50 protein-coding genes and 1 pseudogene (1 of these 51 only partly in view) are annotated in these 57,671 nt (G+C 40.7%); 17 read left to right on the top strand and 34 right to left on the bottom strand.

What is annotated here, in order from left to right; translation table 11 throughout:
* On the bottom strand, positions 1–297 hold the start of the coding sequence (locus C4F40_RS15380; protein ID WP_196940264.1) for an META domain-containing protein. It extends 486 nt beyond the left edge of the window; only the first 297 of its 783 coding nucleotides appear in the window; its start codon is at positions 295–297; its stop codon lies off the left edge, out of view.
* Positions 298–480: 183 nt separating this feature from the next.
* Here C4F40_RS15380 and nuoH point away from each other — a divergent pair, with 183 nt between their 5' ends.
* Genes nuoH through C4F40_RS15345 form a run of 7 tightly spaced genes read left to right on the top strand, consistent with a single transcriptional unit; the run spans position 481 to position 8,082 of the window.
* Complete coding sequence (gene nuoH, locus C4F40_RS15375; RefSeq protein ID WP_196940263.1) at positions 481–1,554, top strand: NADH-quinone oxidoreductase subunit NuoH; 1,074 nt, start codon at positions 481–483, stop codon at positions 1,552–1,554.
* Position 1,555: 1 nt separating this feature from the next.
* Positions 1,556–2,119 (top strand): 4Fe-4S binding protein, encoded by a 564-nt coding sequence (locus C4F40_RS15370; protein ID WP_196940262.1) that lies wholly within the window; start codon positions 1,556–1,558, stop codon positions 2,117–2,119.
* Positions 2,120–2,662, top strand: coding sequence for an NADH-quinone oxidoreductase subunit J family protein (locus C4F40_RS15365; protein WP_196940261.1), 543 nt, complete (start codon positions 2,120–2,122; stop codon positions 2,660–2,662).
* Positions 2,659–2,964: an NADH-quinone oxidoreductase subunit NuoK gene (gene nuoK, locus C4F40_RS15360; RefSeq protein ID WP_196940260.1), complete on the top strand. Its 306-nt coding sequence runs from the start codon at positions 2,659–2,661 to the stop codon at positions 2,962–2,964. The genes C4F40_RS15365 and nuoK overlap by 4 nt, the downstream gene beginning before the upstream one ends.
* A 32-nt stretch (positions 2,965–2,996) precedes the next feature.
* Complete coding sequence (gene nuoL, locus C4F40_RS15355; RefSeq protein WP_231390084.1) at positions 2,997–4,970, top strand: NADH-quinone oxidoreductase subunit L; 1,974 nt, start codon at positions 2,997–2,999, stop codon at positions 4,968–4,970.
* Between the two features lies 1 nt (position 4,971).
* The gene (locus tag C4F40_RS15350) at positions 4,972–6,576 is read left to right on the top strand and encodes a complex I subunit 4 family protein (RefSeq protein ID WP_196940258.1); all 1,605 of its coding nucleotides are present in this window, start codon (positions 4,972–4,974) and stop codon (positions 6,574–6,576) included.
* 9 nt (positions 6,577–6,585) lie between these two features.
* Positions 6,586–8,082 carry an NADH-quinone oxidoreductase subunit N gene (locus C4F40_RS15345; RefSeq protein ID WP_196940257.1) on the top strand — a complete coding sequence of 499 codons (1,497 nt, stop codon included), beginning with the start codon at positions 6,586–6,588 and terminating at the stop codon, positions 8,080–8,082.
* Between the two features lie 114 nt (positions 8,083–8,196).
* On the opposite strand, the gene C4F40_RS15340 is transcribed toward C4F40_RS15345, so the two are convergent.
* The 21 genes and pseudogenes from C4F40_RS15340 to C4F40_RS15240 form a co-directional block, all read right to left on the bottom strand.
* Entirely contained in the window at positions 8,197–11,364 is a 3,168-nt protein-coding gene (locus tag C4F40_RS15340) for an efflux RND transporter permease subunit (RefSeq protein ID WP_196940256.1), read from the bottom strand.
* A complete protein-coding gene (locus C4F40_RS15335) occupies positions 11,364–12,848 on the bottom strand; it encodes a TolC family protein (RefSeq protein WP_196940255.1) in 1,485 nt (494 codons plus the stop codon). Before C4F40_RS15335 ends, C4F40_RS15340 begins: the two co-directional genes overlap by 1 nt.
* A 5-nt stretch (positions 12,849–12,853) precedes the next feature.
* Positions 12,854–15,943 carry an efflux RND transporter permease subunit gene (locus tag C4F40_RS15330; protein WP_196940254.1) on the bottom strand — a complete coding sequence of 1,030 codons (3,090 nt, stop codon included), beginning with the start codon at positions 15,941–15,943 and terminating at the stop codon, positions 12,854–12,856.
* Entirely contained in the window at positions 15,940–17,043 is a 1,104-nt protein-coding gene (locus tag C4F40_RS15325) for an efflux RND transporter periplasmic adaptor subunit (RefSeq protein ID WP_196940253.1), read from the bottom strand. The genes C4F40_RS15330 and C4F40_RS15325 overlap by 4 nt, the downstream gene beginning before the upstream one ends.
* Positions 17,044–17,059: 16 nt before the next feature.
* Complete coding sequence (locus C4F40_RS15320; RefSeq protein ID WP_196940252.1) at positions 17,060–18,982, bottom strand: O-antigen ligase family protein; 1,923 nt, start codon at positions 18,980–18,982, stop codon at positions 17,060–17,062.
* The gene (gene lepB / locus C4F40_RS15315; RefSeq protein ID WP_196940251.1) at positions 18,979–19,842 is read right to left on the bottom strand and encodes a signal peptidase I; all 864 of its coding nucleotides are present in this window, start codon (positions 19,840–19,842) and stop codon (positions 18,979–18,981) included. The genes C4F40_RS15320 and lepB overlap by 4 nt, the downstream gene beginning before the upstream one ends.
* Positions 19,843–20,025: 183 nt before the next feature.
* Complete coding sequence (locus C4F40_RS15310) at positions 20,026–21,972, bottom strand: hypothetical protein (RefSeq protein WP_196940250.1); 1,947 nt, start codon at positions 21,970–21,972, stop codon at positions 20,026–20,028.
* 99 nt (positions 21,973–22,071) lie between these two features.
* Entirely contained in the window at positions 22,072–23,091 is a 1,020-nt protein-coding gene (locus C4F40_RS15305; protein WP_196940249.1) for a BF3164 family lipoprotein, read from the bottom strand.
* A gap of 104 nt (positions 23,092–23,195) precedes the next feature.
* Positions 23,196–23,417 (bottom strand): NVEALA domain-containing protein, encoded by a 222-nt coding sequence (locus tag C4F40_RS15300; RefSeq protein WP_196940248.1) that lies wholly within the window; start codon positions 23,415–23,417, stop codon positions 23,196–23,198.
* Between the two features lie 601 nt (positions 23,418–24,018).
* The gene (locus C4F40_RS21810; RefSeq protein WP_196940247.1) at positions 24,019–24,339 is read right to left on the bottom strand and encodes a 6-bladed beta-propeller; all 321 of its coding nucleotides are present in this window, start codon (positions 24,337–24,339) and stop codon (positions 24,019–24,021) included.
* A gap of 37 nt (positions 24,340–24,376) precedes the next feature.
* Positions 24,377–25,498 carry a 6-bladed beta-propeller gene (locus C4F40_RS15290; protein WP_196940246.1) on the bottom strand — a complete coding sequence of 374 codons (1,122 nt, stop codon included), beginning with the start codon at positions 25,496–25,498 and terminating at the stop codon, positions 24,377–24,379.
* 90 nt (positions 25,499–25,588) lie between these two features.
* Positions 25,589–25,822, bottom strand: coding sequence for an NVEALA domain-containing protein (locus C4F40_RS15285; RefSeq protein ID WP_196940245.1), 234 nt, complete (start codon positions 25,820–25,822; stop codon positions 25,589–25,591).
* A gap of 416 nt (positions 25,823–26,238) precedes the next feature.
* On the bottom strand, positions 26,239–28,215 hold the full coding sequence (locus C4F40_RS15280; RefSeq protein ID WP_196940244.1) for a transglutaminase-like domain-containing protein: 1,977 nt from the start codon (positions 28,213–28,215) through the stop codon (positions 26,239–26,241).
* Positions 28,216–28,219: 4 nt separating this feature from the next.
* A pseudogene (locus C4F40_RS15275) lies at positions 28,220–29,125 on the bottom strand (BF3164 family lipoprotein); the annotation flags it as partial.
* A 272-nt stretch (positions 29,126–29,397) separates the two neighbouring features.
* A complete protein-coding gene (locus C4F40_RS15270) occupies positions 29,398–30,441 on the bottom strand; it encodes a BF3164 family lipoprotein (RefSeq protein WP_196940243.1) in 1,044 nt (347 codons plus the stop codon).
* A gap of 126 nt (positions 30,442–30,567) precedes the next feature.
* Complete coding sequence (locus C4F40_RS21805) at positions 30,568–30,780, bottom strand: NVEALA domain-containing protein (RefSeq protein ID WP_196940242.1); 213 nt, start codon at positions 30,778–30,780, stop codon at positions 30,568–30,570.
* Positions 30,781–30,810: 30 nt separating this feature from the next.
* Entirely contained in the window at positions 30,811–31,830 is a 1,020-nt protein-coding gene (locus C4F40_RS15260; protein ID WP_196940241.1) for a BF3164 family lipoprotein, read from the bottom strand.
* Positions 31,831–31,920: 90 nt separating this feature from the next.
* The gene (locus C4F40_RS15255) at positions 31,921–32,151 is read right to left on the bottom strand and encodes an NVEALA domain-containing protein (protein ID WP_196940240.1); all 231 of its coding nucleotides are present in this window, start codon (positions 32,149–32,151) and stop codon (positions 31,921–31,923) included.
* A gap of 414 nt (positions 32,152–32,565) precedes the next feature.
* Positions 32,566–33,120 (bottom strand): hypothetical protein, encoded by a 555-nt coding sequence (locus tag C4F40_RS15250; protein ID WP_196940239.1) that lies wholly within the window; start codon positions 33,118–33,120, stop codon positions 32,566–32,568.
* 120 nt (positions 33,121–33,240) lie between these two features.
* Positions 33,241–34,281, bottom strand: coding sequence for a BF3164 family lipoprotein (locus tag C4F40_RS15245; protein ID WP_196940238.1), 1,041 nt, complete (start codon positions 34,279–34,281; stop codon positions 33,241–33,243).
* Positions 34,278–34,490 carry an NVEALA domain-containing protein gene (locus C4F40_RS15240; RefSeq protein ID WP_196940237.1) on the bottom strand — a complete coding sequence of 71 codons (213 nt, stop codon included), beginning with the start codon at positions 34,488–34,490 and terminating at the stop codon, positions 34,278–34,280. Before C4F40_RS15240 ends, C4F40_RS15245 begins: the two co-directional genes overlap by 4 nt.
* Positions 34,491–34,663: 173 nt before the next feature.
* Here C4F40_RS15240 and C4F40_RS15235 point away from each other — a divergent pair, with 173 nt between their 5' ends.
* The 4 genes from C4F40_RS15235 to C4F40_RS15220 are packed head-to-tail and all read left to right on the top strand — an operon-like array spanning position 34,664 to position 38,380.
* Positions 34,664–36,022 (top strand): sensor histidine kinase, encoded by a 1,359-nt coding sequence (locus tag C4F40_RS15235; RefSeq protein WP_196940236.1) that lies wholly within the window; start codon positions 34,664–34,666, stop codon positions 36,020–36,022.
* 23 nt (positions 36,023–36,045) lie between these two features.
* Positions 36,046–36,723, top strand: a complete 678-nt coding sequence (locus tag C4F40_RS15230; protein ID WP_196940235.1) for a response regulator transcription factor — start codon at positions 36,046–36,048, stop codon at positions 36,721–36,723.
* Between the two features lie 37 nt (positions 36,724–36,760).
* The gene (locus C4F40_RS15225) at positions 36,761–37,366 is read left to right on the top strand and encodes a DUF4254 domain-containing protein (protein ID WP_196940234.1); all 606 of its coding nucleotides are present in this window, start codon (positions 36,761–36,763) and stop codon (positions 37,364–37,366) included.
* A gap of 6 nt (positions 37,367–37,372) precedes the next feature.
* Complete coding sequence (locus C4F40_RS15220; protein ID WP_196940233.1) at positions 37,373–38,380, top strand: glycosyltransferase family 9 protein; 1,008 nt, start codon at positions 37,373–37,375, stop codon at positions 38,378–38,380.
* On the opposite strand, the gene C4F40_RS15215 is transcribed toward C4F40_RS15220, so the two are convergent.
* Both C4F40_RS15215 and C4F40_RS15210 read right to left on the bottom strand, forming a co-directional pair.
* Entirely contained in the window at positions 38,381–39,583 is a 1,203-nt protein-coding gene (locus tag C4F40_RS15215; RefSeq protein ID WP_196940232.1) for a glycosyltransferase, read from the bottom strand.
* 20 nt (positions 39,584–39,603) lie between these two features.
* On the bottom strand, positions 39,604–40,398 hold the full coding sequence (locus C4F40_RS15210; protein WP_196940231.1) for a glycosyltransferase family 2 protein: 795 nt from the start codon (positions 40,396–40,398) through the stop codon (positions 39,604–39,606).
* A 94-nt stretch (positions 40,399–40,492) separates the two neighbouring features.
* On the opposite strand from C4F40_RS15210, the gene C4F40_RS15205 reads away from it, so the two are divergent.
* On the top strand, positions 40,493–41,314 hold the full coding sequence (locus C4F40_RS15205) for a glycosyltransferase family 2 protein (protein ID WP_196940230.1): 822 nt from the start codon (positions 40,493–40,495) through the stop codon (positions 41,312–41,314).
* Positions 41,307–42,119, top strand: coding sequence for a glycosyltransferase family 2 protein (locus C4F40_RS15200; protein ID WP_196940229.1), 813 nt, complete (start codon positions 41,307–41,309; stop codon positions 42,117–42,119). The genes C4F40_RS15205 and C4F40_RS15200 overlap by 8 nt, the downstream gene beginning before the upstream one ends.
* Before the next feature lie 16 nt (positions 42,120–42,135).
* Here C4F40_RS15200 and C4F40_RS15195 read toward each other — a convergent pair whose 3' ends face one another.
* The 3 genes from C4F40_RS15195 to C4F40_RS15185 form a co-directional block, all read right to left on the bottom strand.
* Positions 42,136–42,957: a glycosyltransferase family 2 protein gene (locus tag C4F40_RS15195; RefSeq protein WP_196940228.1), complete on the bottom strand. Its 822-nt coding sequence runs from the start codon at positions 42,955–42,957 to the stop codon at positions 42,136–42,138.
* A 3-nt stretch (positions 42,958–42,960) separates the two neighbouring features.
* Positions 42,961–43,911: a WaaS/CpsH family glycosyltransferase gene (locus C4F40_RS15190; protein ID WP_196940227.1), complete on the bottom strand. Its 951-nt coding sequence runs from the start codon at positions 43,909–43,911 to the stop codon at positions 42,961–42,963.
* 156 nt (positions 43,912–44,067) lie between these two features.
* Positions 44,068–44,904 carry a glycosyltransferase family 2 protein gene (locus C4F40_RS15185; protein ID WP_196940226.1) on the bottom strand — a complete coding sequence of 279 codons (837 nt, stop codon included), beginning with the start codon at positions 44,902–44,904 and terminating at the stop codon, positions 44,068–44,070.
* Between the two features lie 130 nt (positions 44,905–45,034).
* Here C4F40_RS15185 and C4F40_RS15180 point away from each other — a divergent pair, with 130 nt between their 5' ends.
* Positions 45,035–45,808 carry a glycosyltransferase family 2 protein gene (locus C4F40_RS15180; protein WP_196940225.1) on the top strand — a complete coding sequence of 258 codons (774 nt, stop codon included), beginning with the start codon at positions 45,035–45,037 and terminating at the stop codon, positions 45,806–45,808.
* 31 nt (positions 45,809–45,839) lie between these two features.
* On the opposite strand, the gene C4F40_RS15175 is transcribed toward C4F40_RS15180, so the two are convergent.
* The 4 genes from C4F40_RS15175 to C4F40_RS15160 form a co-directional block, all read right to left on the bottom strand.
* A complete protein-coding gene (locus C4F40_RS15175) occupies positions 45,840–46,934 on the bottom strand; it encodes a glycosyltransferase family 4 protein (RefSeq protein ID WP_196940224.1) in 1,095 nt (364 codons plus the stop codon).
* 115 nt (positions 46,935–47,049) lie between these two features.
* Complete coding sequence (locus C4F40_RS15170; protein ID WP_196940223.1) at positions 47,050–47,274, bottom strand: hypothetical protein; 225 nt, start codon at positions 47,272–47,274, stop codon at positions 47,050–47,052.
* A gap of 164 nt (positions 47,275–47,438) precedes the next feature.
* Positions 47,439–48,776: a FecR domain-containing protein gene (locus C4F40_RS15165; RefSeq protein ID WP_196940222.1), complete on the bottom strand. Its 1,338-nt coding sequence runs from the start codon at positions 48,774–48,776 to the stop codon at positions 47,439–47,441.
* A gap of 41 nt (positions 48,777–48,817) precedes the next feature.
* Positions 48,818–49,345, bottom strand: coding sequence for an RNA polymerase sigma factor (locus C4F40_RS15160; RefSeq protein ID WP_196940221.1), 528 nt, complete (start codon positions 49,343–49,345; stop codon positions 48,818–48,820).
* A gap of 486 nt (positions 49,346–49,831) precedes the next feature.
* Here C4F40_RS15160 and C4F40_RS15155 point away from each other — a divergent pair, with 486 nt between their 5' ends.
* Together C4F40_RS15155 and C4F40_RS15150 are read left to right on the top strand one after the other, a co-directional pair.
* Positions 49,832–50,299, top strand: coding sequence for a MauE/DoxX family redox-associated membrane protein (locus C4F40_RS15155; protein ID WP_196940220.1), 468 nt, complete (start codon positions 49,832–49,834; stop codon positions 50,297–50,299).
* 148 nt (positions 50,300–50,447) lie between these two features.
* Complete coding sequence (locus tag C4F40_RS15150) at positions 50,448–50,801, top strand: hypothetical protein (protein ID WP_196940219.1); 354 nt, start codon at positions 50,448–50,450, stop codon at positions 50,799–50,801.
* 109 nt (positions 50,802–50,910) lie between these two features.
* On the opposite strand, the gene C4F40_RS15145 is transcribed toward C4F40_RS15150, so the two are convergent.
* Genes C4F40_RS15145 through C4F40_RS15135 form a run of 3 tightly spaced genes read right to left on the bottom strand, consistent with a single transcriptional unit; the run spans position 50,911 to position 56,342 of the window.
* Complete coding sequence (locus C4F40_RS15145; protein WP_196940218.1) at positions 50,911–52,272, bottom strand: RagB/SusD family nutrient uptake outer membrane protein; 1,362 nt, start codon at positions 52,270–52,272, stop codon at positions 50,911–50,913.
* Between the two features lie 12 nt (positions 52,273–52,284).
* Positions 52,285–55,491, bottom strand: a complete 3,207-nt coding sequence (locus C4F40_RS15140; protein ID WP_196940217.1) for a SusC/RagA family TonB-linked outer membrane protein — start codon at positions 55,489–55,491, stop codon at positions 52,285–52,287.
* Positions 55,488–56,342 (bottom strand): TlpA family protein disulfide reductase, encoded by an 855-nt coding sequence (locus tag C4F40_RS15135; protein ID WP_196940216.1) that lies wholly within the window; start codon positions 56,340–56,342, stop codon positions 55,488–55,490. The genes C4F40_RS15140 and C4F40_RS15135 overlap by 4 nt, the downstream gene beginning before the upstream one ends.
* A gap of 617 nt (positions 56,343–56,959) precedes the next feature.
* Between C4F40_RS15135 and C4F40_RS15130 the strand changes: the two genes are divergently transcribed.
* Complete coding sequence (locus C4F40_RS15130) at positions 56,960–57,601, top strand: hypothetical protein (RefSeq protein WP_196940215.1); 642 nt, start codon at positions 56,960–56,962, stop codon at positions 57,599–57,601.
* Positions 57,602–57,671: the final 70 nt, after the last annotated feature.

The raw sequence follows: 57,671 nt of genomic DNA, 5'->3' as shown, positions 1-57,671 counted from the left end.
CATTGTCGACATCCCTGCAGAAAATGTTATCCTATTATTACCTTCCAATTCAAATTCACCTCCTACTCCATTGCAACCTGTAACAGCAGCATATCTATTATCTTTGCTAATAAATTCTAAAGACGGTGTCTTTCCATTTATTTTTTCCGCAACAGGGTTTCCATTCAGTTCAACGAGTTGCCACTTCTTGTCCAACATATCAATAGGTTGACTAACCGACGTCGGCACTTTACGTGTACCGCAACTTGTGATTAATAAAACAAGAATGATCGTCGCATTTAAAAAATTTTGATTCATATTTTTTATTGTTATATAACATATACAATCTAATTAACGGAAGGTTTAATCTTTCTGCTACAATTTGAAGAGATCTTCCAAAATAAAAATCTACCAACTTACTATATTTTATAAAAAAATAGCCATCATTTGTGTTGTTTTCCGTATGTTTGCACCTAGTTAAGAATTATTCTAAAGAGAATCTTGATCGATCTGTTAATCCATATTATCATACCGCTCGCAATATTTAGTTTTATTGCGCTGTTCACTCTTTTTGCAGTTTATGCGGAGCGTAAGATTGCGGGTTTCGTACAAGACCGTTTAGGACCGATGGAAACTGGAAAATACGGTTTGTTACAAACCTTTGCTGATATACTTAAACTACTCCAAAAAGAATTCATTACGCCGAGCGCGGCCGATAGGGTATTATTTGCTTTGGCACCCGTGGTTATTTTCACCGCTGTATTTATTGGATTCAGTGTAATGCCATGGGCACCAGATTTCATCCCTGCTAATACGAACACCGGTCTGTTCTTCATTATGGCGGTCGTGTCTATCGATGCCATAGGAATTCTGATGGCCGGATGGGGCTCTAATAACAAATATTCACTATTGGGTGCTATACGAGCCATTGCGCAGATGGTCTCCTATGAAATCCCGGTCGGTCTGTCCCTTATTGCCGCGGTAATGATAACACAGACGCTTAATCTGAATGACATCGTATTCAATCAAGGTATATTAGCAACAGAGCGGATATATTTTTTCGGTATATGGGATGTAACAGAAGTCGGTGGATTATTTGCTTGGAACATCTTACAGGCCCCACATCTTCTCTTAGTATACGTCATATTTTTCATCGCATCCCTAGCGGAATGTAACCGCGCTCCTTTTGATATTCCTGAAGCCGAATCTGAACTAATTGGTGGCTTTCACACCGAATACGGAGGTATACGGTTCGCCTTTGTATTCCTTGCCGAGTATGCCATGATGTTCTTAGTCGCGATGCTGGGTGTCGTGATATTCCTAGGAGGATGGAATACGCCGCTTCCGAATATCGGTGTGTTGAAGCTAGCAGAATGGACGACAGGGTTGTATTGGGGTATCTTTTGGACATTAACAAAATCACTTTTCATCGTAGGCATACAAATGTGGATACGTTGGACTTTACCGCGTTTTCGCGCAGACCAATTGATGAATCTATGTTGGAAAGTAATGATCCCTATCGCATTCTTGTGTATGGCGATTTCGGGTATTTGGCGAATATTAGTAATGGTATAACGTGGTATTAAAAACAACTATACAAGGATTTTCGAGTGCGATAAAGGGCTTACTTTTAACGGTAAGGCATTTATGGCGTGCACGTAAATCACGTACTTCCCTAGATATTCGGGATGCACAATACTTCGACAAACAAGAGGGCGTTACAACCGTGCAATTTCCGAAGCAATCTATGCCCATTCCCGAAGTAGCGCGCTATCAATTAGAAGTAGAAATCGACGACTGTATCGTGTGCGATCTATGCGCAAAAGCATGTCCAGTAGATTGTATTGCCATAGAAGCCGTTAAATCCCCCGAAGTCATTGGAAAAACATCGGATGGTAGCGTAAAAAGATTGTATGCTGCCCAATTTGATATTGATATGGCGAAATGCATGTACTGCGGACTCTGCACTGTAGTTTGTCCCACGGAATGTATTACCATGACGGATCAATACGACCGCAGCACAACGAAATTAACGGATCTGATTTATGGATTTGCGGAAATGAGCGAGGAAGAGATTGCGCAACGCAAAGAAGAATGGACGAGATTCCAAGCTGATAAGGAGGCAGCCAAAAAGAAATAAATGGAAGAAATTTTATTTTACGCCTTTGCTGCCTTAGCTATTGGATCAGCGCTTCTCGTAGTCGGCCTAAAAAATACAGCCCGTGCCCTGTTTTTATTCTTCATTGTGTTATTTGCAATGGCCGGATTATTTCTTTTTGCACTGGCCGATTTCGTTGCTATCACCCAAATCCTGATCTATGTCGGCGGTGTGCTGATCCTTATGATATTTGCATTCATGCTTTCCAACAAAGAGCTGTTGGCCGATCTCCAACATACCTCTTCTCAGTTCCTATCGCTGCCTAATGCCCAGTCGCTCTTACTCGCTTTGGGATTTCTGGGCGTCATGCTGTACGGAATTTCAGAATGGCAACAGAACACGCCCTACTGGATAACTGAAAATATTCGTCAAGGTAACACCATTCAACCGGCGGATAATAACATCAACCAATTGGGTGTAAAGTTTATGACACAATATGTCCTGCCCTTTGAAGTGGTATCCGTATTCTTACTCATGGCGCTTATTGGAGCTGCCCACTTATCGCGGAAGGAGGATAACCTATGATTACCTTAACGCATTTTCTGGTTGTCAGTGCTTGTATCTTTTGTATTGGTTTATATGCTGTACTCGCCAAACGCAATGCCATTATGATATTAGTAGGGATCGAGCTGATGATCAATTCGGCCGTTCTCAATCTCGTCGCATTCGGACGATACGATAAAGTGAATTACGGCGGACAGGTGTTCGCGCTATTTGCCATCGTTCTTGCCGCGGCTTCTGTTGCGGTCGGTTTAGCTATTATTCTCAATGTTTACCGAAAATATAAGACGATCAATCCCGACAACATAACTGATTTGCGCGATTAATGAGAGATTTGCTAACGATATCACCTATTTCAATGAGCATCCTTGTGGTGTTATTGCCCCTTGCAGCATTTGTGATACAGGCTATTCTAGGAAAGAAATCGACGTCGGGGATCGTATCATTGATCGCTATCACGGCAAGCACGCTGATTAGCGGCGGATTTGTTTTCATGGCCGTCTGGGATAACCCTCCAGTATCGGCCACCTACGATTGGTTCACGATCGGCGATAAAACATTTACCTTAGGATTTTTATTAAATAACCTTAGCGTACTGATGCAGTTTATTGTCTGTATCATTGCCCTTCCGGTTCACATCTATTCCAGGTCATATATGAAGGGAGATCCCGGCATACATCGCTATTGGATGTACCTTAGTCTCTTTTGTTTTGCGATGCTTGGCCTTACCATCTCCAAAAACCTGTTCATGTTATATATCTTTTGGGAGCTGGTGGGATTTGCATCTTATTTGTTGATCGGATTTTGGTTCACGAGAGAAGCAGCCGTTCAGGCAAACAAAAAAGCCTTCCTCGTTAACCGTATAGGCGACCTAGGCTTCCTAATAGGTATTGCTATTATTTTTTCCACGTTTGGCACCTTAGATCTGGTCGATTTATTTGGCAAAGAAGGGATCTTTTCCCAGGGCATTGATAAAAATACGGGTTGGATGACCGGAGCTGGTATTGCGTTCTTTTTGGGAGCGATGGCAAAATCAGCACAATTTCCCCTCCATGTATGGTTGCCAGATGCAATGGAAGGCCCTACATCGGTATCCTCTTTAATCCACGCCGCTACGATGGTCGCCGCAGGCGTGTTTTTGCTGTCCAGTATCTTTCCGTTATTCAATGAAACGGTACTGCTCATCATCGCGATCACTGGAACCATCACCGCGCTTTCGTCTGCATTTTTTGCCTTAGGGCAATATGATATCAAGAAGATATTGGCGTTTTCCACCATTTCCCAGCTGGGTTATATGATGGTAGCCGTTGGTATAGGGGCCTGGGATGCGGCCATGTTTCACCTCGTCACACATGCATTCTTTAAATGTTTGCTGTTCCTCTGTGCCGGAGCTGTTATACATGAAATGGCACACCTAAAAGCACATGGAAACCAGGAATTTGATCCACAGGATGTACGGAATATGGGTGGATTACGCCGATACATGCCCAAGACCTTTGCACTGATGGCCATTGCGTCCTTAGCGCTTGCCGGATTTCCGCTGACATCAGGGTACCTATCAAAAGATGCTATCGTGATTACCGCGTGGGAATGGGCGATGCATCATGAGGGACTATATCTTATTATCCCCATTCTTTTAATTGTGGTCAGTATCCTCACTGCATTTTATATTGGCAGGCTGATATTTAAAGCCTTCTTTGGCGAATTTCGTCTGAATGATCTTGATGTAACACATCTACACGATGCTCCACGTACCATGCTGATACCGATGTTATTTTTAGGTATAGGTGCGGTATTCTTTGTCTTCTCCTGGAATCCCCTATCCTACGCCGATGCCGGGATCCTACAGGGACTATCTGTTGAATACCCTTTCGCTGAAGCTCATGCGTTGCATGTTATTGTACCTATAATCCTAACTTGCGGCTCGTTGATCGCGTGGTGGATAGGTTGGCGGTGGTATGTCAAAGGTAGTTATCCGCTGAATCCGCAAAACAGGTGGATACAAGCATCGTTAAACCAGGGATATCTAGATGAGGTATACCACAAAACCTTTGTTAAGCCTACGCTAAAATTAGCACAGGCCAGCTATTGGTTCGACCAGTATATCGTCGATGGACTGGTTAATTTCTCCGCAAAAGCGGTTCGTTCATTATCTAGCCTCAGTAGCTGGGTCGACAGATACATCGTAGATGGACTCGTCAACAGCGTAGCCGGAACGACATACTATACTGGACATCTGCTGCGCTGGATACAAAATGGTAGACTCCAAAACTATTTAGGTTTTGCGTTTACGATAGTTTTAATAGGAATAATTTATTTGATCATACGATAAGATGGGATTACTCTCTCTGCTCATATTTTTACCACTAGTAGCAACAGCCATTATCCTGCTGCTACCCACGTCACTACGTAACAGCTACAAGTATATTGCACTTGTGTTTACGGGCGCCCAATTTGCTTTAGCCGGGTATCTGTATAGTCAGTTTGATGCCGCAGCTACTGGTGTTAATACCCGCGCAGGCTATCAGTTCGTTGAGCAGCTATCCTGGATACGGATGGATCTGGGTACGTTGGGCAAATTAGAAATTGACTATTTCTTGGGTGTAGACGGATTTTCTCTCCCGCTACTGGCATTGAGTGCATTTGTGATGCTGATGGCCATTGGTGCCTCATGGAATACTACAAAAAGTCTCAAAGGATACTTTTCCCTTTTAATGATACTGAATCTAGCCGTGATGGGTATATTCTGTGCGTTGGATTTTTTCTTGTTTTATGTATTCTATGAAGTAATGCTACTTCCGCTTTACTTCCTGATCGGAATTTGGGGTGGCGCACGCCGGGAATATGCCTCCATCAAGTTCTTCATCTATACCCTTTTTGGTTCAGTATTCATGCTTCTTGTGATCGTAGGGCTTTATTTCTCGGTCATCAATCCCGATACCGGTGCACACACCTTTAACATGCTGCACATGATGAATCCCGCAAATTATGTCGAAAACTCGTTCTTTGGGTACATCAACAACTACCATGAGATATTCGGTATTCCTGCGCGCAGGATCGGATTTATTGTGTTGTTCTTCGCCTTTGCGATCAAAGTACCTATCGTTCCGCTGCATACCTGGTTGCCCGATGCGCACGTAGAAGCACCAACGCCGGTATCGATTATCCTTGCAGGGATATTATTAAAAGTAGGTGGATACGGAATCATCCGCATTTGCCTAAGTATCTTTCCGGATGCGGCCGTAGATGCCAATTGGTGGCTGGGGCTTATCGGCATCATCTCAATTATTTATGGTGCTTTGAATGCGTTGGCCCAAAAGGATTTAAAACGTTTGATCGCCTATTCTTCCGTGTCACATATGGGCTTTGTGCTGCTGGGTATTGCTTCGTTAACAGCCGAAGGGATCTCCGGAGCGATGTTCCAGATGATAAGCCACGGTTTCCTATCCGCCGCTTTATTCTTTCTGGTCGGTGTAATCTATGACCGCGTTCACGACCGTTACATTTACAATTTTAGAGGCTTAGCATCCCTTATGCCTAAGTTTACAGCATACCTAGCTATCGCATTTTTTGCTTCTTTGGGATTACCCGGGTTTTCTGCCTTTATCGGAGAAGCATTTGTCATTATCGGTACCTTTAACGCAGAATCCGTGGGAACGGGTATTCCCCGCTGGATGGCTATTGCCGGATCACTGGGTATACTATTGAGTGCCGCCTATCTGCTGTGGACTTTGCAACGCATGTTTTTCGGAGAAACTAGACTAAAGGGTGGCGAAGAATGGGCGTCGGCCTTGGTTGACTTGAATCGGCGCGAGCAACTTATTTTATTTCCAGCACTTGCTTTAGCCTTACTTTTAGGTATCATGCCGTCACTGATTTTCGACAACCTTAATAGTTCGGTATTGAATTTGGTAGCTTTGGTCGCACAATATATTTAAGATCAGGAAATGAAAGACGTAGCCCTTCACTTATCCAGTACCTTAGATCAGATCCTTGCATCTATCCCGCTAGTCAAGCCGGAATTTGCGCTGATTGCAGCATTTCTATTGTCAATAGTTGCTACTCTGTTCACCGATAGATTATGGAAGCAGTCTTCTTTCTTTGTTTCTATCATCGGTTACCTTGTTTCCTTTGTATATCTATTGCCTCAATTGCATCAGCCTACATCGGCATTCTTCGGCATGCTGGTCATCGACAATTTTTCCGTTTTTGCCCGGGGGATTATTCTATTTGCACTGCTTATTTCTACCATTTTCATCCAACAGCATTTTAAGGGTAAGATTTTTCAAAAGAATCTTGGCGACGTATATACGGTCTTGCTCACTGCAGGACTAGGTCTTAACCTATTGACCATTACGACCAACTGGCTGCTTGCCTTCATTGCTATCGAGACGGTTTCGATCAGTTCATACATTCTAGTAGGCTATTTTTCCACACACAAAAAACAATCCGAAGCGGCTATGAAATATGTGCTCTTTGGGTCTGTCTGTGCTGCGGTTATGCTCTATGGTCTATCCTTGTTATATGGTTTCACGGGAAATTTAGATTTTGTTAGTCCAGCACATCTTCAGGGTCTGGCCGCTGCTCCCCAAGTGATGACGAGCATTGCACTCCTATTCGTATTTACCGGCATAGGATTTAAATTGAGCTTCGTTCCCTTTCACGCTTGGGCGCCGGATGTGTACGAAGGTGCACCGACACCGGTCACCGCATTCTTGTCTACGGTTCCTAAAGTTGGCGCTATCGTGTTATTGGCCCGTATTACGCAGGCTTGGGCATCCTCCCTTTTTTATTTCGGCGAGTTGACCATTCTATTTTTAACCGTAGTCGCTATCGTTACCATGCTGGCCGGTAATCTCATCGCCTTGCGCCAACAGAATGTGAAGCGTATGATGGCTTACTCTTCCATAGGGCATACCGGATTCCTGCTAATGGCGGTATTAGTAGCTCCAAGCGAAAATCCAAGCATACTGTTATTCTACCTCGCCGCCTATGTGCTCATGAATTTGGCTGCCTTTGCTTTTATCGATAGCTTAGAACATAAAACAGGTGCGACGACACTTGAATCGTATTCCGGTTTAGGAAAAAAATTGCCTATCGTCTTTACCTGTTTCACTTTCATCGGCATCGCTCTCATTGGTCTTCCTCCCACTGCAGGCTTCGTCGGCAAGTTATTGGTTTTTACATCGGTATTCGAAAGCTATCAATCCAGCGGAGATTTACCTTATTTACTGCTGCTCATTACAGGGGCTTTGACTTCGGTGATCTCCTTGTTCTACTATTTCAAAATCCCCCTTTACGCGTTTCTAAGGGATGGCCAATCCGACCACAACATAAACACCCCCATTCGTTTTATTATTGCAATTGGTATTGTATTAACCGCGTTGGTGTTCGGTATAGGGATCTTTCCTGATTTTCTATTGGGGTTGTTTCAATCCCGTTAAGTTAAAAACCTACAGACGCTCCCATCAGCATAACGACCTGAAAGCAAGGGTCTAAAACCCTGATCATCCATCGTATTTAGATCCCTCCAAAGTCGGGACAAAAAGAGCAAAACGTCAGCCTGAGCGCACCTTCCCTGCCCCCATGAAAAGAGGAAGAAACAGAAACGTTGCCAACGTGGAAACTATTAACCCACCTATAGTCCCTACCGCCAACGGAAACCAGAACGCTTCCCTCCCATCACCGATCAAAAATGGAATAAATCCAAGTATAGTGGATAAAACAGTTAGCAATATGGGGCGAATCTTCACCTGACAGGCCTTTATATAGGCCCTTAATGGCGTTACATTCAAGTTAGACCGAAGACGATGGTACTCCTCTACGATATAAATATTAGCATTTATCGTTAATGCTGATAACAGAATAAATGAAGCATATCCTCCCTGATCAAAATCAATGTCAAACAGATAAAAAGCCAAAAAGATCCCGATAAAAGATATCGGAATTACGAATAAGATATATAGTGGCTTTTTGAATGAATTGAATAAAATACAGCAGATGACGTAGATGATAACGAAAACATATAGAAGCAGGATATAATTCGTTTTGTCCTTTTTTTCGCCACCATATCTTGGATTCGCATTCTTGATAGTATATCCTATGGGTAAGCTTTCTTTAAATTCTTCGATATAGTTTTCCTGCACCTTTTTGCCTTGCTCGTGTGCTCCGATATATTCATACTGCATACAGAGGCGGTATTGCTGATTAACCTTGCCGACTTCCTTTGGTGCCTTTGCTTTGTCTATTTGGGCCAGTTCCGACAATTTATACACTTTTCCATTGGCATGAATCGGCATATGCAACATATCCCAGGCGTGATATTCATTCGATTGTTTAGATTGCAGATACATACGCTCCGCTCCATCGGAGGTAATCATATTACCACCATTTATCCGACGTCCTAACACAGTGCTCAACTGTCCATAAAGCTGATAGGGTTGAATATGCTCTTCCGCCAACCGATCTCGTTTCATTACAAACGCAAACTCTTCGTAATCGTCTTTAAACCAACTAAATTCAGCATTAATCGTTACATCATTAATGCGTCGGTGTTCCAATAGTTTCCGCTTAAGTTGTTCCGCCCAATCCAACAGTTCGTCGTAATTATATCCGAACATCTCCAACCGATACGAACCCGAACCCTCCCGTACATCGTTACTAAATCCATCTCCCAGTCCATACACACCCCAGCTTCCGCCACCAAGTTCCAACGACTTACTGATCAGTTTTGATTTTAATAAATGTGGAAAGCTACCGTTGGCGTATTCTTTTACAAATTGGATGCTGATACTCGCTTGCCGGGCATTTTGTATATCCGTTTGAAATTGTTTTACTTCGGAAAATTGGCTGATATACTGTTCCATTTGTTGTACAATTCCATTCATTTCTGCTATAGTCGAATTGCTGGGCAGCGATGCGTTAACAGACAGACTGGTTTCCTCCCGATCTTTAAAATAGCTCCCGTGTTTTACTTTCTGCACGAAGAGCCGCAGCGTTCCTCCTAATACAGCATTGATATGGGGAGAGATACTTTCTTTGTACCGATCACTACCCAACGATTGATTGTACAGTGCCGCCCATTTCGAGTCTCCTTCTATTTTTTCGGGAAGAAGGAAAACAGGCAATCCGAACGCCAGAATAATAGACAAAATAGCCATCTTTCGCCAACGGTAAAGCAATCTGCACAAGACAGCATAGTATCGATAGAAATAAACTGAAGCATATCGTTGCATGCGGCCAATTCTGGTTACCCGTTTCTTTTGGCTATTCTTACCTATTTCAAGCTTTTCCAACAATGCCGGCACGAGGAATAAAGCCGTCAATAATGAAATAAAAAGATTGACACTGATCACGATGGCAAAGTCCTGCAAATTTAACCGAATGCGCTCTTCCATCAAGAAAACGACAGACAATGTCCCTATTGTCGTAAGCGTAGCCGCCAAAATGGACATAAATGCATTTAGATTTCTTTTTCGGACAATATGTTCCGCCATGACGATGGTATTGTCGATAATCAGCGTGAGCGAAATGGTTATCCCTGCCAAAGAATACAACTGTATCTCTAGCCTCAACAGATAGTAAACTATTATTGCAGTAGCCAAATTGCAGAAAAGAGAAACAGTGATCAGTAATACATACTTGAATTTACGGTAGGTTAATAACACAAACAACAGCAGGATCGCAAGCGTCAACCCGGTCCTGAAATAGATTTTATGCAGTTCCTGTTGTATAAACTCCGTCGCGTCATAATTTAGATGTATCTCGTAGCCCTGCGGAAGAGTCGTTTTTACCGCTTTGAGGTGCTTTCTTATTTTGTCGGCTAGGCCCAGTTGATTACTTTGTTCATCCGCAGTAATAGACAGGTAGATGGAATTCAATCCGTTGATTCTAAAATAACTTTGTGCCTGCTCTTCTATGCGATTGATCTTTATCACCTTTTCCAGCGGGATAATCGTCCCATCGATCTGCTTAACACCAATAGAATTTAACGCGGCAGCATCTGATTGGAGAGCCGGATGCAACGTCAATCTGATCCATTCCTGATCCCGCACAGACGAATTGATCAAGGCCATGTCCAAGAATTCGTGACGCAGTGCTTCTGAGATGGCCTGCTGTATATCTTTGACTGTAATTCCATGTGCGCTCAACAGATCGGCATCATATTCCAATTGCCATATCATGGGCATTGCCCCCCTAACATCTACACGCGATATTCCACCGAAAAGGGCAAGCTGCGGCTTAAGGTTTTGTTCTGCAAAATGCTGTATTTCGTATGGGGTAGCCGGCGCGTTGATCGTATAGGTTAGAAAAGGTCTGTTGGCATTATTATCAACCCGACTTTGCGAAATGGATGGATATGCCATATTTTCGGGCAACAAAGGCCATGTTTGCCGAATGACCGATGATGCTTCAAATCTAGCAATATCCATATTTTTATGTTTGTTAAATTCTATTTGGATGCGCCCCCAGCCGTTGCCGGATTTAGAGCTGATTTTCTTCACCCCCTCCAGGCGATTCAACATGGCTTCCAGTTTAGAAGTCGCTTCCATTTCTACTGTTCGTGGCGAGCTGCCTGCCATCGAAAAATTGACAGAAAGACCGGGCAATGTCTGCGATGGAGACAATTTAACTGTCAATAGCGGGATCAATGCCACCCCCACTAGAGATAAGCAGAGAAAACTCAGGATAACAGAGAAAGATGATATTTTTTTTGAAGTCCCCATCAGTTTACCGGGTGCATATGGTCGAAAAGGTAGGAGAGCGACTCCTGTTTTTCAAAGTCAAATAAGGTCAGCTTTCTAATCCTAAAATAACTCAACCAATAGTTTTTCAGTGCAGAGATGTAATTCTTTTGCGCATCTTTCTGCCTGTTCAGCGACAAGGTTAAACTGTTGATATCCGATTTACCAATAACGAATCGCTGCCGGGTAGCCTGAAAAGCCGCTACCGCAAGTTCCAATGCCTCTTCGGCACTATTAATCATATCTTGTTGTACCTCAAAATCACTTACCGTCACGATAATTTCCTGTTCCAAACTCTGCTCTCGCTGCTGTACCGATATTTTAGCCACGTCAAGGCTATTTCTGGACATATTCACCTTTCCTTTTCTAACCCCCCAATCCAGTATAGGGATACGCATACCAATACTTACCAAATTTTGTTGCAACGGGTTCCGATAAGCTTCTGCTACGGTAGGTGCCACCTGATTAAAACCCGCACTCATGTAAAGATCGGCATTAAAAGAAGCTTCCCTCTTGGTGCGTACCACCTCCCTTTCTGCTTCTATGATCTCCTGCCGATTGGCCAGGTAGTCGGGGTTATTTTCCTTAGCAAGGCGCAAGGCCTGATCGATGGGAATATGAATCGGGCGGGGTGGTTCCGGGATGATAATCTCCGGTTGCTTGTTGTCATCCAAGTTGAGGTAATTACTCAATCCAAAAGTCGCCTTCTTTAATTCTATTTCTACATTTTTCAGCGAATTTCTGGCATTAATGGCATCCAGCTTCAGCGTCAGCATATCAGCCTGAGAAATCGAAGCGATCTTAAACCGCTCCTGACCAATGAGAAATAAGGTATCCGAAGAAGCCACATTTTCCATTGCCAGATCAAATTCGGCCTGCGCCATGGCGAGTCCGAAGAACAACTGTATAACAGACTCTGCTATTTCTTCCTGCGCATAGAGATATTGCTTTTTAGCCTTTTCATATTTTAAGGGTTCCAGCTTTTTTTCCCACTTAAACGCATTAAATCCCATCAAAGATTGCGTGTACCCTATCCGGATAGGCACACTGGAATACTGGGAGAAACGTGTTTCACCAAAATTCCGAAAAAAGCCCAGTTCCGAATCAATAAAGAAGGAGCCCCCCGTTGCGTCCAGATTTTGATTGATCGAAACATTACCCGACGAATATAGCGATTGCTGTACCCTGTAGATATCAATGTTATTATCCGGATCGTATCGCTTTGTGAATTCTCGATTATACTGTAACGGGGTCACATTGAGATTCAGCGAGGGCAATCGTGCGGCTTTGAACGACCGGTATGCCCAATAGTTCGTTAGATAAAGATTCTTAACCCTAAAGGCCTGTAAAGAACTATCTGTGGCGATTTCGATACTTTGCTGAAGACTTAGTTTCTGCTTCGTCTGCCCCCAAGCCGATAAATGCAGCACCCATATTGCAATAATCAATAAACAACGTTTCCCCATAATAATTATGATTTGACAGATTTTGTCCGATAGATAAACCAGTACACCAGTGGCACGACAAATAAACTAATGGGTGTACCGACCAACATACCGGCGATGGTTGCCACCGCTAAAGGTTTCTCCAACTCCGACCCCATATCATTACTAAAAAGTAATGGCAACATACAGACAATGGAGGTAAGACTGGTCATTAGAATAGCATTCAACCGTCGACGTCCCGCTTCGTGGATAGCTTCCATTAGATCTGTACCCTGTCTCCGAAGCTGATTCATAATGTCCAGTTTGAGGATACTATCGTTGATAATAATACCAGATGTTACGATGATACCGATCGCAGACATCAGATTCAAACTATAGCCAAGGAAAAGCAGCGAACCTAAAGCCGCCGCTATGGCAATCGGAATCTCCAGCAATACAATCAACGGCTGCACGAAGCTTTCAAACTGTGCCGTCAGGATAAAATACATCAGCATAATGGAAACTAAAAGGATCAGGAGGAGCTCATCCAACATTTTTTGATTGGAAAAAAAAGATCCTGAGAATACGATATCGCGTTCATTGTCAGAGGCTATATTGCCCTTCAACTGCTGCAAGGTCATCTCAGGATCGGTAACTCCATATAACTCAAACGGTATGTATTCGCCATTCCGGCCGGCAACAATGCTTTTCATTCCTTCACTTGGCACAACATGGATAAACTCTTGCAGGGGTACTTTCCTAGCTTGTTCACCGTTTTTAACAGCGGGTAGATGAAGCAAGCTGTTCTGGATCACGTTGTTGACCGCATCATGTTCCGTACCCAACATAATAGGAAGGTACTGCTGGAAAGACCGCAGTGTGGTAATCTCCTCTTCTTTAAATCCGGCTTTCAAGGACTGGTAGACAGTATTGTAAGGCACATTGTATACCAATAGTTTTTCGTTATCAATCTGTATATCAAGTTGCTTTTGAAAGGATACGCTCTGAGGCACATATCCCGCTATACGGTTAATTTCCGATTGCCAGGTGGCTATCGCATCTCTCGTTATCATTTTGCTTTGGTTTCTCGGATAGTACTCGAGCCTTAGATCAGCTTCAGCCGTTGTGAAAACGCGTTCGAAGATGGTACCTGCCGGGGCAAATCCGGCGATTGCTTTTGGAAATTGCTGTTTCAGGTATTGGTCGACTGCCGTCTGCAGCTCTGCTACGCCGTCTTCACTGCTCGCTTTCAGGTATATTTCACTTTCGGATACGGTGTTTTCCCTTTCCCGATTTAACAAGAACTGTTGCTGTCCGATTAAGACAGAACTGACCTCCACCTGATCGCGAATAGCGTCCAATAGTGCTATCGAACGTTTCCGGTTCTCCTCCAGATGGATGTTCTCGTTCCATTCAATGTCGGTCACCAATTCATGTTGGCTTATTTCGGGCATTTTCTCCTTTGGAATCAGGTAAAACATCCAGACACATAGTGGGAACAGCAACAGTGTCAAAGCCGTTGTAACCCCCTTGTTCGCAAACACCCAATCTGCTACTTTATGGTATATACGCTCCGGGATAGGCACTTTCGATACCTTTTGAGGGACTTCCGACGGCTTAAACCATTTGGATAATGATACCGGCAATCGCATCTTATAGATCAGTTTGTACAATACCGGTAACAGCATAATCCCCGTCAGATAGGAAACCAAGAGCCCTACCGTTACCGAAAAGGCCTGATCAAAAAATATGGCTCCGGCTATGCCGCTCATAAAGATCAGCGGAATAAAGACTGCTATAGTCGTAAATGATGAACTGAGCATAGGTGCAATTACTTCATTCGTACCCTTGATGCAGGAGTCGTCGATTGGCAGTCCCTGCTTTCGGTATTGACTGATGTTATCCGTGACGATAATGGAATTATCGATCATCATTCCCAGTGCCAACACCAGTCCCGTCAACGAAACAATATTCAGGGAAATATTACAGAGGTAGAAAAACAGCAGGCACACGATCAGGGAGACGAACATACTAATGCCAATGATCAACGGTGAACGGGCATCCCGCATAAAAAAAACAGACACCAAAGACACAAAAATAAAGGCCAATATTAAATTCTGTTGCAAATTAGCAATCGTATAATCCAATAACTCGGTTTGATTCTGAGATGTTGAAAATGCGATATCCGGATACGTACGTTTCAAACTATTGATGGTACCCTCCAAAGCGGCCTGCATACTGGCCATATTTTCTTCACCCTGTTTAATGATCGCCATATTGACAGCACGTTTACCATTATACAGTGCCATTCCTTTCTCCTGCTGTGGAACGATCTGTATATCCGCAATATCCTGGAGTTGAAAAATCCGATCATTCTTCCGGATATAAAGCTGTTGCACATCGGCTAGCGTACGTACCACGGATGAAAAACTGATATTATACGCATAATGTCCCTCTTTAACCAACATGGCTCCGGGTTCTATATTATTATCCTGCAATACGGTGGCTATTTCCGCAGGCGTAATACCGGTTATTTCCAGCAGGCTTTGTACCGGCGAAATCAAGATCTGCTTGTCCATTAATCCCGTGATATCCACCATAGCTACTTGCGGGAGCTGTTCTATCCGCTTTTTGATGACCGTATTGGCCAATTCACTGAGTTCCAAAAACTTTTGTTCCTGATCATCCGCAAAGGGGGAGTCTGTATTTAGCGTCAGGTTGAGGTGTAAGACCGGGATATCCGTAGCGCTAGCCTTGATCACGCGGGGTCTTTCCATATCCCGGTGTATGCGGTTCATGGCTGCGTCTATTTTTTCATTAACTTCTATAAAAGCTAAGTCTGTATTCGCCCCATACTCAAAATTGAGCCGGATAATCCCCTGTCCGTCATGCGTTTCGCTGTGGATATCCCGGATGTGCGCTACCTGCAATAATTGCTGCCGAATAGGCGCTACAACCGTATTTTCCAAACCCCGGGCTGATGCGTTTTTACCAGAAATCTGTATCGTAATCTCCGGAATCGGAATATTGGGCAGCAGGGATATCGGAATATGCAGATAGGTAATGATGCCTAAAATAAAAAACGCCAAAAATGCCATGAATACAGCAATGGGCCTATCAATAAGATATCTAATCATGGATATTTTTGATTCAAAATAAGTATCGGTGTCTCGTGGGCCAGGTTCAGGTTTCCGTCGTAGATAATGCTATCCCCATCGGTTAATCCCTCGGTTACGACATATCCCGTCGAGTTCTCCAAACCTGTTTCCACATAATTCCAATGTGCTTTATGATCTTTCGCCGTAAAAACGACTTTCTTATTATTCCGTAGTACCAGCGCTTCTTTAGGGATAATCAATTGACTTCCTGCAGATCGCTGTACACGTATTTTAATATGCATGCCCTCATACAACCGCGATGAGGAACCGGCGATACGCGCTTTGACCTTCACCATCCCATTTTCGTCGACGACCGGATTGATTTCATCGATAACGGCAGCCACAGTATAGTCTTGATAGGAGAATGGCGAAAGCTGCACTTGATCTCCTTTTCGAATAAGCGGGAGTTCACTTTCCAGTACGGTAAAAAGGGCATCAAGGCTTTGGCTGGCAATAATAGTACAGAAAGGTTCATTTCCAGACGGCATATTGTACTTCTTGGCAAATAGATTAGCAACGATACCGTCATAAGGAGCATACAATACCGAATGATCTAAATGATATCGGGCCAATTCGTACTGGATCGTACTATTTTCATAGTTGCTTTTTATCTTGGCTATTTTCATGGTTTCTGCTGGAACTTTTAAGGAGTCTTTCAAGGCATACCCTTGACTGATCAAGACATCCTGCAGCTCCAAACTCGACTTTTCCAGATTATCGGCCGCCTGCTTTAGCGCGCTTTCAAGTTTAAATTGCGCCAGTCTCGCTATTTTCTGTCCTTTTTTTACCTTTTCGCCATTTTTAACATAGATTTCTTCCACAATTTCGGCACCTGCAAAACGAAGGTCTACTTTCTCAGCAGCCACTATAGCCCCATTCGAGATCAGTTCGTGGTTGAATGTTTTGCTCTTCAGGACAAACGCTTTGACCTGTGCAGTCTCGCCCGGTAGCACGGTCTGCACACCATCTTCAGCTTCTTTAAGTTTAGAATCTGTACAAGCTCCATATAACAGTGTCCCCAGTATACTTAGGCGCCATAAGAACATGGGCGATCGTGTTAAATTCCTTTTTATATTCATGGATCTGCAATATTATTTATTCATTGATTATTTCAACTTTCACTCTCCGCGGTTCTTTCTTTTCCGGTGGGCCCTTTTGCACATGTTTTTTCATTTCTGCCCGCATTTCCTGTACCGCCGGCGAATCTATTTTTACCGGTTTGTCTATGACGAACAAGGCCATTTTATACGCTTTTTCTCCTTCCCCCATTTCATCGTATAATTTGGCAAGAAGATAATAGGGGTATAGGCGGTGGGGAGTACACTGTGCTGCATGCTGATATCTTGTCTCCGCATTCAGGAATCTCTTTTGAGCCTGCAGAACTTTACCCATCAAAATATGGAACATGGGGTCCGCACTTATTTCTGAACCGTATAAAAGAGCCTGCATACTATCATCGTACCTATGGATCTTGAAGAGCATCTGCCCATATTCGAATAGGTAATTTGGCTGATCCATCAAATAGGAAAAAAGTCCTTCATATTGTTCCACCGCCTTATCATATCCACCTGCATGATAATAGACCTGTGTCTGTCCCCATTTCTTATGCGCCATGTAGACAGGATAGCGGGTAGCGAGACTCCACCCCACAAGAATGGAGGAAGTAACTAATAAACCTATGATCGAATAGGCATTCCAACGCTGACGGACATCAAAATCAAAGAGATATAGATATTTTACATCGTTGTAATAGGTGAATTCGTAAGGAGCAGAAACGCAAGCCGCCAATAGAAAAATCAGCAGCACTAAAAACGGAATAAGACTGAACGGATAAGAAAAGGCTGCAAATATTAGCAGGGCGACCAACCCGCCCACCGGAGCGAATCTACGGTTTCGAACACCCGTCCGAATGGCGTATAGCACGGCAAACAACAGCAAGATCAACGACAACACACCTAATTCAACAGCAATTTGAATAAATTCGTTGAATGCATATTCAGGTTCGCCCGCGACGGATTTTTCCCACTCCGAGCCGCGCCCCTCTGAAAAATAAAGCTCCTGTGCCTTTCCATAGCTCCCGGCAAAATAACCCACCCCATGACCAATCCAATTTCTTTCGAGCATATCCATCGAAACATTCCAGATCAGCACACGTCCATCGGCAGAATCCTTTTTGAAATGATATAAGCCCGTCCCCAATATACTTAGGAGCATTGCAGCAACCAGACTGAGGCTTGCCCATTTTGCTTTCGACCATCGTTTACTTTCTTTGAAATATGAACGATGGCGTATCTTCAAAAAATACAATCCCAGCACCACCGCGCTGCTAGCCCCCGCCGCAATCCAAGCAGCTCGGCTCATCGTGGCCGGCAGGACCAGTAGCATGCACCCAAGTGCTATTAATGCAACTCCCCAACGGAGTCTGTAGTAGATCAGTTTCCTGTTATATGCTACATTCCAAACCCACCAATCCCGCAATAGATAGAAGAGAGCAACAGGCCATATAACCGCAAGATAACCCGCATAAGGCCCGGGATTGAAAAATGAGCCCGTGCTTTTGAAAAGATGATGCTGAGAATTTGTATAACCATAGAGTTGCAACAGCCCCCAAATTGCTTCGCCAAACCCGGTAAGCATCACCGCTATAAGCAGAACATAAAGATTGGTCTGACGTTGGACGAGAAAAACACGAAAGCAGAAATACAATACAACGAGCAGAACCACCGTCACCATCTTGTTGTTTACGGCTAGATGATTCATATAGGAAAATAGCAATCCAAAGAAAACGACCAGCGGGATCAATAGGTCGACCACATGGTATTTCATACTTTGTCTATTATTCCAATAAGAAAGTGCGGTCGATAGCGGAATCAATCCCATCAATACATAGAAGCCAATAGTTTTACCTATCCCGGTGCCCGTCTCCCAATCATCTAAAATAAAGACGATACCAAATAACGCGATAAACGGCAAAAAACATAGATAGTTAATAACAGTTATGTTGGGGCTTTGCTTCATTCATCAAGGGATTTAAAAAAACGATCAAATCGGTATTTGTTAGAGTTGGGGTCGATTGACTTCCATACATAAGATACCTTACCTACGATATGATCTTCGGGCAATAAGCCCCAGTAACGGGAATCTTTGGAATCGCTACTATTGTCGCCGGCCATAAAATAATAGTTCTTTTGAAATGTGTAAGCACTACACAGATCTGTATCCAAATAAAACAGACCATCCATTTCGGTCATTTTTTTATCCGTTTCATATTCAATCAATCTCGCATATATATGTCGATTGACAGAATCTAGGGTAATCCGGTCTCCCTTTCGCGGAATATAAATCGAGCCGAAATTATGCACTGTCCAGCCCAACGATTTAAACATACGCGGTGTGTCGTACTGTGTTGATGCAATGGCTAGTCTATTTTCATCTTGATACTTACGAACTACTGCCGTCGTCGAATCGTTGGAAATAAAACAGTTACCATTTTTTATGGAAAGTGTATCCCCAGGCAAGCCAATACAACGCTTTACATAGTGCGCATTCCAATTCCGTACGATGACTTTAGATTGATAATACGGATCGTTGAAGACTAACACATCCTTTCGTTGTATAGCACGCAAACCTGGAACGCGGAAGATAGAATTTGTTTCTTTATTGCCTAAGAAATCTATCCGTGGACCGGGAATTAGTTTATTGACCAAGATAAAATCGCCGGCAAGCAATGTCGGCTCCATAGAAAGAGAGGGTATTTTAAAGGAAGCGAAAAGAAATATCCGTAATGCAATAACGATCAATATCGTGATCATTCCGATTACCGCAATTCCTTTCCACCCTGAATTCTTCTTTTTAATACGTTTATCTGTTGTCAACATGATGACACTGCTTCGTTAAAAAGCAACATTCCTTAAAACGAGAAGTAATCCATACTCTATTTTATTGATGTTACTTATATATTCAAATAAAATAAAGTTGAGCCAAATCAAAGAAGAAACGGGCTACTCAATTCTTACGCAATTCTTGCTTCCGAAAAGAAACTGTATTAAGATCTTAAAAAATCACCACCACAATTGCTTGCCATCGTCATAAGTAAAAATCCGCTCCTCTTTACCTCTACTTTTATTACGAAGAACAAATAGAGCGCCTTCAGGCACATCCGAATATATTAACACACGATCCTTAGCTGTCCGCGTCCCTAACGAGATCCAGCTTCCATCAAAATAATATAACTCGTATATATCATTTTCTTGAATGAAATTCCCGTCATGCTTGGGTATAATTTCAATACTATCAATGAGAATTCCTTCGTTCTTTTTAAGTTTCGCCCCTATCCAAAATTTTTCTCTTTTTGTTGCCGCTGAAGTCAGGTCATTACCATCGAAAGCAAAATGTAGCTGATCTTTATCAACATCTTGCCCGATGGCACTTTCGACTACTATTTTATTAGCATTTAAATCATGTAAATTAAATTCTGCAATTGGTGTTCTGCATTCGGGTGGGCACACATATCGAATATATTTTATTTCGGACGGCTTTTCGAGTTTAAAACCTAGCCTACCTATGGGTATGCTTTCTATGATGTGAATGCGCTTCGGCTTATCAAATTTTGCATTATCTGAAACCTGAATCTCACCTCCAATCATGCGATTCCATTGCGCAGTCCAGTTTCCGAAAAGAGGATATTTTCTACGTAAAACTATGTTTTGCAGCTTTTTTTTATGTGCTTTTACATACACTACATTATTGTCACTATCTATATAAAACGGAGTACCTATATTTCTAAGCTTTCCATTGCTATAGTATGAGGGCAAGTAAACCACATTTACTCCCAAATGCTCGAATGACGAACGATTTTGATTAACTTTCGAAATGACAAATTCTTTCCAGTCATCTCCGGTTTTAAAAACAGACAGTGTGACATAATCAGATCCCTTGGCTTCAAGCTTAACACTCCCCAACAAGCCGTAGCGCTCCGATACGTCAAGTTTATGTCCAAAATTGGTATTCCCTATGGATAATCCCTTTTGTTCAACTAACTGATAGGTATTACGATATACTTTATAGACTGTTTTTGCGCTACTAATATTAAAATTTTTACTATTCGGATCGAAATGTTCTTTGAACGTTGATGCGTCAATAGGATTTCGTTCACGAAGCACGGAATCCCTAGTTGCGAGGGTATACACATTGTCTGTGTTGTCTACAAAAGATATCCAGCTATGTCCACTTTGACTATAATTCCCCCATCCATCAATATAATCATAGGCTACGGGTAAAGAAAAAGCGCGTAATACAGCAGCATAATAGACACACAATTGAGAACATGAGCCTCGTTTAATGTGATCCATCGTTAACGGGTCTATAGTGTAGCCAAAATTAGAATTTGCTTCCCTGGTAATTTCTTTCAGATACCGCAATACTTTCACATACGCTACTTTTGGATCATTAATCCCTATGACAAGATGTTTATATCGCTCATAGAGTTCTGTGCGCCAACCGGGAGCCAAAGCCTCATTACTAACTTTATACGGTAACACATATTCTTTAAACGTCTGTAGAGAAATAGATGAGCCCCAAGGAACCAAAGTTCTGATTCGAAATGCCGCTTCCAAATCTTGTATTAAGTAATCTCCTGTAATGGTCTGCGCATCAACCGCGTAGCTAATAGAAGAGCCCTTCCATAAATTATTTAAAGAATCGGTGGAAATTGGATTATCCATTTGTTTCAATTTCCTGACATAGGCTTGGTAAGATAGATCATCCACGTGCTGATGACCCACTATATTTTCTATTACGTATTTTGCTGCTTCTGATTTTTCTTTATCACCGGCATAATAGTCCAGTGCCTTTTGTAATTCTCGCCCGTTAGCACCGGCTAACGTCATGACACGATTTATTTTTTTCGTTTCGGGATCGCATGACTGTATAATAACACTACATAGCATTACCCAACTATAGATTACAGTTTTAACAACAAGTTTTCGTTGAATAAAATCATTTTTCATAACCGAGGAGAATATAAAACGTAAAAGTGCACCTTTGACCACAATGTACTTGAATTCGAACAGGAAATATTTGAATGGATTCACACAGTGACTTAGAATCTAAATTAGTCCATCTAGATTCAAATAGGCAAATTGTATCTCGCTATCTAAATTCATGACAATTCTATTGTTGCTTTCATCGAAACAGAAGTCAGCAATTTGATGATCCGTTTCTATCGTTTTGATATAATTACCATCTAAGTCGAATACAAGAAATTTAGTTGGAATATCCCTTTCTTCCGAATCGTCGTCGTCAAAATAAGTTGCTAAAATGTGTTCTCCACAAAACGCTACCTTTCTATAATATGGGGTTTTAGAGGAAGTCCCACTCCCCCAATTCGGGCCATATATATTAAATTTAATATTTCCATCTAGTCCATAAATCGTCATCAAATCGTCATAAGCGTAGCATTCTACAAATAATCCGTTATTTTCAGAAACTGCAAAGCTAATTCGTTTTCTTTTTATTTTAGGATGCTCCTGACTTAACGTCTCGATACCACCTGTTTGCATATTCCATTTAGCCACCGACTGTGCGAAATCATTGGTCCCTATTGGTTTAATAAACAACCCAACTGATAAAGAGTCATTTATAAATTTATATACATGTGGAAATTGAGACTTATCCATTCTCACCCTTTCCTTAGGCATATAAGATGGTACCGTCAATGCACTATCCAGGTTATAACTAAATATCTTTTGTTTTCCATGATCGGAAACAAGAAATGCCCGGTCTTTTTTGTCTTCTTCAATATGCCCTATCACCGTTATTTCCCCAGGACCTTGTCCAATATCAGCGATACTTGTCACATAGTTGAAATTATCTTTATTAAATATATGTATCAGCTTATCTGCAGATTTATGATCCACTATCAAGACATAGTCATCGATAATATATAGACGAGCAATACTGCCAATAAGCGCATCCTCTATTTGTATTTCTTGTAAGTCGGCTTTTGCATGAGTAATTTTATCCCGTTTATACTGATGTATTTCCGAATCCGAGCGATCATTACACCCCCAGATGCTTAAAAGCATTAAAACATAAAGTGCTTTCCCTATATTTTTTTTTATTTTCATAGTGCTATTTTATCGTAAAAAAGGAGGGTGTTCGTGACATAAAATATGCATATGTCCGCAACACACCCTCCTTACAATTCTAATTTAACAATTACTCGTCATTATTATGCTTCCCGGTCCGTAGGAAACCAGTAATTACAAAAGCAACCGTCCCCATTAGCCTTACAGCCATTAGGACAATTCGGATTTTCTCCATCTGCCAGCGCTTCCACATTAGATAGACTAATTGTAGCTGTGGCGCTATTGGGAGTGCCGATAGTCACATTAAACGTTGCTACTGCCGCAATAGCAATTACTGCTAAACTTCCTAAAATTTTTTTTCTCATGATATTATTTTTTTTAATCGAGCTTCAACAAGCTCCTATTTACTATTGACTTAGTATATTTTTTAGATCCCTCCTTTCGTCGGGATGACAAAAAAGCGATATTACGCGCCTTCCTACTGTATCTATCCTTTCAACAGTATATCCTGTTATTGGATTTCATTGCTAATTATTACCTTTGCCGACGTACCTCCTTTCTTGTTAAGGCGGGATAGCGGGCGGACAGGCTGTTACAACTTTCATAGAGCAGTGCAGTCTGCCGCCTTATTTGTCCCGATTAAAACTTTTAATCTAAAGCTAGCAATACAGATTACTTTCGTAAAAGAAATTGACTACTCAATTCTTACGCAATTCTTACATCAAACTTATGTTCTTCGTGTCCACCTTCGATAATTTTATAAGAGATTTACACAATGGCCAACCTTTGCAATTGTTCGGGACAAATCTGATATAGCAAAATTTACGTTGATCCTTATAGTGATTGCAATGAGGAAAAGATAGTATGTTCAATTTTGAACAATTCGATAGAAAGGTCACAATAGCCACAACTATACTTACATATAACAATCGGAACCATGGTTGCGTCGATAAAGCTGAAAGATATTCATATTTCATTACAAGGAAAATATTGGCAGTTCGAAAAGTTAATCACCGTTATTTCCCCAGGACCTTGTCCAATATCAGCGATACTTGTCACATAGTTGAAATTATCTTTATTAAATATATGTATCAGCTTATCTGCAGATTTATGATCCACTATCAAGACATAGTCATCGATAATATATAGACGAGCAATACTGCCAATAAGCGCATCCTCTATTTGTATTTCTTGTAAGTCGGCTTTTGCATGAGTAATTTTATCCCGTTTATATTGCTGTATTTCCGAATACGAGCGATCATTACACCCCCAGATGCTTAAAAGCATTAAAACATAAAGTGCTTTCCCTATATTTTTTTTTTCATTACAAAAGTTCCGTTACCATCAACGCGAAATTTTCCTGTGCAACATGCGCCTGGACATCTTTGGGCACGTCTAGTAGATCAAACATATCGTCCTTACCAGTCGATAGAAGTGACACGACACTATTATCTGTAAAATCTAAAAAGTCACTGACATCGCTCTCCGCAACTGTCCCTCCTATATATGTTTTCTTTTGCCCCAGGTCCACTAAGAAGGGTTTTGTCTCGGTTCGATCCCACAGCGTACCTATTATGTACTTATCTGTGACCACGACATGATTTTTTAGACACCTATATTTTTCCTTGATCCTATCGATGTTAGATTCCACATCTTTTCTCCAATCAAAGGGAATTCTTGCATCTCCAAAATCAAAATAAAAAGCTTGCACTAAAAGTCCCATATTCGACATTATATAGACATAGTCATCAATTGGTTTGTTATAGCAAATTTTATTTGAGGCCTTTATAAACCTGTAGGATGAAATCCAATACATATTATCTTGGTAATCGTCAAAAGCTACAAAAGAGCTATGAATCTGCATATCTTCTCCGACGATAGCAAACCGATTACCTCGCGTCTGAACATCCTTGTTCCATGCTGATAATCCAAACAGAAAGTTCCCGTTACCTAAACGATGGATAAGATCCGCCTCAAAAGAAAACTTAGTTGCGGAAACAAAACTTCCATTCTGATCATAGACAATGAGTTTGTCGCTAGCGCCATCGACAATATAGATATTACCGTTATCGTCTACATCAAAATCTGTTATTTGGAGATATTCTTGTGGCCCTTGTCCTACCCGATGGAGTACGAGCAATCCAGCCCCCTGATCGTCGAAAATAATAATTTTCTTTTGCCGCATATCCAATACATAAATATTATTTCGCGTAATTATTTTATCTCCACCACCAAAAATAAAAGTAGGAGTAGAATCAAGTTTCACATACCTTCTAGTTTTAACAAGCTCTTCGGGGAAGAAAGTCTTACCATCCCGTATGTCAAAATCGTCCCAAATGATTGTATCCACAGACAACTCTGACATTAGATTCTTGTCGGTATTATTATTGCACGACGATATAATCCGAGCGATAATAACGATTAATAAATAATAGTAATATTTCATTAAATTTCTGTAAACAAACATTTTAAGTGAATTAAAAATTAACATACTACACTATCTCCATGAACAGTGAAGCATGTTAATTTTTAGTATTTAACAGCCGAAGTTATCTGTACATTGCACATCGGTCAAATCAAGGCAAACTCCATGTTTTTTCGGAGCTGTACAAGGAATCCCCACACTCCCTTCTCCATCAGCCAAAGCTTCTACATTTGCTAAACTAAGAGCAGACAAACCATTATTCTCCTTCATATTAACGTGAACATTAGATGCAGCTACTATCGCAACAGCAACTACTGCTAAACTTCCTAAAATTTTCTTTTTCATTTTTTTGAGTTTTTGTTTGAACTTATGCAAGCTCGTATTTATACTATTTTAATTCTTGGTAGTATCTAAAAGATAACCTGGTGACATCGAAAACGCAGATTGCGTCGTTGCTATCGCGCCTCGCAATGACGCGTTTTTAGGTTTTCAGACATTTTTAGAACCGCTTTACCGTATCTATCATTTCAACAGTGTATCCTTCAATTATTATCTTTGCCGACGTACCTCCTTTCTTGTTAAGGCGGGATAGCGGGCGGACAGGCTGTTACAACTTTCATAGAGCAGTGCAGCCTGCCGCCTTTTTCCCAGTTAAAACTTTTATTTAAAGCTAATAATTAAAGTCACTTTCATAGAATAAGCAACCTGTTCCATTCTTACGCAATTCTTACAAACCCTCCGGTTGTATTGGTTAAGTGGAATCACATCCAAATTTGAGCGCCATCTTCGTAAATGAAAATTTTGTGTTCAACGCCTTTGCTTTTATTCTCTAAGATAAATATGCAATTCTTGGGAACATTCTTGTAGATTAAGTACTGATCCTGAGCTTTCTGTCTTCCCAAGCTTTTCCATCCTCCATTAGCCCAATAGAAAAGTTCATATTCATCTCCAATCTCAATAAAATTAGTATCGCTGCGCGGACAATAACGAATTTTCACAATCTTCTGCGGTGAGCCGAAATCCAGACCCACCCAGGGATCTACTCCTCTTGGTTTTAGAAAATACGTCAATAAATCGCCATCAAAAGGATACAAATAGTGTCTTTTCCCTTCAATGTTAACTTTCGGATCGCCGATAATGGTACCGCTTAATTTAACGGTGTCCTGTCCATTTTTAGCCAGACCATAGAACTCCATTTCTGCAATATCTCCTCTACCACCTCTGGGTATCCACATTCTAACATATCTAAATGCCTTTTCCATATGGATATCGGCACTTTCGATTTTCTTAGGCGTTTCTTCAATCGTAAACAACGTTACCGAATCCTGAAAATTTCTCGTATTTGCGCCCTGAAATTTATTATTTACAATAAACGACATAATGTCCTCCATAAAAGGCGTTAATTGTGCCTTCCTTTCCAGCCGGATATTCTCTTTAGAAGAACTGGGTTTGAAATACGTTATACCTCCTACGCTATCCAAAAGAAATGGCTCTGTTTTTCTAATGTAGTCTATACCGTTGAATAGAAAGACCGAATATAGATTTCCGACCCCCATTTCTTTGAATACAACCTTGCCTCCGGAAATTTCTGTCCAAGTTTGAGGTATCCAGTCAAACCCACTGTAAGTCGAAATTACGGCATACTTGTTACGCTCCTTATTATCAATAGTTAACGCAACATCCTTTGTCGACACATATTCATTAGTTACATCAATACTATTAATATCCAATAGTTCTGACGGAATCTCGGCTATGTGTGAAAAATCGACATTCAACTTCTGATTCGCATAGGTTTTACGATAGACTTTAGCAATTTTTCTCCATGAAAGATCGATTTTCAATCCTTTGTTAATGGCGTCAAATGGGTATGGCGTACCATCTTCTAAAAAAACAACATTCCACTCGTGTCCATTTTTGGCACCAGCCCATCTTCTTGTAAAGTCAATTGCTGTGGGAATTCCCAATGCCCGGAGACTTTGAGTGGTATAATGTACCCCGTGCTTGCAGCTTCCCAAACGAATCCTTTCGAATTCGCTGCTGCAAAAGTCATAGGGATAGGACCAGAGAATACGCATATGCGACATTTTGTACGCATTATGATCATTGATGAACTTTGCAATATTTAATATGCTATCGATGTTATTTTCTTTTAGCGTATCACGCCAAAGATTATAAAGTCTAACTGACCATAATTCATTTGGTTCTGTACCTACCTTGTAAGGAAGTATATGCTTACAGAAGCTTTCAAAATCTACATTTCTGCTCCACTTATTTTTTCGCCACATATCAAAAGCGTGATCAATATGGGAAATCAATTGGTCGGCAGTCATTATGTTTATATCTTTCTCTTTGTCAACATCTCTTATCTGAGGAGCGCCATGACGTTTTACCAGTGAATCCCAGCGAGACTCGAGTTCCTTTCTATTGTCGATAATGGCAGCATTTCCGAAGGCCCATAGTGAATCAATAACGTCAAATATTTCAAAGTAAGATCTGTTTGATCTATTCACGATGCTCAATTTGGTCGCCATATTCGAGATTAGATATTTGGCCGCCTGAACTTTTTCTTCATCTCCTTGTCCTTTATAGTGTCCCAAAACAGTTTCTAAGGTGCTTCTGTTCGCTCCGGCAGCCTCTAACGCACTATTAAGGTCATCACCCGACTTTGTATGACAAGAAAAAAATGTGCCGATGATTATTATTCCGATTACACGCAAAAAAAAGATATTACGATTCATAAATTTATATAGTTGTGAGATCAAACCTAACAAAAACAATATCACCACTTTCCGTATCCACACTAGATCCCAATAAATACGTATCGCCTGGGTCGACAACAAACTCCGTTACTGGCTTATCCAATTTATAGGCTTTCACGGAATTTCCCTCCCAGTCATATACATATACTTTGTCAAGATGATCAGTTGGATATATCCGGTTAGGGTCGTCTTTGAGATATGCTTCCTTATTGTGAAAGTTTGGGAGAAGGTAGATATACTGTTCCGAACTCTGTGCCCGCATTCCCATCAAGGTGTTATTCTCCGATTCCATATTCATACCATCTTTAGCCACTTTGTAAATAGGATAATCAGCGGTCATTACCTGAAATGTCGAAAATTTAAAATTTTTATTATCGATGATTTCAGCATAATTACCCCAATTGGTACAATAGTATACCAATTTATTTGTTGAAGGGTGCATCAATATACCACCATAGTTATATACACCTCTTTTCACAATGGCTTCGGCTTTTATACCATCTTTTGGATAGTCCATATCTAAAGCCTTATATTCCTTATTTCCTGCCTGTACGATAGATAATAAATTGATTCTATCGTAATCTCCACCCATGGCCAGGAATATAGAGTCTGTTAATGGAACGAACGACGAAAATGTTGCATGCTCAAATACGGGAAAAGCAATAGACTTCCAAGTGCTTTCATCGAAAATATTGTTCAATGAAAACAGATCAATTTGATATGCATTGATATGATTACCTCCCTGAATGTCGAAAACGTACAAGGCATTATTTTGCTTTTTGTAATGTAATTGGGGAACACCAAAAAACTCTCTGGGTCCATTTCCTCTCTTGCCAAACTTCCCTACAAACTTTATGTCCTCAGAATTTTCACCTAACCTGTAGACTGTGAAAAAATAATCCTAAAGTTGACGGGTTACAACATGACCGTTGAAATAGGCAACAATCTTGTTCGAAGCTATAAGGGAGTCACAATCTAAATTGTTTCCTTTTAAATCAACAAAATCTAGATTTAACGTTCTCAGTTTTTGTGTATTATTAGCTGACCTCTTTTTACAGGAAACCAAGACCGTTATAAATAGAATATATAGTATAATTCTCATGCTCGCTTTTTTATTTATATATTTTTTACTTGCGGACCATAAAGAGAGCTACGGGAAGATTATATATTCATCATCTCAACCAAAATATAATCCATATCCTCAGAAAGAGCAACCCCATATCCCTTACTATCATCATCTTGTACACAGAAAGAGATAATTTTCTTATCGGTTTTGTAGGTATCAAGCAATTGTCCTTCTTTCGAAAATTTAAAAATATAGCTATTTGAAGCCGAGTTTTTGTCCTTCATAGCAATACCGGTATACAAAAGATAAAAATGGTTTGACGTAGAATAGATATCTGAAAAATACTCCATGTCCGAATCTTTTAATGATGCAGATCCAGTTGAATGCGCAATGCGATTACGCAATTCAGAAGGCAAACTAAAATCAAAATTTTTAAGAATTTCTAGAGAATCCCCCACAAGTTTGTAAAAGGAAGCCTCTCCTGTAAAATAAGAAGCAAATGCCAGCACGTCATTTTTCCTATTGTAGGCTATATGCCCTTGTCCATAGACATATCTATCTGCAGGTTGGTTCAGGTCATTGATATAATGTGGATAAATATTTTGGCTTTTGATGATGCCTCCTACGCGATCAAGTATTCTAATGGACCCCTCTTCATAAGGTCCCGAAACGATAAAGCCGCTGTTCGTTTGAGTCAATCTATCTATATTTTCAAACTCTAAGGATCTATTTGGAACAAAATTCTCCTTTGCAAGATTCGGAATATTGTGTTCTGTATATCGGCCGTTTTGCCTCTGTATGATGGATAGGACCTCGCTTTCACTTGATCTTGGCAATAATAGTGGAGGGATTACCTCATTTGGGCCTTGTCCAATGCCGATCCGCCTCCCGATAAAAGTACCGGACTTGATATCATAAAACGCGAGTGCTTTTTCATCTATATTATCAGTGATAACTAATCTGTTGTCACCAATTGTTATTTGATTGGGTCTACCCAATAAAAAATCAACGTCAATTTCATTCGTATGAAGAAGCTTGGCGTTCTCAAGTATTTTCTGCGTATTCTCAGTTTGCTTATTGCAAGAAAGAAAAAAAATAATTGTAACTAAACAGATTTTAAGGTATAGTAGATTATTCATAGTTCGTATAAATTTCAGAAGTTGCGTGTCTTTATAAAACAACTCTTTGGACATCAATCTTCTTTATAAGAAAGTATAGCCGCCTCTTTCTGAAACGCAAGAGACGACTACAGGTTTTAAATTTGCTTAACAATAATATAATTTTACACCAGGCCCAGAAGGGGGAATAAATGTTCCACAATATGCGCCGGAACAACTATTGGAGCAATTTACTCCGCCTCCATTCTCACCATCCGCCAACGCTGCTACATTCGCTAAACTTAGAGCTGACATAACATTACCTTCGTTCATATTAACATGAACATTAAACGTAGCTATCGCTGCGATAGCAAATAACAAGCGCGGCAGTATTTTTCAAGGATATTAAGCTTACAAGTCCGGTATACTGAGACGATAAAGCGGATTATCCGAATTGATATCCAGAGCTAAAAATGAGCCGTCGGTATCTGGATATATGGACACAAAACGTCTATCTAATTTAATATGTTTTAAAGGTTTTCCTTTGTAATTCCATATGTAAAGATTATCGGCTCCGTCTTTATCAAGATCCTCATTTTTGACATCTACGCCACTGAAAAGTGCCAATAAAAAACCATTATTCGCGATTATATCCTGAAAGCCGTGTATTCCTTCATGGATAGCATACCCCTTATGTGTCCTGAACACGGGATCTCCATACTTACCTTTGATTGTCAATTGCTCACCTTCATCGAAAATATCCAAAACATCACCAAATTGGGTAGCGGCAACAAGAATATCTTCGGAACCTCCCAAAAAAGGCATCCATGCCTGATGATAAGCGGATGACTCTAGAAGATCTTTACTATCTGACGCTTCTATGCTACCTAAAGACCGTACGAAATTACCTTGATTGTCAAACTCAAGAATTCGTCCATCATTTGTCACATTAAATACCGGAAAATAGAATCTGTTTCCTAATTTTAATCCTCTCGATAAAAAGCCAAAATCTTTAGTTAATGTGATCCTTTTTGGGGTTTCTTTTTTTTGATAGATATCATCCACCTGATACACCCAAATCTCGTTTCTGGATTCATATACATATAGTGAATCCCCTACTAACTGAATGTTGTTGATGGAGATAAACTCATTCGGTCCATCACCCTTTGCGCACAAAGAACTGTGATATTTTAATTCCTTTTCCGAAAAAACATGGATAAAATGATCTGGAGCATGCAAATCTAAGATAAACAGTAAAGAATCATTTTTGGCGAGACGGAATGGATACCGCATAAATACAGAGTCATCCGTTGGCACATTTACTGTAGATATACTTCCAATTTCGTTGAAAGAGTATGACTTCTTATCCCCTCGATGATCGCATCCCAATACGAACAGGATAAAACAAGAGCATAACAATAATATTTTCATATCACACTAAATTAATTAAAAAAATCACGGGTTAAAAAGAAAGAAGCCCTACCATTTAATTAATTTGGCAAGACTTCTTTTCCCGTAATATTACCCCCAAATAACTACTTTCCTAACTTGACTTTGATTTAGAGGACAAGTAATGGATCCAGATCCATCACAAGTTACCCCCATATCTGCCTCTCCATCCGCCAAAGCTTCTACATTCGCTAAACTTAGCGCTGACATAACATTATCTTCGTTCATATTAACGTGAACATTAAAAGCAGCTACTGCCGCAATAGCAATTACTGCTATACTTCCTAAAATTTTCTTTTTCATGATATTGATTTTTTAACTTTCACCATCAATATTGATGATAAGCTTTTTATCGAGCTTTTGCGAGCTCATCATTTATACTATTTTAATTCTTGGTAGTATCTAAAAGATAATCTGGTGACATCGAAAACGCAGATTATTCATCAGTGTCTGTCCTCATAAGCATTCATGAGCTCACTACGTTCGGTTGCTTCGTTGCTATCGCGCCTCGCAATGACGCGTTTTTAGGTTTGCAGACATTTTTTAGAACCGCTTTACCGTATCTATCATTTCAACAGTATATCCTATTATTGGATTTCATTACTAATTATTATCTTTGCCGACGTACCTCCTTTCTTGTTAAGGCGGGATAGCGGACGGACAGGCTGTTACAACTTTCATAGAGCAGTGCAGTCTGCCGCCTTTTTCCCATGTTTACTATTTTTTTCTATCCGTTATTACTTGTTTATATACTTCCCATATTTTGGGATTTAAGGTTGGGTTGCCAATGGACACCACCTTGTTATCCTGATCCAATAAAAAACACTGATATTCCATCCCTTCGGGAAAACTATTAATTCGCTTCAATGCGCCTTGATCATCCATTATCACAGGATGAGACAGCCTTTCGCGTTTTAGCACATGTGCAAGATCTTTTCTGCTCTTCGGTTGGAAATAGAACAGAAAACGCACCTGATCGGTGGCTAAAGAATCAATTTCCTCCATATAGTGCTTCCATAGATTCAGATTCAACTTGCAGCTGGTGCAGCCAACCGAATCCGTATACACTAAAACCTTATACGGAACATCAGCATATTCCGGGCAGATCGTATCCGTACCCATATAGGAACAGGGTAATCCATCCGGAAAAAGAATTTCTTTCCCCATCCATTCCCTAACTAGCTTTTCGGCAGTAGCTTTTTTACTGTCTTGACAACCGACAGCACATATCCATAACATCAGTACGATCGAATAATTATATACACTGTTCATTTCGATACTAGGTTTATAACTTTAAAACACTTAACTAACTAAGTAGACACCAAATTAAGGACTTACGGCTGGTCCTACGATTTTTTGACCAACTCAATTCTTACGCAATTCTTACAAGCTTTAGTTTCCAAATGCATATTCTATTATAGGCTGGTTACTATTAACATCCAGTGCTATAAACTTCTTGTTAGCCTCATCCACATGAAACCCGGTTATGTAACGATCCAGCACGTATTGCCTTACCGGATTACCTTTCAGATCGAACACGTGTATATAGCGCCCTCCCTCCCGGTGATCGTCCGGCCGCTTCCGTATATCTTCGAATGAACTCCCCCAGAATAGTGCATAAATATGCTCATGCCCTACGTGAATGTCGCTATAGCCCATAATGCCTGTCGGTACCGCATAACCTCCTCTGTTGGTAAATTGCGGTGCGCCAGACTCTTGCCCTACAATCTCAATGATCGTATCTTGTTTTATATCGTAGATTTCTAGCACCTGTCCCAGTTGGGTGGCCATGGCCAAAATGCCGTGATGCGGGTTGTAGCTGATGAACGACCGCCAGGCCTGTGCCGATACAATAGCATTCTCATTTTCGTTGGACGAGGGGATTTGAAAAGCATGTTTCAAAATATTACCATGGTAATTAACAAACGATATACGGTGCTGTCCCGTATAGTCCGGTACGATAAAAACCGAATCGTTTAGACGATCGAAGTCCAGTGTACGGACGAGCTTCTTGTCTAGATTAATTTCAATCGGCTGTTCATCCTCTTGTTGCACAAGCCGAACAATTTTACTTTTATTGGCATCAAGCGTCCATACGTCCCCCTGTTCGTCTATGCGGATATTCTCCGTTCCAAGAAATTCTCCCGGTGCTTCGCCCCGATGTGCCAGGCTTCCCTTATGTTGCAAGATCTTGTAGTCAAACAGATGAATATGGTGCGCTGCGGTATGTATATCCATCACGTAAAGGATATCGTCTTTCAACCGTACGCGAAAAGGGTAGCGCAAGTAAACACTATCCTGCATCGTCTTTTTCTTCCCTTGCAGGGAAATGGTCTCAGGAAATACCACGACCTCTGCAGTTGCAACAGCACTACAGGAGGTCATGGTAATCCCCAACCCCATCAGTAAAACAGCAGCGAAAATTCTTTTCATTGTACGTAGAGTACCTTGATAGTGCTATGAGGGCAGTCAACACTACCAAAGGATTCACATATTTTACCAGAATTTTCTCCTTGTGCCAAGGCCTCGTTATTCGCCAAGGTAATTCCGGCTTTGTTGCTATCCGATTGAAATTGCAAGCTCACATTCAGAGCAATACCAATTGCCACGCAGCAGGCTAATACCGTTAAATACTTTTTCATAATCACTTAATATATATTTTGATTACCCTAAATTAGGCGAGAAAAGAAAAGAAAACAATTTTTGAAGCGACTCAATTCTTACGCAATTCTGTCGTCAAAAAATAAATGTTAGGATAAGTTGGGCAAATATCTTTTCCTATTGACTTAAAAGTCCTAACTTCACGGGATTAACTATGCAACTAAACGCCAAACATATCCGTATCATAACTATTGCTATCCTATTCGCTATCCTAACAGGACAAGCGATGTGGATATACAATGTATATGAAACACAGTACCGGTTGATTACGCAGGTGAAAGACGAAGTACTACAGACTGCAATCCTTCGAGAACACGCCTATCGACATGAAAAGATGGGTGGAACTATAGTCTATAACCCACTAACACACCAAAACGACACCTCCCGTTACATTACTAAAACTGTACAATTAAAAGATACTACTTTTTCAGTGACCCACGATCGACAAGATCCTTATTCCAGCATAAAGCTCAATCAGTTTATCTTTAAAGACCATCTCCCGGTCAACGTCATTATGCTAGACAGTATCTATAGGCTCGAACTCTCTAATAGGGGAGTACCAAAAGCCAATACCTATATCGAATACATTGATCTAAAAAACGATAAAGTGCTGCAACGTTCGAAAGAGGGTGAATCAGCCGTAGATTACACCGTATCGAAACTTATTGTCATCGATATTTTTAACACATTAGGTATCAAAGGATATATACAGATATCAACCTCTGCTATTGTTGGAACGATGATCTTTCAATTAATCTTAACAGCTTTATTAATAATTTTATGCATCTTCTTCCTAAGCATGATTATCCGAACATTCTTCTGGCGCGAAAAAATGGAAGAGATGCGTCAAGACTCAGTCAGTGCCATGACCCATGAATTCAAACGCCCCATATCGAGTGCAGTCGCACAAGTCTCTTTAATACCGTATTATCTGCAAAAGGGAGATATGGCTAAAGTACAGCAATATGCGGACCATACCCTACTCGAGCTTAACAAGCTCACTTCTTATACCGAGCGAATACAAAAACTAAGTAACAACTCTAAAGAAACCATTTCCTTAAATAAGGAGTCTATCTCACTTTCCGATTTCTTCGAAACGACAGTAAAGAGATATCAAAATATACAGGAAAAAGGGACTGAGATTACCCTCTCTATAAAATCAGACCGTAAATACCTGGAAGCCGATCTTATCCATTTTTCGAACATCATCGACAATCTGATCGAAAATGCCATTAAGTATTCGAATGAAAAGGTACATATTCAAATCACCGTAACAGACGCACAGGATAGACTAAAAATCAGTGTAAAAGATGACGGCTTAGGGATTTTAGACAGCGACCAACCTCATATCTTCGGAAAATTTTACCGAAGTAACAACAGGGAAATACAGCGACGGGTTGGCTTTGGGCTGGGGCTTACCTATGTAAAAGCACTGGTCGAAGCACACGACGGCGAAATAAAAGTAGAAAGTAAATTTGGTACGGGTAGTGAATTTATCTTATATTTCCCCTAACTTTTATTTTCCTACAAAAAACAATGCGTAATAAAATTCTACTTATCGAGGATGATCTGGGGCTAGCTATCCCCTTGAAAGATTATTTCGAAGATAACGGACTGATGGTCTACCATACGGTATCCGGAGAAGAAGGACTATCGTGTTATACCGATCAAAAACCGGATCTTATTATCCTCGACATTATTTTACCCAACAAAAGCGGATTTGATGTCATAGCAGAGATCCGTGACAAAGATCTTATTACCCCTATCATCTTAATGACGGGAACGGAATTTGATCCCGACAGCCAAATAAAAGGCTATTCATTGGGAGCGATCAATTTCATGCAAAAACCTATCATGCCACAGGCTTTATTGGCACTGATCAAGCACGTGCTGTCCCTTCCGAATAAAATGCAGCAGTTCCAGATTGGCAACACGATGATCCATATACACAATCAGCATATTGAACTGAATGGTGAACGATTCCATGTAAGAGAAAAAGATGCCCGCGTATTTGAATTTCTATTGGCCCGAAAAAACCAGACCATACCGCGATCGCTATTACTTAAGCAAATATGGCTGGATGACCATCCTGATAAGAACAACCTATTGGATGGATCCATACTCAGAATAAGACGTGTATTAAAAAAACACCCCCACATCCAAATCAAAACCATATATGGAAGTGGTTATCTGCTAGAGACAACTTCTTTATAAACTTGTATTTAAAACCAACTTTATCTATGTTTGCATCATGATTAGTGCAACTGCAAATACCATATTCCAGCGTGCTATAGATGATTATCACATCCATGATAGTATCGATGCGCCGATGGAGAATCCTTACGATTCAGCTACACTGGAGCATCTTTTGTATTTGAAATGTTGGATTGATACCGCGCAATGGCATATGGAAGACGTGGTACGTAATCCCGATATCGATTCCAAAGAAGGACTATATTGGAAAAGACGTATTGATAAACAGAATCAGGTGCGCACAGATACCGTTGAATATATCGACAGCTATTACCTGCAAAAATTTGCCAATGTAACGCCATTGACAGATGCCCGGATCAATTCGGAGAGCCCGGCATGGGCAATAGACCGCCTGTCGATCTTAGCCTTAAAAGTCTATCACATGCAACAGGAAACAATCCGTCAGGATGTTTCTGCCGAACATATCCAAGCCTGTCAAACAAAACTGGACATCTTATTAGAGCAACGCCAGGATCTTTCGCAGAGTATTGACGAATTGCTTAGCGATATAGCCACCGGTAGAAAGTACATGAAGGTATATAAGCAGATGAAAATGTACAACGATCCGAATCTAAATCCTGTACTTTACGGTGCGCAAAAATAAGCAGCCATGAAGCGCATCATCGTAACCCGCTTTTCGGCTATGGGCGATGTGGCTATGGTCGCTTCGGTATTGAAGGAATTCATCACACAACACGGCGATGTGGAAGTTATCATGGTATCCCGCAAGCTGTTTGCCCCCTTCTTTGCCGATATTCCCCGCGTTCGCTTTCATGCTATCGACCCCAAAGGAAAACATAAAGGAATCTTCGGATTATACCACTTATTCCGGGAACTTAAAACCTACAAATCATTTTATGTGGCGGATCTGCACAACAACCTGCGCAGCCGTTTTCTGGATTTCTTATTCCTTACCTCAGATTATTCCGTCCGCATATTAGACAAAGGGAGATCGGAGAAAAAGGCATTAACGCGGAGCGAAAACAAAGTTTTAAAACCCTTAAAACCGATGACAGAGCGCTATGCAGATGTTTTCAGGCGATTGGGTTACAGCTTTAAATTAGATCATGAATTACCCCGCGTAAATCGTGAAACTCCAGAAAATTATGCAACTATTTTTGCATCAGGCGTCAAGACCATCGGAATAGCTCCATTTGCGCAACATCCTTATAAAGTGTTTCCAATGGCCAAAATGGAAGATCTGATCCGACAGCTTTCGGAAAAGGATTGTTCCGTCTTTCTATTCGGTGGCGGTGAAAGAGAAAAAGAGATCTGTGCGAACTGGTCGAATCAATATGATCATGTGATAAACACGGTTGGTCAGTATTCACTTGCACAAGAACTGGATATTATTGCTAATTTAGATCTGATGGTAAGTATGGATAGTTCGGGTATGCATATGGCCTCATTAGTTGGCACGAGATGTGTGTCTATCTGGGGAGCGACACACCCTTATGCAGGTTTTCTGGGTTATGGACAATCTCTAGAAGATTGCGTACAGGTAGCACACCCGGCACGACCGAGCTCCGTCTACGGCAACAAATCCTGCGATTGCGATGGTGTGGAAGCCATTGACTTGGTAACGGTGGAGATGGTGGTTGAGAAGATTAACACTTAATTATACAAACCTGCTGTCCAGATTCCGATATACTGCTTCTATCGAATGATATCGATTAAAATACAGTTGCCCATCATTCCGAACATGTTCATAAAAATCGTTGTCTCGCAATAAACGTAAAATTAATCTAGAAAAATCATCCCCATCATCAGTTACTACACATCCATTCTCTGTCTTATTCACTAACCCATCTACGCCTCTTCTATTACACACCACCGGTAAGCCGTAAGAAAGTGCTTCAATTACTTTAATTTTTACTCCTGTCCCGGATAGCATCGGACATATAGCAAGTTTTGAACGATAATAATAATCATTTAAATCTTCAACATACTCCACTTTGGTCACATTCGGCAGATCAGGTACATATTTATTTATCGTTCCAATAATGCAAAATGAAATGTCTTTTGGTAATGATGGATATACATATCTGAAAAACCAATTACAAGCTTTAATATTATGCATATTATCACTTGCAACATATATTGCATCAAAATATACATTGTTACTATCTCTCTGGATCCCAGATGAAAAATTTGATTGAAAGCCTATCGGTATAAGATGAACCGGCTTTCTGCAGAATTGTTCAAAAACATATTGTTCATCAGATGATACAGTCCATATCTCATCAAAAAGATTCAATCTTTCTATTTCGTCTGAAAATCCCTTGCCTATTTCAAAACGTTTGCGAGATTGGTCTTGCGCAGTCAACCAATCATGTGTATCTATGATAAGTCTGGCATCGGATGCGAAGGAATTATCCTTGATCAAATTTGCCCAATAAGCATAGCTTATTATAATATAATCGTATTTATCCCGCTTTAGAATAGTATTGAATTGCTTTCTTCGGTTGAAATTATTGTAATCGGTCAACCTACTAGTACCATATTTAAATAATTTACGTAAAAAAAGCGCCGGAATTAGATACCTGAGATAACCAAAAAAATCCTTTAACGGAGGATTTCTAGACAAACCATAAGATGATCTTGCCAATCCTTCAGATACCAATTTATTTCTGTCTTCCAGCGTTAATTCTTCCCCCCACTCATCATCACTATTTACAAAATCTACGATATAACCTTTATTTCTAAAGTAAGTTAATATGCCCCTAGCTCTAGTTACACTTCCAGCGTTGGAATGCAATGGATTCAAAGGAAAAAAGTAAAGAATCTTCTTAAATGTCATCGGGTGTTGCTCATCATTCATGTCCACAGCTACTGTTTAATTTATTTATAGAAACTGTTTTCGTAGCCATTTTCACATCTTATTATCTTATTGTTTCGCACATCGAATAATAAATCATCATGGATATTTTCAAGCTCTCGCGAAGCTAACGGATGAAAAATATGATATTGAATACATCTAAATTTAACGGATTTCTTAATGATTCCATTGTTGACCAAGCGCGTGGCGAGTTCTTCATCTTCATGTCCCCAGCCCTTTAAGTCATTATTATAACCATTCACTTGTACGAAATCTGTTTTCCAAAAAGCCATATTACAACCTCTGACACTTCTACCCGATAGCTCCCTTTTGGACACTAACCATGAGAGCGACGGCAATCGAATTGCATTAAACCGATTTTTAATCCCTTTAGAATAAAATTTGAAATCACTTTGCGAATTCAAGAACATTTCTTGAACATATTCTTTCCGGATGTGAGCACGCGTACCGCGCACAAAGGTTGATCGCTCGGCTACAATTAAATGATCTTCTATAAAGTTCCGATTAAGAATAACATCACCGTCAATCTGAACGATGTATTCATAACTAGCACCCTTCACCGCCTTGTTCATAATGAGTGATTTACGAAAGCCTAGATCTTCCTGCCAAACATGCTTAATAGGAACTTTATTTACTATTCTATATTTGTCAATAATTTCAGCGGTATCTCTATCCGAACCATCGTCAGCAATGACGATTTCTTTGGGCAACTTTGACTGTTTCATTACACTCTGCAAACATAGATCCAACGCCTGAGGCCAATTATATGTCGAGATTAAAAGGGTACAATTCTCCATTCCATTTCAAATGTACTTACTATTCTGTATTTTTGCATCATTCTGGTTACACAATTAATAACAACAACACGACCAGAAATAACAAAACGTTACAATGCTTAAAGAATGTTCGCTTATCATATCCACATACAATTGGCCAGAAGCTTTAGAGTTAACACTATTAAGCATACAAGAGCAAACAATTATGCCTTCCGAGGTAATAATCGCTGATGATGGTTCTCGTGCTCCCACGAAGGAGATAATTGATTCATTTAAAAAAGTTCTTTCTGTTCCCGTCATTCATGTATGGCATGAGGATAGCGGATTTAAACTTGCTACCATTCGAAATAAGGCTTTTTCGTACGCTTCGAAAATGTATATTATACAAATTGACGGGGATGTCATTTTGCATAAGCGATTTATAGAAGACCACCTTTCTGCCGCTAAAAAAGGAAGGCTATTACAAGGGTCAAGAGTATTGCTAGGGCCGACATATTCAAAAACACTTTTGAATTCCAAAACTGTAAACATTAATATATTACATTCCGATATCGCAAGAAGGGAAAATGGTTTCCGGTCCCTATTCTTATCTAACTATCTGCTAACTAAATACAAAAACCGTTATCCGGAGTATTACGCACGAGGAGCGAATATGTCCTTTTGGCTGACAGATATCATAGCTGTAAATGGGTACAATGAAAATTTTGAAGGCTGGGGGCACGAGGACAGTGATCTTACCCTACGATTGATAAACAATGGCGTAAAAAAATCCGTTATCAAATTTGCGGCAATCGTATATCATATTTATCACCCCGAGCAAGACAAGGGAGATCTAGAGGATAAAAATAGACGATTATTGGAGAATACGCGAAAAACACGTGTATCATGGACGGCATTCGGCATGGATAAATATATAAAAGATGGCAGAAATGAGTAAGGAAATTCCCACCATCAGCCTAATTGTATCGACATATAATTGGCCGGAAGCTTTAGAAAAATGTATACAGCGTGTTTTAAAACAGACGCATCTTCCGAATGAAATCCTAATAGCGGATGACGGTTCTGGGGATGCTACCCAAGAAGCTATTAAACGATTAAAGCAGGATTCTCCAATACCTATTGTCCACATATGGCACCCGGATAATGGATTTCGATTAAGTGCTATACGCAATAAAGCTATTGCGCAAGCTCGATACGACTATATCATACAAATAGATGGAGACATTCTCATCGATGACGAGTTTATAAAAGATCACCTAGCATTAGCCAAAAAAAACGCGTTCTTATGTGGCAGTCGCGTATTATTAACTCAAGCATATAGTAAGCAATTGTTAAACCAGTCCGCTGTAGAAAAACTTAATAGGTTCAAGTTTCCCTTGGGGTCGATTTTAAACAGTTTGCGGATTCCTCTTCTTTCGAGGATAATGGCTGATCGGTACAAGAAAAATAAACCCCGAGCACTAAGAGGTTGCAACATGTCATTTTGGAAGAAGGATTTGATTAACGTCAATGGATATAACGAATCCATTCAAGGCTGGGGCAGTGAGGATGCCGAGCTAGCCATTCGTTTAATGAATAGTGGCGTCAAAAAACGGTTCGTGAAATTCGGAGCCATAGCTTATCATATTTTCCATAAAGAAAATAACAAAGATAACGTAATCCAAAATGAACACATACTGCTTCAAGTAATGACGAAAAAAATTACATTTACCAAGAACGGTATGCTAAAGCAACAGCCGTAAAACACGATCCTACTCTCTATCTCTTTGTTTTCCTTAAACGATAAAACAATTTTCGATACCAAACACCATAGTACTTTTTACGAAGCAGTTCTTCCCTTCTAATAGTTTCAAACAACCTTTCTAAACTATATCCCGCTTGCAAATATCTGTAAAAATGCTTTTGATAAATATACAAATGCATCTCGTTAGCAACATTATCATTAAAATTTAAATCACACATTGAATCATGTGCATTTCGCTTTCGATACCAAAACAACGGTTGATCGATACGAACTACATTATTATACTTTTCTGTCATTCTGATCCACATTTCCCAGTCTTCATGAAACTTCATCGTTACATCAAACATGCCGATATCTTTGAATGCTTTACTTTTTATCATGGAAGTTATAGTAAAGCAGTTTACCTTTAATATTGTATCTAAAGAAAACTTAGGAAAAACATAAATATCATTTTCACGCTCAAAGTGCTGCACTTGGGTAGCCACTATATCAATATTATTTCCCGTCTGGAATTCATCAACACATAACTTCACAAAATTGAGATCAATTAAATCATCCGCGTCTAAAAAAAGCAAGTACTCACCCTTCACAAATTGAAATCCATAGTTCCTTGTAGCTGCTAATCCTTCATTGTGTTTAGAATACAAGCTGAAATGAGGTTTATCAATAATGAACTGTTCTATTATAGAGGATGTTCGGTCTGTCGAACCATCGTTTACTACGATTGTTTCTATATCGCTATAGGTCTGCCTTGCCACACATTCAAGCGTTTCGATGATAGTATTTTCTGCATTATAAGCAGGAATAATTACACTAACCAAAGGTTGTAACTTCATTTTTTATTTATCTATCAATTTATTATTAAGCCATTCCGAGAAACTATACTTTTTCTTCATATCATTATCAATAGGCACGTAAGCATTATTCAAGAACTCATCTAATCCATCATAACTGCCATTTTGCAAAACGAAGAAATTATGAGGATGATAAAACTCGGCTTCTAAAACTTTAAAATTTGTCGTAATTACTTTTTTACCGAATTTTAAACCCTCTATTATACGAAGTGAGTAGCCCTTATGTTCTGCGATCACCAGGTCAATAATGACATCGGAAAATGCAATGTTATTGAGTTGTTCAGCAAAATCTACGTGTTCGTGAGAAACTTCCATGTGCTGTATAACATAATCTGGAAGTATAGGTAATAAGTCTTTACTACACACGACGATGAATTTTACAGAAGCATAATGAACTGACAAACGTTTATGAATATCAATTAAGTCGCGTATTCGACTTTCATGAAATGTACTTACATAGTATACGTTATGGGCATTATACGAACGGCGTTGATCTATTAGATCAGGATAGTCCAGATAAAAATTAGGTGAATACGAAAGATTATAAGATGGATACTTTTTTAAATCGTCCTGATCAAACGCATAGAAACGATCAAATAGAGATACATAGTCTAAGATTTCGGGGTTGCGAGATATACCATCGAAATGAAAGCTAATCATAGTTGAAGTTTTCTGACGGATAAGTTCTATTAGACTCTTCTTAAAAAAGTCTGCCCGTATAACCAAAGCAATATCAAATGAGTAGTGCTGAACGATTATTTTCCGTTGCTTTATGTAATTGTTTTCAATTTTGAGGTTTTCTTTGTAAGACCGATCTTTAAGGAAAACTTTACGAAGTAAATTGTGCAGACGTTGGCCAATAGAATTGTACTTGAAAGCATATCCGAGGTCTTCAATATGAACGACTTCATAACCTAGATATTCTAAGTTCTTCACGATAAGCTGATATAAATTAAAACTGTGTGGTGCGACTAAAAGAAATCTTTTTTTTGACATACAAAAGAGCAAGTAATAGCTAAGATATAGAATCAAGTTATTTTATTTTGGTAGACAACTCGTAAAACTACATATAATGTTACTACCAATGGGTTGTTATTGTAGCTTCTTTCTATTGCGAAGCTGATAGAAAAGTTTGCGGTACCAAACATTGTAGTATTTTTCTTTATATTTATTTTCTTCACCTATCAACTGTTGCAATTTTTCTAGACCGTAGCCATATTGCGTGAACAGATTATAGTGTTTTTGATAGATATATAGACGAGCTAGATCCGAGATATCGTAGTTATTCATCGAATTTAGATCCGTCATTGAATCACTTGATAATCTTTTTCTGTAATGAAATAAAGGTAGCTTGACTTGATAAACATTTGGAAATTTAGCGAGATATCGAATCCATAACTCCCAATCTTCTGTCATCTTGAGGGATACGTCATACATTCCAACCTCCCTAAAATTATCGGCTTTGATCATTGCGGTTGCCGGAATACAATTCCCAGCCAATAATTGCTTATACGAATAATCAGGTAAATCGAAGATACCTTCTTTAGCTTCAAATAACAGAGTATCTGTATACACCAAATCTAAATCTGGATATTTCTTAAATTTTTGGTAACAAGTTTCAATGTATCTAGGGTCTAGCTTATCATCTCCGTCGAGGAATATCACAAAGTTCCCTTTAGAAAAACCGAACCCTTCATTCCGCGTTGCAGGTAGTCCTTTGTTTTCTTGATTATAGAGTTTCACTTCCCGAAAACGATTCGCATAATTGATTACCACCCCCTCTGTTTCATCTCGTGAACCATCATTGACAACTATAATCTCAAAATTTCTAAATGTTTGCTTAAGAACTGAATCAATTGTTTCTGAAATTGTACGGGAAACATTATATGCCGGGATAACAATACTTATTAAATCTTTTGTTGGTGCCATAAAAGCGAAATAAAAACTTGTTTACTTTACAAATGTATAAAGTTAATACGTAAAAGTAAGCTGTTTAGCTACAGAAGTAACTTACTAAAAATATCAAAATTATATACTATATTTGGATCTAAACCACGTCATGAAACTATCTATTGTAACCATCAATCTCAATAACAAGTTTGGCCTACTAAAAACTTTTACCTCAATAAAGGAACAATCTTTTCAACAATTTGAATATATCGTTGTAGATGGCTCATCCAATGACGGCAGCAAAGATGTGTTAGAATCAAACGACCGCATTGATAAGTGGATATCGGAGAAAGATTCAGGAGTTTATGATGCCATGAATAAGGGCGTAAAAATGGCGACGGGTCAGTATATATTATTTCTCAATAGTGGCGACATATTATATACATCTCAGACGTTAGAGAACATTTTTCCTAATCTAAATGACGTAGATCTCCTCTACGGTGATTTAGCCTTTGACAACATCGGTAAGCCAGTTATTTTTAACTATCCTGAAAAGCTTTCAATCAAATTTTTATTTGAATCATCCCTAGGACACCCTTCCACTTTCATAAAAAAAGATCTTTTTTACCAGTATGGCAACTATGACACCACATACAGAATAGCAGCAGATTGGTCATTTTTTCTGATTTGTATACTAAGACATAATGTTAGTACAAAACATCTTAATCAGGTCGTTTCTATTTTTGATACGACTGGCATGAGTTCAGTGCCCGATAATTTTCAATTAATTCAAGAAGAAAGGCAACGATTTCTAAACAAAGAGTTTCCCTTATTTTATGAAGACTATTTAAAACATACAACGGCTCAGCCTACGCTTGAAAAGATCCAATCTTCTAAGGGCTTCCGCCTGCTAAAAGCACTCGGTGTTAAAAAATTTCAATAGACGAACGCACAGGAATCACCTCTGTCTATCATTACATCAACTTTTGATAGAGACCGATGGTTTTCTCGACACAAGAATCTATTTTATAGTGCTTTAGTTGTTCATCCCCCTTCTCCACCAACTTTGCGCGGTATTCTGTATCTGTTAATAAGCACTCCATCTGCTCTATTAACGAATCCAGCGCGAGAGCTTCGAAATAGGCGGCAGCTTCTCCCGCTATTTCAGGGAAACAACTGGCATTGCTTAACAAAATCGGACATCGATTCTTAAACGCCTCCAAAATAGGCAACCCAAAGCCTTCGTAAATTGACGGATAAACAAAAAACAGCGCATTTCTATACAATGTATTGAGCTGCTCATCAGTCGCTGCGATCTGTATTGTCTTATCGAGAATACGATTTCTATACAAATGTTCCTTCTCGGCAATCTCCAAAGGCCCACCAGCTAATACCAGTTTAATATTTGAATATCGCTTGGATAGAACCCCAAATGCCTGAACGAGCAAACTGAAATTTTTATAACCATTGCGACTGCCGACGTATAAGATGTATTCTGCCGGAATATCCCTTACCTCTTCAAAGTGTATAGGTGTCACAGCATCTATTCCGTGATAGATCACCTCAATTCTGCTTTCATCGACATCATAGTGCTTCAAAATATCATTCTTCGTTTGATCCGAAATGGCAATAATTTTATCCGCTCTAGCAATGAGTATCCGCTTTTGATACGCTGTAGGATCACCAGACCAAAAGAATTCTGGAAAATTCTCATACGTCATATCGTGCACTGTTATCACCAGTGGCTTACTTAGATGGCCAACAAAATATGGATCAAAATATGTTGGATGAAAAACATCTACCTCCTTATTGTTAAGTTGCTCTATCACTTTGTTTCTATTTTTATCCAGGATTCGATGCGATTTGCGATGATGTTTTCTCAGCTTTTCGACAAAACCAAAATCCCTTGCATTTCCCTTCGCTAAATAATGATTGACATTGCCAAACACATCCAAAGAATAGCTGACCTCATTCCTCGCTTCAATGCCCCGCATTAGTTCGACGAAGTATCGAGATATTCCCCCAAACCTCTGAGCCGAAAATATTTGATAATCATACAAAATTCTCATTTAGAACATATTAATAATTAAGCTTTCCAAACCTTACAAAAATAATCGATAAACATCTTAAAACCTACAATAATATGCCTCTATAATTTGGCTTCAGCTTTATACAGCCATTTTTTTACCCTTTAAAATAACCCTTCGCTACCCCACCACGGTCAAACAACAAAAAATCCATCATGAACCTCTTCCTTTCCAAGCTATTCCTAAGCGTATAATCACCATCTGCTTCTATGGTACTCCCCCTCCGTCCATTTGGTAAGGTGATATCCCTCACAATGCGGGCAATAGTATGCGCGGCGCTGCTTAGGCCGAGCCAAGCTCCTTCTTTTTCGGTGTCCACCATCGGCACGACGTGGCCGGTGCTTAAACCGGTACTTCAGCCAGTAAATAAAGAATACCGCCTCGGCCTTTGAGTTAAAGGTTACTTTTCCGGTCGCCCGGCATTTCGTGCGCTCTGCGGCCTCATTGACTTCGAGGTCACAACCGGCAACATTGCTTAAAACTTCTTTATCTCCACTCATCCTGCACACCCCCTTCTAATTTATGGCTTGTGTACGATTTATCCCCGCTATTCCATTCCTTAAAGACCATCCGGCGGTTGTTATCCTCTGCACAGAAACTGATCATTCCCTTCTCTTCATACAATAAGACCCCCGCTTTGCGAATGGCAGCATATACTTCTTTCCGATCATTAAGATAACATACCGACACATTGATCTTCTTATCCTTCGGTACACATTGCCAGTCCTTGATCGTGAATCCCTCCCACCGGCTCATCTCATCGACAAATGCCCGAAGGGGGATATCTTCATAGGTACGTACGACCTTCGTCCACATCTTAGCGACCTCAAAATCTACATTAGATGCAGAAATAAGTGAATCCCGGGGTGCTTGCTTCGGCGAGTTTGCACTCGGCGAGATCATTCCAAAGTCGTTAGTACACCGCAAGGTAACCGCTTCCTTAAGTTTATAGGAATACAGATCGAGCTCTCCGGTATTCAGTACCGCCTTCGTATAATCTTCCGTCGATCTAACCACAAAATCGCCTTCCTGAACAGTTACCTTGCCGTTGCGTGTAGCTATTGCCAGAGGCCTGCCATCATCGTCGCCAAGGGCCTGCACATATGCTTCGCCCGAAAAACCGATGGATAAGCTATCTTTTTTGAGGAGCGGATACCGTATATACGATTGCGCATTTAAACGAACCAGCGTACCATCTTCCAGTTCCATTACACATTGCTGCCGGGCACCCGTATAGATCATGACATCTTTTATAGTAGAGGGTGCCTCCTGCCCATCCATGGCGTTCCTTTTCAGACGCAGCAGTCCCGCATCGGTACGGCTGATCACCAGATCGCCAATTTGTTGGATTATTCCAAACTGATCCTGATCAACCCGAATCAACGTCGAATCACCCAGGAGTACCACACAACTGGATTCTAGGACCGGAATCTCGGTATTGCCCTCCAGATGCCCGCAGGCTACATCCAGCAGTAATATATCCTTGATTTCTTGCTTTGTAGCAAAAAGGTAGACTACCGTGCCGCCGATCATAAGCCACATCGCTACCGCTGCCCCCCATTCCATATACAGGTTTCGCCGTCGCTTGCTACGCAGCTCATTTCCCCTGCGTATGATATGCTCAAAGTCGGGTTCCCAATCATCCAACGGATCCGGGGGCAACTGTCCTTCCAACTGCCGCAATTCTTCTATGATCATCCCGTCGTATTCCTCTTCCGAATAGCGCACCTTTTCCCTTTCCAGTAAAGCAGCCTCCTCGGCATCGAGCTGTCCCAGTATCTGCTTCCTGATCAATTCCTTGATATTTATTTCATTATGTTCCATTTTGATAATTCTAATACACTACTATAATTAAATTGCCACCGCTAGTCCTTAAGAAGCTGTCTGATCTTCTTCAGTCCGGAACTCAGTAGGTTTCTGACACGTTGTGGGGCTAAGCCATGTTTCTTTTCGAGTTCCTTATTTTCCATTCCATGCAGTTTAGAGCCGATCAGAATCTCCTGCTCCCTAGGGGTAAGTTTACTCGCATTTAATACAATATCATCTACCGTGTCCTTATAGTTCAGCTCGGTATCCGCCTGAATGTTACACGATAGGTTTTCGATCTCTTCCAGCGGTACCCTTCGATCTTGGTGTTCACGACGAAGCTTGCTCAGGGATACGTTTTTGGCAATCACCATCATCCACATAAAGGGGTCCTTTGCCGTAGCAACCTTGTCGGCATCTGACCATAGCACGATAAGTGTTTCCTGTACAGCATCCTTGACCAGTTCGTCATTATGGGGTATAAAATTTCTGATCCACTTCGTTAATTGCTCACCATGCTTTTCCATGATGAGCCGCAAAGCGAGATCAGGCTCGTCCGTCAATCTGTTAAAAGGTTCTTTATCCATATCATAGGGTTTATGTCTGCACCTTGATTTATAGAGCCAACATAAAAAAGGTATAAATTATTTAACTGAAAAACAGGAACTTATAAAATAAGCACTTTTTCAGGCGGTACAATTCCTCTACTTATGACAGCTATATATAGATAGCAATGAAATAATTGTATTAATTAAATCAAAGATACGACAAAAACAACAAAAAAAAGAAATTAAATATCTGATTTTCAATATGTTGAATATAAATATCAACACAGATCTGTATTGACTTTACTGAAAAGACATCGCAGTTAAAAGCGCCAATCACGATCACCGGAAGTATTACAAAGCCCTGCGGTACTGGCAGCGAAAATAAGCGATTCGAGCAGATAAAAAATAAAATTCATAAATGAGAAAATGTGTATCAATGACACAAGTCGCTCTAGATCAGACCTGATAAATTTGCATAAGAAGTTTGAAATCCAGTAACGGAGAATAGAATAAATTTTAAAAAAAATGAAAGCACAAAAATACATAAAGCAGATAGCACGGTACGCGTTTATTATTTTGTGGGGATATGCTGCCGTCATCAAGCTCTATAATTGGAATACAAGTCGTGAGGAAATGCACATGCAACCTTTTGCGAACTGGGTCGGCGAAATCCTATTTTGGCTAATTCCATTTATCGAACTGACTTTAATCTTTATGCTGATTAACACGAAAACCGCAAAACGCGGACTAGTATTTTCCGTTATATTATCTGGCATATTCACCTTATATCTTGTACTTGCCTGGCAGGGTGTCATTGGTGAAGTCTGTATATGCGCAGGTATCCTTACTCAATACGGATTCGGCAACCATATTCTTTTCAACCTTGCATTTATTATACCAGGTATAACAGCTTTGGCATTATCCTATAGAAGCAAGCAGGAAGAAGACCTCTCTTCCCAAGCCAGCAGGAAGGAGGGTACTGCCTCAGCGTGAATGAACTGAGTGAGCAGGGACAAAGCTTACCCTGCGAAACTATAAAGAATACTCTTTCTGACAAAAGCTTTTAGAATGTCAAGGAGCAGGTCATGCGATGGACCTGATGAAATCAAAACACAACAACATGTTTTAAAATTATTTTATTATGAAAAATATATTTAAAAACTTCGACAAGCTAGGCATCTTCGCTTTCGCAGCGGCAGGTTTGTTTGCAATTTCCTGGACCAATTTAGAAAGCAGATTAGCGCCGCAGTGGTATCAGGTAACGGTGATCGATGAAGATGAACCTCATGATGAGCCCAGTAATCTTGCGATTGGAGCCGCACTACCAAGTGGTCCGAGTGGCCCCTGTTCACTAAATAACGGTGAAATGTGTGCTATTCCTATTGACAGGAAAGATTATACCGGTCCTATCACCACTGTAGCACAAGCTCAGGATTTAGCAGACGAGGAAGACATAGACTTGGGAACACCGGTATTCAGGACTCCCCAGTCTTAATCTTACAAATTAATCCGAATAGATAATTGCGGTAATGCCGAATGGAATGGTGGACATATTTTTGTCCACCATTCTACCTTTTGGTGCCTTAAAATTTCTAAGGGATTGACTAACGGGGATTTTGCAGCACACTTGTTGATCTTAATTCATTGTCCGGAATAGGCCATACCCATTTATCATCATTGGGCAATAGGGTGTAAATCGCTCCGTTTATATCTCTCTTCAGCATAATTTCTGTTTCCTTAGTAAGATTAGCCTTACGGATATCGCTCCACCTTGTACCACGGAGATACAATTCCTTTATCCGCTCTTCTTTTATCAACTGAAGCGTCGTCAGGTCTTCTGCTATTGCAGGCACTTTGTCTGTTTCATAACGATGCGACAAAAGACGGCCCAAATCCTCAGCAGCGGCTTTAAAATTTCCTTTTCTTGCCAGACATTCTGCCCTGATAAGCAATACCTCATCAACCGCAAGTCCCGTAAAATAATTAAATCCAGCATAGGAACCATAGAATTTTTTATCGTCTTTGAAAAAGAGATATTTTCTTAGATCATGATCTTTGTATTTGTTAATAAATTCTTCTGTCACCACGCCATTACTTTGTATATAACCTGCCGAAGTATGGCAATAGAAGAGAATTTCAGGATTTAACAGTCCTCGATTCATATTTTCAAAAGAATAAAGACCGGCATCGTCAAAGTCGTTAAAATTTAATAAATCAAGTTTCCTTTCCAGCACATATTGTACACTGGCAAGAGCCTCATCCCATCTATCCATTTCCCGATATACCCTTGCGAGTAAAGCATAAGTAGCAAGTCTTGAAGGCCGGTAATTATTTTCCTGGAAATCCGGAAGTAGATCAACCGCGGTAGTCAGGTCTTGTAATATTTGTGCGTAGACTTCCTTCAAAGTTCCTCGATCAACAGTAACAGAAACATCATAATCCAACCTCAGAGGTATTCCCGGATCGGTTTCGGCACTACCGGGGTTAAAAGGTTTACAGAAAGCCTGTACCAACTGGTAAAACGTAAATGCGCGGTGGAACATCGCCTGCCCCCTGACATTGTTGCGATTATTCTCCTGATCCGGTGAAACCTCAAGCTTATCCACATCCAGTGCTAAATTTGCGTACATAATCCGTTGATATGCCCAATTCCAGTCATTTACTTCCTTTCCTTCATATACATCATCTGCCCATATATATCCATTTTTCACGTGTGTGTAGTACACAGGGCTAGCTGTTTCCCAGGTTTTTCCGGGTAGCGTATATTCATCAGTACCCAAACAGACCAGTTCAAAAGAACCCGCATTATTCATTACCGGATTATAATCCAATAGTGCCTGGTAATCAGATATATTTTTGGGAACAACCTGATTGGAATTTCTCTTTATATCCAGAAATTCCTTTCCACATCCTGTCAATGAAAAAAGCAATAACAGGGTTTTAAAATATCGTTTTATCGTATTCATCGTCTACTTTATTTAAAAGTCCATATTTATTCCGATAGAATAATTCCGGGGCGCCGAATATTCTACATCAACATAATCCGGGTCGATACCGAGCTTATTGGTCTTCCAGATTACGCCCAGGTTCCGTGCATAAGCATATAGCCTGATCTCTTTAATTCCCAAAGATTGTAACCTGGACGGCCGGATACGATAAGAGAGATTCACATCCTGAAGGCGCACATGGTTACCTTTGACCACCAGCGCCTCCGAATCCTTATATATACTGCTTGCATAAGCTTCCGTCTCTCCGATTTCGCGCGCGGCTGGAACATCTGTCCATATTTCATCGCCCGGAGTACGCCAACGTTTAAGGTAGTCCATGTGATATAATGAACTGTATTCATTACCGGAGCTTATCGATGATCTTCGAAAAACATATCCTCCTTTCCAGCTCAGCATCAGGTCGAGTGCGACCCCCTTAAACGATACCGTATTTCGCATTGAACCGTAAAAAGGGGGGATACGGACACCGGATACCACCAGATCATCTCTAACAAGTCCGAGATAGTATGTACGGTAATCCTGACTTTCATTTCCGTCGAGAGATACCAGCGGATAGCCATTTTCAGGGCTTAGCCCCTGCCATGGAATGGAATAGACGACATCTCTACTGCTTCCCACGACGGGCGTAGCCGGTGAATCAAAATAACTGTACAATGCGGTACTTTCATTTGCCTTATAATTGGTTACCTTATTTGAGACATAGTTCACAAGCACCGTCGTATTCCAGTTGAGAGTACCTGTGAGGTTTACGCTCCGGAGCTGTATGTCCACACCCCGTGTTCTCAGATCGGCGTAATTGACGAGGTTGGAATTTATAGCTGTCCCGCCTGTAATTATCCCGGTACTGGGCGGCAGCAGGTCTGCACCGATCAGATCTGTGGATTTCTTCGTAAAATAGTCAATATTACCCGAAACGCGACCTTTCAGCATTTCAAAATCAGTCCCGATATTGACTGTATTTACCCTTTCCCAGCGCAGCGACGGGTTTCCTATTGTCCTAACATCTGCATTGTTAAAGCCGGTTATCCAATCATTCGAAAAATGGCGTATGGTCGGATAGGCACTGACGGATTTATTTACATTCCCTGCACTTCCATAGGTCGCCCTTACCCTAAGATAATCCACTTCCTGCAATGAAAACCAGTGCTCTTTGCTTATGTCCCAACTTCCACCGAGTGACCATAGGGGCGTTCCCTTTTGATTAGTCTTCACACCGAAAAGATTGGAACCGTCCCAACGTAGCGAACCGGATAAGATATACCGCTCCTTAAAGGTGTAGCTGGCGTTTCCAAAATAGGACAGATAGCGGTCTATATAGCGTTGCTTTACAAAAGACGGTGCTGTGATACGTGAACGGCCGCTTGGCCTTACCGTGTAATTTTGCGTATAGTTATAGTTCGTACTACCTGTCATTAACTCCGCGTCATAGCCGTACAGGGTATGGCCCGGCAATGTGTTCTGCACAAACTCACGGATCTCTCCTCCGGCCAAGCCAATAAACTGATGATCCTGACCGATATGTCGTGCATAGTTCAGTTGAGCACGTCCGGAATGACTTGCGGACAGGCTCGAATTTAACTGTTGATAAACACCTAAACGGGGAATAACCAGACTGCCGTCAGGCTGTGTAAACCTGTTGACTAAATCGCGTACGTAATAGCTGTCCTTATCATATTCTACCGTTTGCTGATTATTGCCCTTGATATATTGATATGTCGCATTTAAATTAAAGTAATGCAGAAAGTCGAATTTTAGATTTGCGTTCGCACGAAGTTCGTCCCGCCTGCCTCGTCGGTCTATCAGATCATGTTCATCCAATGGGCGGTACGCCCAATCCAATAGGCCCTCCGCTTCAGCATTATCGATATAGGTCTGCCGGTAGTCTTTAACAATGGCCAGCGCATTGCCTTCTTCATCCTGCAATCTGCTGTAGGGAGAAAGCCCTACATGTGTTGCATCGCCGCGAAGATCCTGAAGTGTCAAACCATTATTCTGTACGCGTTGTTCACTGTACCATATAGCCGTACCAATTTCAAGGTTTTTAAACGGTTTAAAGGTATTATGGATGTTCAGGTTCATCCGGCTGCCACCGTTACCAATCACGTCCTCCCTGTTCCTATCGTAACCGCCAGAAAGGTAATAGGTAAACCTATCTCCCCCTCCCCTTGAATTTAGTGCATATTGCTGGTAGATGGAGGGCTGATAGAGGTATTTTAATGCTTCCTCACGCACTTCGGTCTCCTTCATGATTGCTTCCCGCTGAGCAAATTCTTCGGGATCTAACGATCCGTTATCCAGTGCGATCAACATCTCCACATATTCTGGAAATGGCACCTGTTGCGCATTTTGTATATAGTATCCTCCGTGCTCGTACTTTTGTTTTTCGACCTCCATTACTATTGCGCTCGGCAGGCGGTTACGGCTGTACATAAAATCGGGTTTGCCTCCAATCGTCACATTACTGTTCAGCGACAGCTGGCCTTTTTGGTTATAACGACCCTGCTTCGTCGTTATAACAATTACGCCGTTCCCGGCTCTCGCACCCCAAATTGAGGATGCTGCAGCATCCTTTAATATGGTGACGTTCTGGATATCATTGGGATTGATCGAGGTAATATCGCCTTCATAGGGAAAATTATCGACCACGATCAACGGCGAAGCATCGGACTGTATTGTTGCCAGCCCCCGCACCCGGATATCCGAGGCATTGGTACCTCCGGGATTAACGAACTGCACGCCGGAGGCGATACCTTCTAAACGCTGCAGGATATTACCCCCTACCGACCGGTTGAGCAGTTCATTATTGACCTGGGTAAACGCCCCTGTAGCGCGTTCCTTCGGAATCTGATAAAAACCGGTATTGATAATTTCCACTTCCTCTATAAATCGTCCGTCCTTCTCGAGATTAATTTTTAGCATATCCCTACCCTGGGTCAGTTCTACCGTGCGGGGATGATAGCCTAGATAACGTACCGAGAGCGAGTCTGGAAGACTGACATGATCGAATGCAAAATTTCCTTCAGCATCCGTTAGTACAGATTGTTTCCCCCGAAGTGTAGAGACCGTTACTCCAGGCAACGCCGCTCCATTTATATCCAGCACATGGCCTGAGAGTTGTGCCTGTGCTGCCGAAAGTGCAATAATAGCACAGTATAGCGTAAATAGTATTTTTTTCATCGTTTGTTGGCTTTTTGTGTATATGTCCAGTCAGATACCGTTGGGATATCTACATCTTTACCCGCTATCACGTCTCTGATGAGCTGCAGGTCATAACCCTCGGTTCCCGTAATAGCGATAAGCCGGCCGTCTTTTATCCAGACTATCCGGCTTACCGCCTGTCTGTCAAAAAAGAAACTGTTCATGATATACGCCTGCGGACCAAATACGATCGGTATCTGCCAGTTTCGGTCCTGTCCAAATCCCTGAGCCTTGTAATCGTAATCGAGCATAACACCAAAAACCATGATTTCGCTACCAATCTCTTTGAGATAGGTATTCCACTTTTCCATGGATGCCACACAGGGCGAACACCAGGTGGCCCAAAAATCCAGTATGATAAGTTTATCTTTCGGAAAGCTTGAAAGACTGGCGATATCCCTTTTCCCGACTGCGTCTACAACTGGAAAAGGCATAAGCATTACTTCCTCAGGAAGAGCAGCGCCGATCGCAACATCCGGAGTACTTGAATAATCCAGATCGTAGGCAATTAATGGAAATCTTTCCAGATCGGCCCAGGGATAAATACGCATTGCCTGCTCATTGGTATATCTGTCAAACCTGAATTTATACGTAATATTTACGTCCGTCAGCTTTTGACCCGTTGCGACAGTCCGCTCTCCAGCAGACTGCGCCTGGGCGTCACTAAACATTGAAACAAAAATCGTAGTAAGCAAGAGAAACCTGCCGGGCATTACCAGTCTATGTCCTTTAGAGGCAGGCGAAAATATTCTTTGAGGTATTCGGACTATATCTGAAAGTGTCAATATATTGGAAAAGAAGCGCCCTATGCAGCTGTAAATTAGCTTCATTGATATGTAGATTTATAACATTCATAATTTTGTTAATTGAAAAAATCTATCTATGTGCGGGCGCCACGCAGTGAGATATTGGAGAGCTATAGAATAGCTGTTTTATTCTCAAACAGGAGCTTTGATCACATTCTTGAACCGGTTTTTTAGGTTCTTAGGACGACCTGAAATTGAACCAATACTAAAAAATCCCTGCCGCTTGCCAAAAGGCAAGTGAACAGGGATTTTCGATATGGTTATTGTTTTGCTCATTATCGTTTTTGATAACGAGTCTCAAATAAGAAGGGGCACATCGCTCTGTCTTATACCCTAGGGTCCGAAACCTTTGAACTCAACAGAAACGATAGTGCCCACATTCTTAATGCTACAAAGATAGCACATTAAGAGATGTAGGCATAATCTATCGCTCTCACCGTTCAATAAAAGTTTCGGACTTTGGGTAAGTGAGACTCTTTAATTATACCTTTTTTAAATTAAAAATTACTTAACTAATATCTTGTCTAAAATTTATTCATATAAAATTTGATTATGCAATAATAAAACATATAACCCATAAATGCAAATTTATATAATCGTATACGATTAAATTAACAAAAAATATTGTGGTTCTTTTAAATATGGAAAGCAAACCACGAAAAATACTTCGGCCTAGAACAGTTAAATTGTTAAAAACACTTGGTCAGGCCTTTAAATCTTTAAGAAAAAAAGGTGGATATGGCAATTCAACTGCTTTTGCAATAGCTAAAGATTTACCTGAAGGCAGCTACGGCAAACACGAGGCGGGCAGCGAAAATATCACACTGGATTCTATTGTTGGAATAATTGAAGCCAATGGTTTGGCTAACGACGACATATTCAACAAAGACTTCCTCGCCCTCGGCGAAGCGAGTGATGAAAATACGCTGACCGAGAAGAGTGTCAACCATTTGATTGACCAACTTCGACACCAAGTAAAATTGGTCTCGAACGAAGCAAAAGCATACAGCTTCGATGATAACGATATCAAAGACATGCATAATATGTTGATAACCGGTTGGTCGCCGGCGTCTAAACGCGAGTTGTTCAAGAAAATCGGCCTGAATTCCAAGACGCCACGCTTCGAAGACATATTGGATTTCCTGAAAAAAGCAAAGTGGATGACTATGACCAACCCAGACAACCTAAATGATCCTGGACAACAATACTATACCACTGAAGTTGGGAAGAAAGCGTTAGCCGCCAATGAACCTGCCGCGACGAGACCGGAAAAATTGCCGTAGCGCAGTTTGAAAAAATAGCATCGGCTTTGCATATGCCCTTTTGCGCAGCATCGTGGAGCAGGACGAAATG

It is taken from the genome of Sphingobacterium pedocola, from assembly GCF_015209965.1.
In the GTDB taxonomy this organism is placed as follows: domain Bacteria; phylum Bacteroidota; class Bacteroidia; order Sphingobacteriales; family Sphingobacteriaceae; genus Sphingobacterium; species Sphingobacterium pedocola.
The sequence above is the reverse complement of the archived record's forward strand: the minus strand, read 5'-3'. Positions and strand labels throughout refer to the sequence as shown.

Bases quoted from the DNA above. Each gene is read 5' to 3' on its own strand.
- C4F40_RS15215 (WP_196940232.1), bottom strand. From the start codon at position 39,583: ATGAATGATGAGCAACACCCGATGACATTTAAGAAGATTCTTTACTTT.
- C4F40_RS21810 (WP_196940247.1), bottom strand. From the start codon at position 24,339: ATGCTTTTAAGCATCTGGGGGTGTAATGATCGCTCGTATTCGGAAATA.
- C4F40_RS15155 (WP_196940220.1), top strand. From the start codon at position 49,832: ATGAAAGCACAAAAATACATAAAGCAGATAGCACGGTACGCGTTTATT.
- C4F40_RS15175 (WP_196940224.1), bottom strand. From the start codon at position 46,934: ATGAGAATTTTGTATGATTATCAAATATTTTCGGCTCAGAGGTTTGGG.
- C4F40_RS15235 (WP_196940236.1), top strand. From the start codon at position 34,664: ATGCAACTAAACGCCAAACATATCCGTATCATAACTATTGCTATCCTA.
- C4F40_RS15185 (WP_196940226.1), bottom strand. From the start codon at position 44,904: ATGGCACCAACAAAAGATTTAATAAGTATTGTTATCCCGGCATATAAT.
- C4F40_RS15210 (WP_196940231.1), bottom strand. From the start codon at position 40,398: ATGGAGAATTGTACCCTTTTAATCTCGACATATAATTGGCCTCAGGCG.
- C4F40_RS15285 (WP_196940245.1), bottom strand. From the start codon at position 25,822: ATGAAAAAGAAAATTTTAGGAAGTTTAGCAGTAGTTGCTGTTGCGATA.
- C4F40_RS15260 (WP_196940241.1), bottom strand. From the start codon at position 31,830: ATGAAAATATTATTGTTATGCTCTTGTTTTATCCTGTTCGTATTGGGA.
- C4F40_RS15160 (WP_196940221.1), bottom strand. From the start codon at position 49,345: ATGGATAAAGAACCTTTTAACAGATTGACGGACGAGCCTGATCTCGCT.
- C4F40_RS15345 (WP_196940257.1), top strand. From the start codon at position 6,586: ATGAAAGACGTAGCCCTTCACTTATCCAGTACCTTAGATCAGATCCTT.
- C4F40_RS15150 (WP_196940219.1), top strand. From the start codon at position 50,448: ATGAAAAATATATTTAAAAACTTCGACAAGCTAGGCATCTTCGCTTTC.
- C4F40_RS15310 (WP_196940250.1), bottom strand. From the start codon at position 21,972: ATGAAAAATGATTTTATTCAACGAAAACTTGTTGTTAAAACTGTAATC.
- C4F40_RS15255 (WP_196940240.1), bottom strand. From the start codon at position 32,151: ATGAAAAAGAAAATTTTAGGAAGTATAGCAGTAATTGCTATTGCGGCA.
- C4F40_RS15300 (WP_196940248.1), bottom strand. From the start codon at position 23,417: ATGAGAAAAAAAATTTTAGGAAGTTTAGCAGTAATTGCTATTGCGGCA.
- C4F40_RS15240 (WP_196940237.1), bottom strand. From the start codon at position 34,490: ATGAAAAAGTATTTAACGGTATTAGCCTGCTGCGTGGCAATTGGTATT.
- C4F40_RS15225 (WP_196940234.1), top strand. From the start codon at position 36,761: ATGATTAGTGCAACTGCAAATACCATATTCCAGCGTGCTATAGATGAT.
- C4F40_RS15165 (WP_196940222.1), bottom strand. From the start codon at position 48,776: ATGGAACATAATGAAATAAATATCAAGGAATTGATCAGGAAGCAGATA.
- C4F40_RS15365 (WP_196940261.1), top strand. From the start codon at position 2,120: ATGGAAGAAATTTTATTTTACGCCTTTGCTGCCTTAGCTATTGGATCA.
- C4F40_RS15195 (WP_196940228.1), bottom strand. From the start codon at position 42,957: ATGAAGTTACAACCTTTGGTTAGTGTAATTATTCCTGCTTATAATGCA.
- C4F40_RS15145 (WP_196940218.1), bottom strand. From the start codon at position 52,272: ATGAATACGATAAAACGATATTTTAAAACCCTGTTATTGCTTTTTTCA.
- C4F40_RS15205 (WP_196940230.1), top strand. From the start codon at position 40,493: ATGCTTAAAGAATGTTCGCTTATCATATCCACATACAATTGGCCAGAA.
- nuoL (WP_231390084.1), top strand. From the start codon at position 2,997: ATGAGCATCCTTGTGGTGTTATTGCCCCTTGCAGCATTTGTGATACAG.
- C4F40_RS15350 (WP_196940258.1), top strand. From the start codon at position 4,972: ATGGGATTACTCTCTCTGCTCATATTTTTACCACTAGTAGCAACAGCC.
- C4F40_RS15135 (WP_196940216.1), bottom strand. From the start codon at position 56,342: ATGAAGCTAATTTACAGCTGCATAGGGCGCTTCTTTTCCAATATATTG.
- C4F40_RS15180 (WP_196940225.1), top strand. From the start codon at position 45,035: ATGAAACTATCTATTGTAACCATCAATCTCAATAACAAGTTTGGCCTA.
- C4F40_RS15305 (WP_196940249.1), bottom strand. From the start codon at position 23,091: ATGAAAATAAAAAAAAATATAGGGAAAGCACTTTATGTTTTAATGCTT.
- C4F40_RS15270 (WP_196940243.1), bottom strand. From the start codon at position 30,441: ATGAATAATCTACTATACCTTAAAATCTGTTTAGTTACAATTATTTTT.
- C4F40_RS15340 (WP_196940256.1), bottom strand. From the start codon at position 11,364: ATGGGGACTTCAAAAAAAATATCATCTTTCTCTGTTATCCTGAGTTTT.
- lepB (WP_196940251.1), bottom strand. From the start codon at position 19,842: ATGTTGACAACAGATAAACGTATTAAAAAGAAGAATTCAGGGTGGAAA.
- C4F40_RS15245 (WP_196940238.1), bottom strand. From the start codon at position 34,281: ATGAAAAGAATTTTCGCTGCTGTTTTACTGATGGGGTTGGGGATTACC.
- C4F40_RS15325 (WP_196940253.1), bottom strand. From the start codon at position 17,043: ATGAATATAAAAAGGAATTTAACACGATCGCCCATGTTCTTATGGCGC.
- C4F40_RS15330 (WP_196940254.1), bottom strand. From the start codon at position 15,943: ATGATTAGATATCTTATTGATAGGCCCATTGCTGTATTCATGGCATTT.
- C4F40_RS15335 (WP_196940255.1), bottom strand. From the start codon at position 12,848: ATGGGGAAACGTTGTTTATTGATTATTGCAATATGGGTGCTGCATTTA.
- nuoK (WP_196940260.1), top strand. From the start codon at position 2,659: ATGATTACCTTAACGCATTTTCTGGTTGTCAGTGCTTGTATCTTTTGT.
- C4F40_RS15220 (WP_196940233.1), top strand. From the start codon at position 37,373: ATGAAGCGCATCATCGTAACCCGCTTTTCGGCTATGGGCGATGTGGCT.
- C4F40_RS15140 (WP_196940217.1), bottom strand. From the start codon at position 55,491: ATGAAAAAAATACTATTTACGCTATACTGTGCTATTATTGCACTTTCG.
- C4F40_RS15320 (WP_196940252.1), bottom strand. From the start codon at position 18,982: ATGAAGCAAAGCCCCAACATAACTGTTATTAACTATCTATGTTTTTTG.
- C4F40_RS15290 (WP_196940246.1), bottom strand. From the start codon at position 25,498: ATGAAATATTACTATTATTTATTAATCGTTATTATCGCTCGGATTATA.
- C4F40_RS15280 (WP_196940244.1), bottom strand. From the start codon at position 28,215: ATGAATCGTAATATCTTTTTTTTGCGTGTAATCGGAATAATAATCATC.
- C4F40_RS15130 (WP_196940215.1), top strand. From the start codon at position 56,960: ATGGAAAGCAAACCACGAAAAATACTTCGGCCTAGAACAGTTAAATTG.
- C4F40_RS15170 (WP_196940223.1), bottom strand. From the start codon at position 47,274: ATGGTGGACACCGAAAAAGAAGGAGCTTGGCTCGGCCTAAGCAGCGCC.
- C4F40_RS15250 (WP_196940239.1), bottom strand. From the start codon at position 33,120: ATGAACAGTGTATATAATTATTCGATCGTACTGATGTTATGGATATGT.
- C4F40_RS15230 (WP_196940235.1), top strand. From the start codon at position 36,046: ATGCGTAATAAAATTCTACTTATCGAGGATGATCTGGGGCTAGCTATC.
- C4F40_RS15200 (WP_196940229.1), top strand. From the start codon at position 41,307: ATGAGTAAGGAAATTCCCACCATCAGCCTAATTGTATCGACATATAAT.